Origin of the sequence: Asanoa sp. NPDC049475 (genome assembly GCF_040676915.1) — a bacterium.
Lineage (GTDB): Bacteria > Actinomycetota > Actinomycetes > Mycobacteriales > Micromonosporaceae > Asanoa.
The window spans coordinates 678,434-735,205 of sequence record NZ_JBFAPY010000005.1 but is presented as its reverse complement, the minus strand read 5'-3'; the positions used below and the strand labels follow the sequence as shown (position 1 = coordinate 735,205).

53 protein-coding genes (2 of these 53 only partly in view) are annotated in these 56,772 nt (G+C 71.6%); 29 read left to right on the top strand and 24 right to left on the bottom strand.

Features of this window, described 5'->3' with window-relative positions; all coding sequences use genetic code 11:
• The 5 genes from AB0J88_RS23425 to AB0J88_RS23405 all read left to right on the top strand — a co-directional run.
• A protein-coding gene (locus tag AB0J88_RS23425) for a sensor domain-containing protein (RefSeq protein ID WP_364358984.1) crosses the window boundary here: on the top strand, positions 1–474 show its end. Its footprint begins 711 nt before the window's first position; only the last 474 of its 1,185 coding nucleotides appear in the window; its start codon lies beyond the left edge, outside the window; its stop codon occupies positions 472–474.
• Positions 462–1,118: a response regulator transcription factor gene (locus AB0J88_RS23420; RefSeq protein WP_364358987.1), complete on the top strand. Its 657-nt coding sequence runs from the start codon at positions 462–464 to the stop codon at positions 1,116–1,118. Before AB0J88_RS23425 ends, AB0J88_RS23420 begins: the two co-directional genes overlap by 13 nt.
• Before the next feature lie 38 nt (positions 1,119–1,156).
• The gene (locus AB0J88_RS23415) at positions 1,157–1,621 is read left to right on the top strand and encodes an SRPBCC family protein (protein ID WP_364358990.1); all 465 of its coding nucleotides are present in this window, start codon (positions 1,157–1,159) and stop codon (positions 1,619–1,621) included.
• Positions 1,622–1,728: 107 nt separating this feature from the next.
• Complete coding sequence (locus AB0J88_RS23410) at positions 1,729–2,079, top strand: DoxX family protein (protein WP_364358993.1); 351 nt, start codon at positions 1,729–1,731, stop codon at positions 2,077–2,079.
• A 34-nt stretch (positions 2,080–2,113) separates the two neighbouring features.
• Positions 2,114–3,001: a TIGR04222 domain-containing membrane protein gene (locus AB0J88_RS23405; protein WP_364358996.1), complete on the top strand. Its 888-nt coding sequence runs from the start codon at positions 2,114–2,116 to the stop codon at positions 2,999–3,001.
• On the opposite strand, the gene AB0J88_RS23400 is transcribed toward AB0J88_RS23405, so the two are convergent.
• Positions 2,967–4,550: an NAD(P)/FAD-dependent oxidoreductase gene (locus tag AB0J88_RS23400; RefSeq protein ID WP_364358998.1), complete on the bottom strand. Its 1,584-nt coding sequence runs from the start codon at positions 4,548–4,550 to the stop codon at positions 2,967–2,969. The genes AB0J88_RS23405 and AB0J88_RS23400 overlap by 35 nt on opposite strands.
• Positions 4,551–4,662: 112 nt before the next feature.
• Here AB0J88_RS23400 and AB0J88_RS23395 point away from each other — a divergent pair, with 112 nt between their 5' ends.
• Both AB0J88_RS23395 and AB0J88_RS23390 read left to right on the top strand, forming a co-directional pair.
• On the top strand, positions 4,663–5,100 hold the full coding sequence (locus AB0J88_RS23395) for an SRPBCC family protein (RefSeq protein WP_364359001.1): 438 nt from the start codon (positions 4,663–4,665) through the stop codon (positions 5,098–5,100).
• A gap of 9 nt (positions 5,101–5,109) precedes the next feature.
• Positions 5,110–5,745: a class I SAM-dependent methyltransferase gene (locus AB0J88_RS23390; protein ID WP_364359004.1), complete on the top strand. Its 636-nt coding sequence runs from the start codon at positions 5,110–5,112 to the stop codon at positions 5,743–5,745.
• 84 nt (positions 5,746–5,829) lie between these two features.
• On the opposite strand, the gene AB0J88_RS23385 is transcribed toward AB0J88_RS23390, so the two are convergent.
• Positions 5,830–6,855, bottom strand: a complete 1,026-nt coding sequence (locus tag AB0J88_RS23385; RefSeq protein ID WP_364359007.1) for a LacI family DNA-binding transcriptional regulator — start codon at positions 6,853–6,855, stop codon at positions 5,830–5,832.
• A 120-nt stretch (positions 6,856–6,975) separates the two neighbouring features.
• Here AB0J88_RS23385 and rhaI point away from each other — a divergent pair, with 120 nt between their 5' ends.
• The 5 genes from rhaI to AB0J88_RS23360 are packed head-to-tail and all read left to right on the top strand — an operon-like array spanning position 6,976 to position 13,447.
• Positions 6,976–8,157 carry an L-rhamnose isomerase gene (gene rhaI, locus AB0J88_RS23380; protein WP_364359010.1) on the top strand — a complete coding sequence of 394 codons (1,182 nt, stop codon included), beginning with the start codon at positions 6,976–6,978 and terminating at the stop codon, positions 8,155–8,157.
• A gap of 2 nt (positions 8,158–8,159) precedes the next feature.
• Positions 8,160–10,184 carry a bifunctional aldolase/short-chain dehydrogenase gene (locus AB0J88_RS23375; protein ID WP_364359013.1) on the top strand — a complete coding sequence of 675 codons (2,025 nt, stop codon included), beginning with the start codon at positions 8,160–8,162 and terminating at the stop codon, positions 10,182–10,184.
• Complete coding sequence (locus tag AB0J88_RS23370; protein ID WP_364359016.1) at positions 10,181–11,599, top strand: rhamnulokinase family protein; 1,419 nt, start codon at positions 10,181–10,183, stop codon at positions 11,597–11,599. Before AB0J88_RS23375 ends, AB0J88_RS23370 begins: the two co-directional genes overlap by 4 nt.
• A complete protein-coding gene (locus AB0J88_RS23365) occupies positions 11,596–12,801 on the top strand; it encodes an MFS transporter (protein WP_364359019.1) in 1,206 nt (401 codons plus the stop codon). The genes AB0J88_RS23370 and AB0J88_RS23365 overlap by 4 nt, the downstream gene beginning before the upstream one ends.
• Positions 12,802–12,811: 10 nt before the next feature.
• Positions 12,812–13,447, top strand: a complete 636-nt coding sequence (locus AB0J88_RS23360) for a ThuA domain-containing protein (RefSeq protein ID WP_364359022.1) — start codon at positions 12,812–12,814, stop codon at positions 13,445–13,447.
• A gap of 247 nt (positions 13,448–13,694) precedes the next feature.
• On the opposite strand, the gene AB0J88_RS23355 is transcribed toward AB0J88_RS23360, so the two are convergent.
• The gene (locus AB0J88_RS23355) at positions 13,695–14,702 is read right to left on the bottom strand and encodes a LacI family DNA-binding transcriptional regulator (RefSeq protein ID WP_364359025.1); all 1,008 of its coding nucleotides are present in this window, start codon (positions 14,700–14,702) and stop codon (positions 13,695–13,697) included.
• Positions 14,703–14,812: 110 nt separating this feature from the next.
• Here AB0J88_RS23355 and AB0J88_RS23350 point away from each other — a divergent pair, with 110 nt between their 5' ends.
• The 9 genes from AB0J88_RS23350 to AB0J88_RS23310 all read left to right on the top strand — a co-directional run bounded on the left by AB0J88_RS23350 (position 14,813) and on the right by AB0J88_RS23310 (position 26,645).
• A complete protein-coding gene (locus AB0J88_RS23350; RefSeq protein WP_364359028.1) occupies positions 14,813–16,144 on the top strand; it encodes an extracellular solute-binding protein in 1,332 nt (443 codons plus the stop codon).
• Entirely contained in the window at positions 16,141–17,028 is an 888-nt protein-coding gene (locus AB0J88_RS23345; RefSeq protein ID WP_364359031.1) for a sugar ABC transporter permease, read from the top strand. Before AB0J88_RS23350 ends, AB0J88_RS23345 begins: the two co-directional genes overlap by 4 nt.
• Positions 17,025–17,888, top strand: coding sequence for a carbohydrate ABC transporter permease (locus AB0J88_RS23340; RefSeq protein WP_364359034.1), 864 nt, complete (start codon positions 17,025–17,027; stop codon positions 17,886–17,888). Before AB0J88_RS23345 ends, AB0J88_RS23340 begins: the two co-directional genes overlap by 4 nt.
• The gene (locus tag AB0J88_RS23335; RefSeq protein WP_364359037.1) at positions 17,885–18,718 is read left to right on the top strand and encodes a sugar phosphate isomerase/epimerase family protein; all 834 of its coding nucleotides are present in this window, start codon (positions 17,885–17,887) and stop codon (positions 18,716–18,718) included. The genes AB0J88_RS23340 and AB0J88_RS23335 overlap by 4 nt, the downstream gene beginning before the upstream one ends.
• Positions 18,715–19,758, top strand: coding sequence for a Gfo/Idh/MocA family oxidoreductase (locus tag AB0J88_RS23330; protein WP_364359040.1), 1,044 nt, complete (start codon positions 18,715–18,717; stop codon positions 19,756–19,758). The genes AB0J88_RS23335 and AB0J88_RS23330 overlap by 4 nt, the downstream gene beginning before the upstream one ends.
• Entirely contained in the window at positions 19,758–20,597 is an 840-nt protein-coding gene (locus AB0J88_RS23325; protein WP_364359043.1) for a sugar phosphate isomerase/epimerase family protein, read from the top strand. The genes AB0J88_RS23330 and AB0J88_RS23325 overlap by 1 nt, the downstream gene beginning before the upstream one ends.
• Positions 20,598–20,613: 16 nt before the next feature.
• The gene (gene manD, locus AB0J88_RS23320; RefSeq protein ID WP_364359046.1) at positions 20,614–21,822 is read left to right on the top strand and encodes a D-mannonate dehydratase ManD; all 1,209 of its coding nucleotides are present in this window, start codon (positions 20,614–20,616) and stop codon (positions 21,820–21,822) included.
• A gap of 327 nt (positions 21,823–22,149) precedes the next feature.
• Positions 22,150–23,253: a sugar phosphate isomerase/epimerase gene (locus AB0J88_RS23315; RefSeq protein ID WP_364359049.1), complete on the top strand. Its 1,104-nt coding sequence runs from the start codon at positions 22,150–22,152 to the stop codon at positions 23,251–23,253.
• 74 nt (positions 23,254–23,327) lie between these two features.
• Complete coding sequence (locus AB0J88_RS23310; RefSeq protein WP_364359052.1) at positions 23,328–26,645, top strand: ThuA domain-containing protein; 3,318 nt, start codon at positions 23,328–23,330, stop codon at positions 26,643–26,645.
• 21 nt (positions 26,646–26,666) lie between these two features.
• On the opposite strand, the gene AB0J88_RS23305 is transcribed toward AB0J88_RS23310, so the two are convergent.
• Positions 26,667–27,491: an SAM-dependent methyltransferase gene (locus AB0J88_RS23305; protein ID WP_364359055.1), complete on the bottom strand. Its 825-nt coding sequence runs from the start codon at positions 27,489–27,491 to the stop codon at positions 26,667–26,669.
• A gap of 92 nt (positions 27,492–27,583) precedes the next feature.
• Here AB0J88_RS23305 and AB0J88_RS23300 point away from each other — a divergent pair, with 92 nt between their 5' ends.
• A complete protein-coding gene (locus tag AB0J88_RS23300) occupies positions 27,584–28,336 on the top strand; it encodes a class I SAM-dependent methyltransferase (protein WP_364359058.1) in 753 nt (250 codons plus the stop codon).
• A gap of 27 nt (positions 28,337–28,363) precedes the next feature.
• Here AB0J88_RS23300 and AB0J88_RS23295 read toward each other — a convergent pair whose 3' ends face one another.
• The 7 genes from AB0J88_RS23295 to AB0J88_RS23265 form a co-directional block, all read right to left on the bottom strand.
• Positions 28,364–29,356 carry an ABC transporter substrate-binding protein gene (locus tag AB0J88_RS23295; RefSeq protein ID WP_364359061.1) on the bottom strand — a complete coding sequence of 331 codons (993 nt, stop codon included), beginning with the start codon at positions 29,354–29,356 and terminating at the stop codon, positions 28,364–28,366.
• Positions 29,353–30,435 (bottom strand): ABC transporter permease, encoded by a 1,083-nt coding sequence (locus AB0J88_RS23290; RefSeq protein WP_364359064.1) that lies wholly within the window; start codon positions 30,433–30,435, stop codon positions 29,353–29,355. Before AB0J88_RS23290 ends, AB0J88_RS23295 begins: the two co-directional genes overlap by 4 nt.
• Positions 30,432–31,190, bottom strand: a complete 759-nt coding sequence (locus AB0J88_RS23285) for an ATP-binding cassette domain-containing protein (protein WP_364359067.1) — start codon at positions 31,188–31,190, stop codon at positions 30,432–30,434. Before AB0J88_RS23285 ends, AB0J88_RS23290 begins: the two co-directional genes overlap by 4 nt.
• A gap of 70 nt (positions 31,191–31,260) precedes the next feature.
• Positions 31,261–32,169 (bottom strand): hypothetical protein, encoded by a 909-nt coding sequence (locus tag AB0J88_RS23280; protein ID WP_364359069.1) that lies wholly within the window; start codon positions 32,167–32,169, stop codon positions 31,261–31,263.
• Positions 32,166–33,530 (bottom strand): FGGY family carbohydrate kinase, encoded by a 1,365-nt coding sequence (locus AB0J88_RS23275; RefSeq protein WP_364359072.1) that lies wholly within the window; start codon positions 33,528–33,530, stop codon positions 32,166–32,168. The genes AB0J88_RS23280 and AB0J88_RS23275 overlap by 4 nt, the downstream gene beginning before the upstream one ends.
• A complete protein-coding gene (locus AB0J88_RS23270; protein WP_364359075.1) occupies positions 33,527–34,525 on the bottom strand; it encodes a LacI family DNA-binding transcriptional regulator in 999 nt (332 codons plus the stop codon). Before AB0J88_RS23270 ends, AB0J88_RS23275 begins: the two co-directional genes overlap by 4 nt.
• A gap of 109 nt (positions 34,526–34,634) precedes the next feature.
• A complete protein-coding gene (locus tag AB0J88_RS23265) occupies positions 34,635–35,621 on the bottom strand; it encodes a PfkB family carbohydrate kinase (protein ID WP_364359077.1) in 987 nt (328 codons plus the stop codon).
• Positions 35,622–35,844: 223 nt separating this feature from the next.
• On the opposite strand from AB0J88_RS23265, the gene AB0J88_RS23260 reads away from it, so the two are divergent.
• Both AB0J88_RS23260 and AB0J88_RS23255 read left to right on the top strand, forming a co-directional pair.
• Entirely contained in the window at positions 35,845–36,438 is a 594-nt protein-coding gene (locus AB0J88_RS23260) for an AAA family ATPase (protein WP_364359080.1), read from the top strand.
• Positions 36,439–36,498: 60 nt separating this feature from the next.
• Positions 36,499–37,491 (top strand): class I mannose-6-phosphate isomerase, encoded by a 993-nt coding sequence (locus tag AB0J88_RS23255; protein WP_364359083.1) that lies wholly within the window; start codon positions 36,499–36,501, stop codon positions 37,489–37,491.
• A gap of 41 nt (positions 37,492–37,532) precedes the next feature.
• Here AB0J88_RS23255 and AB0J88_RS23250 read toward each other — a convergent pair whose 3' ends face one another.
• The 6 genes from AB0J88_RS23250 to AB0J88_RS23225 form a co-directional block, all read right to left on the bottom strand.
• Positions 37,533–38,045, bottom strand: a complete 513-nt coding sequence (locus AB0J88_RS23250) for a DUF6584 family protein (RefSeq protein ID WP_364359086.1) — start codon at positions 38,043–38,045, stop codon at positions 37,533–37,535.
• Positions 38,046–38,077: 32 nt separating this feature from the next.
• Positions 38,078–39,247: an ROK family transcriptional regulator gene (locus AB0J88_RS23245; protein ID WP_364359089.1), complete on the bottom strand. Its 1,170-nt coding sequence runs from the start codon at positions 39,245–39,247 to the stop codon at positions 38,078–38,080.
• A gap of 111 nt (positions 39,248–39,358) precedes the next feature.
• Complete coding sequence (locus tag AB0J88_RS23240; RefSeq protein ID WP_364359092.1) at positions 39,359–40,705, bottom strand: sugar ABC transporter substrate-binding protein; 1,347 nt, start codon at positions 40,703–40,705, stop codon at positions 39,359–39,361.
• 111 nt (positions 40,706–40,816) lie between these two features.
• On the bottom strand, positions 40,817–43,180 hold the full coding sequence (locus AB0J88_RS23235) for a glycoside hydrolase N-terminal domain-containing protein (protein WP_364359095.1): 2,364 nt from the start codon (positions 43,178–43,180) through the stop codon (positions 40,817–40,819).
• Positions 43,177–44,067, bottom strand: coding sequence for a carbohydrate ABC transporter permease (locus AB0J88_RS23230; protein WP_364359098.1), 891 nt, complete (start codon positions 44,065–44,067; stop codon positions 43,177–43,179). Before AB0J88_RS23230 ends, AB0J88_RS23235 begins: the two co-directional genes overlap by 4 nt.
• Positions 44,064–45,035 carry a sugar ABC transporter permease gene (locus AB0J88_RS23225; RefSeq protein WP_364359101.1) on the bottom strand — a complete coding sequence of 324 codons (972 nt, stop codon included), beginning with the start codon at positions 45,033–45,035 and terminating at the stop codon, positions 44,064–44,066. Before AB0J88_RS23225 ends, AB0J88_RS23230 begins: the two co-directional genes overlap by 4 nt.
• A 118-nt stretch (positions 45,036–45,153) precedes the next feature.
• On the opposite strand from AB0J88_RS23225, the gene AB0J88_RS23220 reads away from it, so the two are divergent.
• The 3 genes from AB0J88_RS23220 (at position 45,154) to AB0J88_RS23210 (ending at position 48,570) form a co-directional block, all read left to right on the top strand.
• The gene (locus AB0J88_RS23220; protein WP_364359104.1) at positions 45,154–47,319 is read left to right on the top strand and encodes an alpha-galactosidase; all 2,166 of its coding nucleotides are present in this window, start codon (positions 45,154–45,156) and stop codon (positions 47,317–47,319) included.
• Positions 47,316–47,891 (top strand): SGNH/GDSL hydrolase family protein, encoded by a 576-nt coding sequence (locus AB0J88_RS23215; protein ID WP_364359107.1) that lies wholly within the window; start codon positions 47,316–47,318, stop codon positions 47,889–47,891. The genes AB0J88_RS23220 and AB0J88_RS23215 overlap by 4 nt, the downstream gene beginning before the upstream one ends.
• A gap of 82 nt (positions 47,892–47,973) precedes the next feature.
• Positions 47,974–48,570: a TIGR03086 family metal-binding protein gene (locus AB0J88_RS23210; protein ID WP_364359110.1), complete on the top strand. Its 597-nt coding sequence runs from the start codon at positions 47,974–47,976 to the stop codon at positions 48,568–48,570.
• 352 nt (positions 48,571–48,922) lie between these two features.
• Here AB0J88_RS23210 and AB0J88_RS23205 read toward each other — a convergent pair whose 3' ends face one another.
• Complete coding sequence (locus AB0J88_RS23205; RefSeq protein ID WP_364359113.1) at positions 48,923–49,582, bottom strand: hypothetical protein; 660 nt, start codon at positions 49,580–49,582, stop codon at positions 48,923–48,925.
• 38 nt (positions 49,583–49,620) lie between these two features.
• Between AB0J88_RS23205 and AB0J88_RS23200 the strand changes: the two genes are divergently transcribed.
• A complete protein-coding gene (locus tag AB0J88_RS23200) occupies positions 49,621–50,046 on the top strand; it encodes a DivIVA domain-containing protein (RefSeq protein WP_364359116.1) in 426 nt (141 codons plus the stop codon).
• On the opposite strand, the gene AB0J88_RS23195 is transcribed toward AB0J88_RS23200, so the two are convergent.
• From AB0J88_RS23195 to AB0J88_RS23170, 6 genes are all read right to left on the bottom strand, one after another.
• Entirely contained in the window at positions 50,043–50,696 is a 654-nt protein-coding gene (locus tag AB0J88_RS23195) for a tetratricopeptide repeat protein (RefSeq protein ID WP_364359119.1), read from the bottom strand. The two genes, AB0J88_RS23200 and AB0J88_RS23195, sit on opposite strands and share 4 nt — an antisense overlap.
• A 24-nt stretch (positions 50,697–50,720) precedes the next feature.
• Positions 50,721–51,083, bottom strand: a complete 363-nt coding sequence (locus AB0J88_RS23190; protein WP_364359122.1) for a hypothetical protein — start codon at positions 51,081–51,083, stop codon at positions 50,721–50,723.
• Entirely contained in the window at positions 51,083–52,867 is a 1,785-nt protein-coding gene (locus AB0J88_RS23185) for a hypothetical protein (RefSeq protein WP_364359125.1), read from the bottom strand. The genes AB0J88_RS23190 and AB0J88_RS23185 overlap by 1 nt, the downstream gene beginning before the upstream one ends.
• 135 nt (positions 52,868–53,002) lie before the next feature.
• Positions 53,003–53,743 carry a hypothetical protein gene (locus AB0J88_RS23180; protein ID WP_364359128.1) on the bottom strand — a complete coding sequence of 247 codons (741 nt, stop codon included), beginning with the start codon at positions 53,741–53,743 and terminating at the stop codon, positions 53,003–53,005.
• Positions 53,740–54,303 (bottom strand): sigma-70 family RNA polymerase sigma factor, encoded by a 564-nt coding sequence (locus AB0J88_RS23175; RefSeq protein ID WP_364359131.1) that lies wholly within the window; start codon positions 54,301–54,303, stop codon positions 53,740–53,742. Before AB0J88_RS23175 ends, AB0J88_RS23180 begins: the two co-directional genes overlap by 4 nt.
• Before the next feature lie 195 nt (positions 54,304–54,498).
• Positions 54,499–56,037: a hypothetical protein gene (locus tag AB0J88_RS23170; RefSeq protein ID WP_364359134.1), complete on the bottom strand. Its 1,539-nt coding sequence runs from the start codon at positions 56,035–56,037 to the stop codon at positions 54,499–54,501.
• Between the two features lie 76 nt (positions 56,038–56,113).
• Here AB0J88_RS23170 and AB0J88_RS23165 point away from each other — a divergent pair, with 76 nt between their 5' ends.
• A protein-coding gene (locus AB0J88_RS23165) for an FAD-dependent monooxygenase (RefSeq protein ID WP_364359137.1) crosses the window boundary here: on the top strand, positions 56,114–56,772 show its 5' portion. 505 nt of this gene lie beyond the right edge of the window; only the first 659 of its 1,164 coding nucleotides appear in the window; it begins with the start codon at positions 56,114–56,116; its stop codon lies off the right edge, out of view.

Sequence of the window (56,772 nt, the reverse complement as noted above, 5' to 3'; positions counted from 1 at the left end):
CCAGCCAGGGCGGAGGCGCTGCTCGCCGAGGCCCGCGACACGAGTGGCCAGGCCCTCGCCGACCTGCGCCGGCTGGTTCGCGGCATCCACCCGCCGGTGCTGGCCGAACGCGGGCTCGTCGAGGCGGTCCGGGCACTCGCGGTCGTACTGCCGGTGCCGACCACGGTCTTCGCCGACCCCGGAGTGCGGGCGGCGGCGCCGGTCGAGGCCGCGCTCTACTTCGCGATCGCGGAGGCGCTGGCCAACGTCACCAAGCACAGCGGCGCGACACGCGCGTGGGTCAACCTGCGCGCCCGAGCCGAGAACCTGCTGGTCGAGGTCGGCGACGACGGCACGGGCGGCGCCGGCATCCCACCCGCCGGCGGCCTGGCCGGGGTGTGCAAGCGGCTGGGCGCGTTCGACGGCCGGCTGGCGGTGACCAGCCCGCCGGGCGGCCCGACGGTACTGGCGATGGAGGTTCCGTGCGGGTCGTGATCGGCGAGGACCAGACCCTGCTCCGCGACGGCCTGGCCCGGATCCTGACCGCGTACGGGGAGACGGTGGTGGCCGCGGCCGCCACGGCCCCGGAGCTGCGCACGGCCATCGCCGAGCTGTCGCCGGACGTCGCGATCGTCGACGTGCGGCTGCCACCGTCGTTCACCGACGAAGGGCTGCGGGTGGCGGCGCAGGCGCGGGCGCGTACCCCCGGCTTCCCGGTCCTGGTCCTCTCTCAGCATGTCGAGGTCCTCTACGCGCGCGAGCTGCTGTCGGACGGCCAGGGCGCTCTGGGCTATCTGTTGAAGGACCGGGTCGCGGACGTGGCCCGCTTCGTCGAGGCGGTCCGCATCGTGGCCGCCGGCGGCACGGTCCTCGACCCGGACGTGGTCGCGGACCTGCTGTCCCGGCGGGGCCAGGAGGAGACGATCGCGCGCCTGACGCCGCGCGAGCGCGAGGTGCTGCGGCTCATGGCCGAGGGCCGCGCCAACGCCGGCATCGCGAGCCGCCTCGGCGTGACCGAGAAGGCGGTCAACAAGCACATCAACAACATCTTCGGGAAACTGGGCCTCTACCCTGACCAGGACGACAACCGCCGCGTCCTGGCGGTGCTGAACTACCTGGAATCCCCTTCGGGCGAATGACCACCATGGACGTTCGGGCGGGCGTACGCTGAACGGCCGTGACCGATACCTATACCGTCGTGCGGTCGATCGAGATCGCGGCGCCGCCGGCCCGGATCTACGAGAAGATCGCGGATTTTCACAACTGGACACAGTGGTCGCCGTGGGAGGATGTCGACCCGGCGCTGCACCGCGAATATTCGGGCGCGCCGTCCGGACCCGGCGCGGCCTACTCGTGGTCGGGCAACCGGCAGGCCGGCGTCGGCCGCATGGAGATCGTGTCGGCCCAGGAACCGTCCGACGTGAAGATCGACCTGGCCTTCGAGAAGCCCTTCAAGTCGCGCAACGAGATCATCTTCCGCGTCGAGCCGGCCGCAGCCGGGTCGCGGGTCACGTGGACGATGATCGGACCGAAGAGCTTCGGCATCCGGCTGATGGGCCTTTTCAAGTCGATGGACCAGATGATCGGCCCGGACTTCGAGAAGGGCCTGGGCCGCCTGAAGTCCATCTCGGAAGCCGCCTGACACCGCGCGGAGGCAGCTCTGCCTCCGTGTTGTGAGCCGGGTCACGACGTGACACATACGGCGGAGCTGTGTCGTCCTCCGAGGGACCACCCACGGAGGGGAACCCCATGTTCGGCGCCTACGTCACCGTCACCATCGTCACCGCGGTCTTCACCGCGATCGCCGCCGTCACCTACTTCGCCGGCCACGCCTATCCCAAGGCGCAGCTGGACATGAAGCGCCTGCCGCACAGTTGGATGCCGATGCTGGGCACATGCCTCGCGGCGGGTTCCGTCGGGCTGTTGGTCGGGTTCGCCTGGGCGCCGCTGGGGATCCTCGCCTCGGTCGGCCTCGTCCTGTACTTCGTCGGTGCGCTCGTCGCCCACCTGCGCGTCGGGTCCCGGAATCTCGTCGGGTGGGGCGTCTTCTTCACGACCGTCGTGGCCAACCTGGTCGTGAGCCTGGCCTACCACGCCTGAGAGAGGCGTGCGCCGGCACCGCACAATGGCGGTCGTGTCTTGGTGGAACTCCGGCGGCACCTACTTCCTGTCCGTGTACGTCGCCCTGGCCGTGGCCGCCCTCGTGGTCTGCCTGGCGGCCCGGGCCGTCGTCTGGTTCTGGCCCGGCGGCGACCCGGGCCGGCGCAAGCCCGGCGCCGTCGACCTCGCATACCTGAAGGGTGGGTTCCATCTCGCGACCCTGACCTGCGCGGTCGGCCTGCACCGCAAAGGCGCCGTCAACCTCGGTCCGGCGTCGGTCCTCGACGTGACGGGTCCACTCCCGACCGGTGCGCCGCCGCTGATGGCCGCCATCCACAACCGGCTGCGGGAGCCGTCCAGCTGGCCCCGGGCGCTGGCCGACAGGACAGTGCGGGCCGCGGCCGCCGCGCTCCACGAGGAGCTCGTCCGCCGCGGACTGCTCTCGTCGCCCGAGCGGCGGCGGTGGTTCCAGGTGACCACCGCCCCGCTGTGGTCGGCCGCGGCGTTCGGCGTCGTCCGGCTGCTCTCGTTGGTCGGCACCAACCGCGCCGAGGCTGCCCGCGGCGCCACCGCCGGCGTCGTGGTGGTGACCGGCGCCTGCGCGGTCGTCGGCTGGTTGCTGTTGAGGGCTCCGTGGCCGACACCGGCGGGTCGGCGCGCGTTGCGGACGGCGGCGAGACGCGTCGATGCGAACCTCGACAGGTCGAGCGCACGGGAGCTGATGTGGGCGGTCGCGGTCCGTGGCTCGGCCGAGCTGTTGACCGCGCGCGCCCGGACGCGGGCGGCCGACCTGCGGTTCGCCGAGGCCGTCGGCGTCTGGTGGGTGCCGGCGGACCGGGCGCGCAAGCTGAGCTGGGTCTACGACGACTGGACCCCGTGGTGGGAGCTCAGCGATAGAGCCGGCGCTGGAGTGCGCCGATGACCGCCGCGTACGCCGAGCCCCCGATCCCGTTGCGGGCCAGTGCCGCGTGGGCCGCGTTGGAGCCCGGCCCGCCGTGCACCCCCCCGCCGGGATGGGCCGACGAGCTGGCCAGGTAGAGCCGGTCGATCGGCGTGTCAGCGCGACCGAGCCCGGGCACCGGTCGGAAGACCAGCTGCTGGTGCAGCGCGGCGGTGCCGCCGTTGATGGCGCCGCCGAACAGGCTCGGGTTGTTGTGCTGCAGGTCTCCGGGCAATTGGACGTGCCGCTCGATGATCGACTCCCGGAAGCCGGGCGCGTGCCGCTCGATCATCTCCTCCATCCGCTCCGCCTGCGCGCGCATCAGGTCGGTGTCGCCGGCCACCCGCTGCGGCACGTGCGTGTAGGCCCACAGTGACTCGGTGCCCGCCGGCGACCGGGTGGGGTCGGTGGTCGTCATCTGCCCGACCAGGACGAACGGCTGGTCCGGGACCTCACCGCGAGCCAGCGCGGTGCTGTAGGCGGTGAGCCCGCCCAGGTCGCCCAGGTGGACGGTGCCGGCCCGGCGCGCACCGGCCGCGGTCCAGGGAAGCGGTGCCGAGAGCGCCCAGTCCACCTTTATCGTGCTGTTGTCCCACTGGAACCGCCGCAGGTGCCGCGTGAACGCCGCCGGCAACGCGTCCAGCCCGACCAACCGCGAGTAGAGGGCGGGCGCCGGGACGTCGGCCAGCACGGCTCGCCGGGCCCGTACCCGTTCACCGTGGGTGTCCTCGACCCCCACCGCGGTCGCGCGGGCGTGCAGCACCTTGGCGACCGGCCGGCCGTACTCGACGGTCCCGCCACTGGCTGACAGCCGGCGCAGCAGTGCCGACACCAACCGGCCGGCGCCGCCCTCCGGCACCGGAAAACCGACGGACTGGCCGAGCATGGCGAGCAGCCATCCGTACAGGGCACTGCCCGACTGTTCCGGCCCGAGGTCGGTGTGCAGGGCATTCCCGGCGAACAGCAACCGCGCGCCCTCGCCGTGGAACATCTCCCGGCCGAACTCGCGCACCGGGAGCACCGAGAGCCGCGCGAAGTCCAGTGCGCCGGCCGGTCCGAGCCGGGCCGCCAGCCGCACGCCCGCGCGTACCGGTGGGAACGGCCGCAGGATCGCGTCGAGGAAGGGCTCGCCGATCCGCTGCCAGCGCCGCACCTCGGCCGTCCACGCCTCCGCGTCGCGCTGGTCGAACGTGGCCACCGAGGCCGCGGTCTCTTCCACGTCCCGGGACAGCACCGCGCACCGGTCGTCGGGCAGCACGTGCGCGAGCACCGCCGGCGCCTCGCGCCAGGCCAGCCCGTGTGACTCCAGGTCGAGCCCCCGCAGCACCGGCGACGCGGCACCCAGCGGATAGAACGCGCTGTAGACGTCGTGGTGGAAGCCGGGCGCGGTGAGCTCGGCGGTCCGCACGGCCCCGCCGGCCGTGTCGGTCGCTTCCAGGACCAGCACCTCCCACCCGGCGTCCGCCAGCAGGTTGGCGGCGACCAGACCGTTGTGCCCCGCCCCGATGACCACCGCGTCGACTGTTCGCACCGCTTCGCCGCCCTCCCGCTCGGGACCTGCCCTGAACCTACCCACATCTGTCGGTCCGATACGTAATCTGATGACGGGTTTGCACAGCCCGGCTCGGGGAAGGAACGCAGGCGTGAGCGAGACGCAGAAGGTCATCGACACCACGCCCGAGCGCGTCTTCGCTGTGCTCGCCGACGGCTGGAGCTACGCGAGCTGGGTCGTCGGCGCGGCGCACATCCGCGACGTCGAGGGCGAATGGCCCGCGGTCGGCAGCCGCATCCACCACAAGCTCGGTCCGTGGCCCGTCCAGATCAACGACCAGACGACGGTACGCGCGATGGAGCCGGACCGCCTCCTCGAGCTCGACGCGCGGATGTGGCCGATCGGCAAGGCGGTCGTCCGCGTCACGCTGGAGCCGGTCTCGGCCACGTCGACGCGCGTGACGATGACCGAGTCGATCGTCTCCGGCCCCGCCCACCTGCTGCCCGAGGCGGTGCAGTCGGTGCTGCTCCACCCCCGCAACTCCGAGGCCCTCGACCGCCTCGCCAACATCGCCGTGCACCGCGACTAACCTGTCCGGGTGACGGTCACCTGGCTGGCGGACACCCGCACCTCCTACGACACGGTCGCCGTGAGCTACGCCGAGCGCATGACCGGCTCGCTCGACGGGGTGCCGTACCTGACCGCGGCTCTGGCCCTGTTCGCCGACCTGGTGCGGCGGGCCGGCGGCGGGCCGGTCGCCGACGTGGGCTGCGGGCCGGGCCACGTCACCGCCCACCTCGCCGGCCTGGGCGTGGACGCGTTCGGCATCGACCTGTCGCCCGCGATGGTCGAGGTGGCCCGTCGCGACCACCCGAGTCTGCGGTTCGAGGTGGGCACGATGACCGCCCTGGACCTCGCGGACGCCGAGCTCGCCGGCCTGCTCGCCTTCTGGTCGCTGGTGCACGTGCCGGAGGCCGAGATGCCGGCGATCCTGCGCGAGCTCCACCGGGTCGTGCGGCCCGGCGGCCCGGTGCTGCTCGGCTTCCACGTCGGTGACAGCGCGAAGCACAAGACGGAGGGCTACGGCGGACACCCCATGAACGTGTACGTCTACCGCCGCCCCCTGGCCCGCGTCAGCGGCTGGCTGCGCGAGGCGGGCTTCACGGTCGAGGCGGAGCTGCTGCTCGGACCGGACGACGAGCTCCCGGGCGGCATCCTGTTCGCGAGCGCCTAGCGGGCGACGATCGGCACCGGCTCGACGGGAAACGACATGAATCGATTCAGAGCCTCGTCGGCTTTGCAGACGGTGACGCTGTCCCTATCGGGCTCGGCGGCGTTTGGTTTCGCTGGACTGGCGCACCGCTAGTTCCGGCTGGAAGACCACGTGGCGGTGTTCGTGGCGGTCCGGGTCCGTGGACTCCTCCAGCAACAGCTGCGCGGCCGTGCGGCCCAGTTGTTCCCGTGGTTGCCGCACGGACGACAGCGGCACGGCGGCGCCGGCCGCGAACTCGATGTCGTCGTAGCCCACCAGCGCGATGTCGTCCGGCACCGCGAGGCCGTGGGCGGTCAACGCCTGCAACACCCCCAACGCCACCAGGTCGTTGGCGCAGAAAATGGCAGTCGGGCGGCGGGTCGACGGGAGCGTGACGATCTCGTCGGCGGCCTGGCGCCCCGCGGAGACCGAGAGCATCGGCGTCTCGACCACCAGCGGCGGCGGCAGGCCCTGCTCCGACAGGGCCGCCTCCGCCCCTAGACGGCGGTCTGTCACCTGGCGCAGGGCCATCGGGCCACCCACGAAGGCGATCCGGCGATGCCCCCGCTCGGCCAGGTGCTCCGCCGCGATCCGTCCTCCGAGCACGTCGTCGACCGCCACCGAGCACTGGTTGGCCAGGCCGGCGCCCCGGTCGACCAGGACCACCGGGATGCCGCGGGTGACGATGCGGTCCAGGCGGGGCTGTTTGCCGTCGCTGACCGGCGTGACCAGGATGCCCTGGACGCGCTGCTCCTCCAGGACGTCCAGGTGCCGGTGCTCGCGGGCCGCGTCGCCACCGCTGTTGCAGACCACCACCATGCCGCCGGCGCCCTCGACGATGGACTCCGCGCCGCGGACCACGTCGGTGAAGAACGGGTTCGAGACGTCCAGGACCACGATCGCCACCGTGCGGCTGCGGCCCGCGCGCAACTGCCGGGCCGAGTCGTTGCGGACGAAACCCAGCTCCTCGATCGCTTCCTGGACGCGCTTGCGAGTCTGCGGCGACACGATGTCGGGGCGGTTGAGGACGTTGCTCACCGTGCCGAGCGACACGCCCGCCCGCTGCGCGACCTCCTTGATGCTCGCCGCCATGGTGGATCAGCGTACGCGACCTTCTGAAACGTCTCATACCTTGACTCCCCCGGGCGGTGACGGATATCTTCGCCTGAAACGTTTCATCACGCACCGCGCGGCCCGCACGGAGGACCAGACATGACCGAGCTTGCCCCGTCCACCCGCAGCCGCGTGCTGGCGGCCTTGCGCGATCAGCGAGTCGAGACGGCCTCGTGGGCGTTCGGGAACTCCGGCACCCGGTTCAAGGTGTTCGCCCAGGAGGGCGTCCCGCGCGACCCGTACGAGAAGGTCTCCGATGCGGCCACCGTCCACCGCTTCACCGGCGTCGCGCCAACGGTCGCCCTGCACATCCCCTGGGACAAGGTGGACGACTACGCCGGCCTGGCCGCCTTCGCCAAGGAGCGCGGCATCGGGCTCGGTGCGATCAACTCCAACGTCTTCCAGGACGACGACTACAAGCTCGGCTCCGTCACCAACCCCGACCCGCGCATCCGGGCGAAGGCCGTCGCGCACCTGGTCGAGTGCGTGGACATCATGGACGCCACCGGATCCCGTGACCTCAAGCTCTGGTTCTCCGACGGCACCAACTACCCCGGCCAGGACAGCATCCGCGACCGCCAGGACCGGCTCGCGTCCGCGTTGTCGGCCGTCTACGACCGGCTCGGCGACCGCCAGCGGATGCTGCTCGAGTACAAGTTCTTCGAGCCCGCCTTCTACACGACCGACGTGCCGGACTGGGGCACCGCCTACGCGCACTGCCTGACCCTCGGCGACAAGGCCCAGGTGGTCATCGACACCGGACACCACGCACCGGGTACGAACATCGAGTTCATCGTCGCGATCCTGCTGCGGGCCGGGAAGCTCGGCGGGTTCGACTTCAACTCCCGGTTCTACGCCGACGACGACCTGATGGTCGGTGCCGCCGACCCGTTCCAGCTCTTCCGCATCATGTGCGAGATCGTCAGCGCCGACGCGCTCAAGCCGGAAGCGGGCATCGCGTTCATGCTCGACCAGTGCCACAACCTCGAGCCGAAGATCCAGGCCGTCATCCGCTCGGTGACGAACGTGCAGGAGGCCACGGCCAAGGCACTGCTGGTGGATGCTGACGCGCTGGCCGCCGCACAGCAGAATGGTGACGTGCTCGAAGCCAACGACGTGCTGATGGACGCCTATCACACCGACGTCCGGCCGCTGCTCCGCGACCTGCGCGCCGACCTGGGCCTCGACCCCGACCCGGTGGCCGCCTACAAGCGGTCCGGCTACTACGAGACCGTCAGGTCCGAGCGGGTCGGTGGCCAGGCCGCCGGATGGGGAGCCTGAGCGTGTCCACTGTCGAAGAGTTGGTCCAACGCTCGAACCGGCTCGGCGCCGACCCGCGCAACACCAACTACGCGGGCGGCAACACGTCGGCCAAAGGCATTGACACCGACCCGGTGACCGGCGGCGACGTGGAACTGTTGTGGGTCAAGGGCTCCGGCGGCGACCTCGGCACCCTCACCGCCAACGGGTTGGCGGTGCTGCGGTTGGACCGCCTGCGCGCCCTGGTCGACGTCTACCCGGGCGTCGAGCGCGAGGACGAGATGGTCGCCGCGTTCGACTACTGCCTCCACGGCCGGGGCGGCGCCGCGCCGTCGATCGACACCGCGATGCACGGCCTCGTCGACGCCGCGCACGTCGACCATCTGCACCCCGACTCCGGCATCGCCCTGGCCACCTCTGCCGACGGGCCGGCCCTGACCAAGGAGATCTTCGGCGACCGGGTCGTCTGGGTGCCCTGGCGGCGACCGGGGTTCCAGCTCGGCCTCGACATCGCCGGCGTCCGCCGCGCCAGTCCACAGGCGATAGGGGTGATCCTCGGCGGGCACGGCATCACCGCCTGGGGCGCCACCAGCGCCGAGTGCGAAGCCAACGCCCTCGACATCATCCGGACCGCGGCCGCGTACCTCGCCGAGCACGGCCGCCCCGAGCCCTTCGGCCCCGTCGTGCACGAACCCCTGGACGAGGACGCGCGCCGGGAGCGGGCCGCCGCGCTGGCCCCGGTGATCCGCGGCCTGGCGTCCACCGACCGCCGGATGGTCGGCCACTTCACCGACAGCCCCGAGGTCCTCGACTTCCTCGCCCGCGCCGAGCACCCCCGGCTGGCCGCCCTCGGCACCTCGTGCCCGGACCACTTCCTGCGCACGAAGGTCCGCCCGCTGGTCCTCGACCTGCCGCCCACGGCGGACCTGGCCGACGTGGTCGGACGGCTCAAGGCCCTCCACCAGCGCTACCGGGACGACTACCGCGCCTACTACGAGCGCCACGCCACCCCGGACTCCCCGGCGATGCGCGGCGCCGACCCGGCCATCGTGCTCGTGCCCGGCGTCGGGATGTTCTCGTTCGGTGCCGACAAGCAGACCGCCCGCGTCGCCGGCGAGTTCTACGTCAACGCGATCAACGTGATGCGCGGCGCCGAGGCCGTCTCCCGCTACGCCCCGATCGACGAGGCGGAGAAGTTCCGCATCGAGTACTGGGCTCTCGAGGAAGCCAAGCTCCAGCGCATGCCGAAGGCGAAGCCGCTGGCGACCCGGGTCGCGTTCGTCACCGGCGGCGGCTCCGGCATCGGCCGCGCCATCGCCCACCGGCTCACCGCCGAGGGCGCCTGCGTCGTCGTCGCCGACCGCGACGGGGAGGCCGCCGCCCGCGTCGCGGCCGAGATAGGCGGCACGGACGTCGCGGTCCCGGTCACGGCCGACGTCACCGACACCGCGGCCGTCGTCGAAGCCCTGCGCGCGACGGCACTCGCGTTCGGCGGCGTCGACCTGGTCGTCAACAACGCCGGCCTGTCCGTCTCCAAGCCCCTGCTGGAGACCACCGACGGCGACTGGGACCTCCAGCACGACGTCATGGCCCGGGGCTCGTTCCTCGTCTCGCGCGAGGCCGCCCGCCTCCTGGTCGACCAGGCCATGGGCGGCGACATCGTCTACATCTCCTCCAAGAACTCCGTCTTCGCCGGACCCAACAACGTCGCCTACGGCGCCGCCAAGGCCGACCAGGCCCACCAGGTCCGGTTGTTGGCCGCCGAGCTCGGCGCCCACGGCGTCCGGGTCAACGGCATCAACCCCGACGGGGTCGTACGCGGCTCCGGCATCTTCTCCGGCGGCTGGGGAGCCAAGCGCGCCGCGGTCTACGGCGTGCCAGAGGAAGAGCTCGGCGCGTACTACGCGGGGCGCACCCTCCTCAAACAGGAGGTCCTCCCGGAGAACGTCGCCAACGCCGTCTTCGCCCTCACCGCCGGCGACCTGTCCCACACCACCGGCGTGCACATCCCCGTCGACGCCGGCGTCCCCGCGGCGTTCCTGCGGTGAACGCGTTCGCCGCGGTCGACCTCGGCGCGTCCAGCGGTCGCGTCGTCGTCGGCCGGGTGGGCGCGGGCCAGCTGGACCTGACGACCGCGCACCGGTTCCCCAACCAGCCGGTGCGCGCGGCCGGCACATTGCACTGGGACGTGCTGGCCCTGCACGCCGGCGTCCTCGCGGGCCTGCGCGCGGCCGGCCCGGTCGACAGCGTCGGCGTCGACTCGTGGGCGGTCGACTACGGCCTGGTCGACGCGACCGGTGCGCTGCTCGGCAATCCCGTGCACTACCGCGACGGTCGCACCGACGGCTGGCGGGTGACCGCGGAGCGGCTCGGCGAGCAGCGGCTCTACGCCACCACGGGGCTCCAGCAGCTCCCGTTCAACACGCTCTACCAACTCGCCGCGTCGGCCGGCACGCCGCAGCTCGCCGCCGCCCGGCACCTGCTGCTGATCCCGGACCTGATCGGGTACTGGCTCACCGGCGAGGTCGGCGCCGAGGAGACCAACGCCTCGACCACCCAGCTGTACGACGTCCGTGCCCGCACCTGGGCCGCCGGGCTGATCGCCGACGCCGGCCTGCCCGCCGGGCTGTTCCCACCGCTGCGCCGGGCCGGCGACCGGATCGGCCCGGTGCGCGCCGACGCCGGACTCCCCTGGTCGACCGAGGTCGTCGCGGTCGGCTCGCACGACACCGCGTCGGCGGTGGTCGGGGTGCCGGCCGACGGCACGGACTTCGCGTACATCTCCTGCGGCACCTGGTCGCTGGTCGGCGTGGAGCTCGACGCGCCGGTGCTCACCGAGGCGAGCCGGCTGGCCAACTTCACCAACGAGGGCGGCGTGGACGGCACGATCCGTTACCTGCGCAACGTGATGGGCCTCTGGCTGCTCCAGGAGTGCCTGCGGGAGTGGGGCGACCCGGACCTGGCGGCGTTGCTGGGCGCGGCCGAGGCCGCACCGGCGTTCGGGGCCGTCGTCGACGCCGACGACCCGGTCTTCCTGCCACCGGGCGGGATGCCGGAGCGGATCGCCGCGTACTGCCGGCGCACCGGGCAGGCGCCACCGGAGACCCGGCCGGCCATGGTGCGGTGCATCATGGACAGTCTCGCCCTGGCCCACCGTCGCGCCGTGCGGACCGCCGCCGAGCTGTCCGGTCGCGACGTGGCCGTGGTGCACCTCGTCGGGGGCGGCGCCCGCAACGCGCTGCTCTGCCAGCTCACCGCCGACGCCTGCGGCCTTCCGGTGCTCGCCGGACCGGTGGAGGCCACCGCGGTCGGCAACGTCCTGGTGCAGGCCCGCGCGGCCGGCGCGGTCCGCGGTGACCTGGCGGCGCTGCGCGAGCTGGTACGCGAGACGCACGAACTGCGCCGCTACGAGCCCCGCGTCGACGCGACCGCGTGGGACGCGGCGGACGGCCGGATCGCATGACCGCCGATCCGGCGGTACGCCGCGCGACCCTCGCCACCTTCGTCGCGTTCGGCGCGTCGGGCCTCGCCTTCGCGAGCCTGTTCTCCCGGATCCCCCAGATCCGCGACCAGCTCCACCTCGACCCCGCCGGGCTGGGCCTGACACTGCTCTCCGGCTCGACCGGCTCGGTGCTCGCGCTGATCCTGTCCGGCCCGGTCGTCGCCCGGTTCGGCTCGCGGCGGGTCGTCCAGGTCAGCGCCGTGCTGTTCGCCGTCGGCCTCGCGACCGCCGCATTCGGGGCCCTGGTCGGCGTACCCCCGGTGGTGGTCGGCCTGTTCCTGCTCGGTGTGGGCACCGGCGCCTGGGACGTCGCGATGAACCTCCAGGGCACCAGCGTGGAACGGCACCTCGACCGGACCATCATGTCCCGCCTGCACGCCGGCTTCTCGGTCGGCACCGTCCTGGGTGCGCTGGTCGGTGCCGCCATGGTCGCGCTGAAAGTGCCGGTCGCCGTCCACCTGGCCGCCCTCGCGGTGCTGGTCGCCACGGTCGTGCCCGGCTACGCCCGGCGCTTCCTGCCCGACGCCGCGGAACCGGGCGCACCAGCCGCACGCACCGGGTTCGGTGCCTGGCGCGAGCCGCGCACCATCCTCATCGGACTGTTCGTGCTGGTCTTCACGCTGGCCGAGGGCGCCGGCGACGACTGGATCGTGATCGCCTCGGTCGACGGCCACCAGGTTGCGCCGGCCATCGGCACGCTGGCGTTCGCGGCGTTCCTCACCGCGATGACCGGCGCCCGCTGGTTCGGCCCGTGGCTGCTGCACCGGTACGGCAAGGTCCCGGTGCTCCGTACCCTGGCGATCGTGGGCCTGGCCGGCACCGCCCTGTTCGTGTTCGCGCCGGTGCTGCCGCTGGCCCTGGCCGGGGCCCTGATGTGGGGACTCGGTGCCGCGCTGGGCTTTCCGGTCGGGATGAGCGCCGCGGCCGAGGACCCGGAGCGCGCGGCCAGCCGGGTCAGCGTGGTCGCCACCATCGGCTACTGCGCGTTCCTCGCCGGTCCCCCGTTGCTCGGCCTGCTCGGCAACCAGATCACAGTGCTGCGGGCGCTGGCCGTCGTGTCGGTGCTGTTCGGCTTCGCCGCGCTGCTGACCGGCGTCTCCCTGGGCGGCCGGCCCACTGCCGCGGTCGGCGCCGAGCCCGCACCCGCGGAGCCGCGGAGCTAGCCTCCGCTGTATGCAGCGAGAGACCGTCATCTTCTCCGGCCAGGGCGAGCACGCCGATCCCTGGCACGACCTGCCGGCCACCAGCGCCGCCCTGGCCGACCTGGTCGGTCCGGCGGACATCGTCAACGAGGTCGACGAGCTCAGGGCGGCGCTGGCCGGCGCCCGCCTGCTCGTGGTCAACGCGACCGCGTACCGGCTCGAGCCGGTGCCGGAGGACGCCGTCTTCGCCGCCGCCGTGGCGTCCTTCCTGGCCGAAGGCGGCGGTTTGCTCGCGATGCACAGCTCGTCCGTCGCGTTCCCCCGCGAGCGGTCGTGGCGCGCGACGATCGGGGCGGTCTGGGAGCACGGCCGCACGTTCCATCCGGAGCTCGGGCCGAGCCTGGTGCGGCGCACCGACGTCGCCCACCCGATCGCCGACGGCCTCGGCGACTTCGAGGTGATCGACGAGCGCTACACGGACCTGGACCTGGTCGACGACCTGGCACCGGTGTACGCGCACGCCGGCGGACCCGCGGTCTGGGCACGCGAGGTCGGCGGCGGCCGCGTGGTCTACGACGCCTTCGGCCACGACGTGCGCTCCTACGAGTCGGCCGGACACGCCGCGCTGGTGCGCAGCGCGGCGGCCTGGCTACGCGGCGCTCACTGAGTACCCGTGCTCATGGGCGCGGCACTCCGGCGCTGGCACGCTGAGCCGTGCACGGGGCGACGGGGGTCGACGTTGTCGGCGCGGGCGGGCAGGCTGGGGGGCTCCCGACCGCGCCGACGACGAGGTCAACGAGCCGGTGCGTGGCGGGCGCCGAGCGCGGCTCCGGCGAGGCCGACGGAACCACGGACGGCGGCAGCGCCGCCACCGCCGCGGACCACCACCGACTTAACTGCATATAGCTATCGAGTTAGTGCGTCAACGGTCCGGTCGACTCGCGTACGGTCAGGTACGTCGGCAGCACCACGGCCCGGCGCTGTGGCTGCGGAGCCCGGTGGTCGAGCCCGGCGACCAGCAGTGACACCGCCATCCGGCCGGCCTGCTCGATCGGCGCGGTGAGCGTGGTCAGCGGCGGGTTGCTGAAGTCCGCGCCGAAGATGTCGTCGCAGCCCACCACGCTCAGGTCGGCGGGCACCCGCACGCCGCGCTCGCGCAACCGGGTCAGCATGCCGATCGCGAACAGGTCGTTGAACGCGACGCACGCGGTGGCGCCGCTGTTCAGCACCGCGTCGGCCGCCGCGGTGCCGGAGCCCCGGCCGGGCGGGAACGGGCCGACCCGCTGGGCGCCCAGCCCGTGCCGTTCCAGCGCCAGCCGCATCGCCTGCCAGCGTGCCTGGTTGGACCACGACTGGGTCGGGCCCGACACGTACACGATGTCGCGGTGTCCGAGGGAGACCAGATGCTCGACCGCCTGCGCGATGCCGGCCGGCGTGTCGATCACGACGCTGGGCACGCCGCGCACGTTGCGGTTGACGGTCACCAGCGGGATCTCGCCGGCCAGCGCGACCAGCGCCCGGGCCGGCAGCCGGGAGGCACCGAGGATCGCGCCGTCGAGCGAGCGGCGCATCGTGTGCAGCATCTCGACCTCGTGGTCGGCCGAGTCCTCGGTGTCGATGAGCAGGTGCGCGTAGCCGGCCGCCTTCAACTGCTGCTGGGTGCCGCGGATCATCCCGAAGTAGAACGGGTTGGTCACGTCCGAGACGACCAGCGCGACGGTGCCGGTGCGTCCCGAGGCGAGCGCCCGGGCCGGCGGGTGCGGCACGTAGTCCATCGCGCGGGCCATCGCCTGGATCCGCTCGCGGGTCGCGGCACTCACCCGGGACGGCCGCGACAGCGCACGGGAGACCGTCGACACGGCAACGCCCGTGGCCGCGGCGATGTCGGCGATGGTGACCGGCCGGCGGCGTCCGCTCTCCACGACCGACAGCCAACCATCGATGGCAACACATGGCAAACGGTTGTCACCACCGAACACGCGTGACTAGCGTCCGGGCAACTACATCGACCTCGCCGCCCCGAGGAGTTCCGATGAACAGAAGACACATCGGCGCGCTCGCCGCCGCGCTCCTGCTTGGCACGACCCTGACGGCCTGCGGCTCCGACGACGACCCAGCTTCCGGTGACAACTCCGGCGTCACGCTCACCATGCTCATGGGCGTCAACAACATCTACCCCGAACAGCAGCGCGCGTGGTTCACCGAGGTCTCCGACAAGTTCAAGGCCGAGACCGGCGCCAGCGTTCGGTTCGAGACCTTCGCCTCCGCCAACGACGAGCTCACCAAGATTCAGACCTCGGTGGTCGCCGGGCAGGGCCCCGACGTCTACGCGCTCGGCACCACATTCACCCCGACCGCGTACGCCACGGGCGCGTTCGTCGAACTGAAGAAGGAAGACTGGGACAAGGTCGGCGGCCGCGAGCGGTTCCTGCCGGCCACGCTGGGCATCTCCGGTCCCGACCAGGAGCACGAGGTCGGCATCCCGTTCGCCAGCCGGCCTTTCGTGATGGCCTACAACAAGGACCTGCTGACCGCGGCCGGCATCGACAAGCCGGCCGACAGCTGGGACGGCCTGCGCGACCAGGCCAAGCAGCTCACCAAGGACGGTACGTACGGCCTGGCCATCGGCTACGCGGACGGCTTCGACCCGTGGAAGTTCATCTGGGCCATGACCACGCAGGCCGGCACCCCGGTCGTCAAGGACGGCAAGGCCGCGCTCGACAGTCCCAACACCAAGACCGCGTACCAGGCCTACCTCGGCTGGCTGGCCACCGACAAGGTGGTCGACCCGGCCGCCGTCGGCTGGAAGAACGCCCAGGCGATCGCCGCGTTCGGTGAGGGCAAGGCGGCATACCTGCCGATGGTCTCGGCAAGCTCCAAGGTGAGCCTGGACAAGTCGAAGGTCGCCGGCAAGTACGCGTACGCGGTGATGCCGACGATCCCGCCCGGCGCCACCAGCCTCCCCTCGGGCGGCGTGGCCGCGACCAGCATCCTGAGCGGCGACAACGTGGTGGTCGCCAAGTACAGCAAGCACAAGGACCTCGCGCTGGCCCTGGTCAAGCAGCTCACCAGCGAGGAGAGCCAGACCAGCTACTACAAGACGTTCGGCGAGCTGCCGACCAACCAGGCCGCGGCGACCGCACTGGGCAGCGACCCGGCCCTGGCCGCGATCGTCGAGTCGGCCGGCAGGTCGGCCAGCACGCCGTTCACCGGCGGCTGGGGCCAGGTGCAGCTGGCCCTGACCAACGTGGTGGTGCAGTCGATCCCCGACCTGTCCGCCGGCAAGGTCGACGACGGCAAGCTGACGGGCCTGCTCGGCCAGGCCCAGAGCACCGCCCAAGCAGCGCTCGACAAGGCGAAGTGACCTCGCCCCGCCGCACCGCCACCCGGCAGGGACGTCCACTCTGGATGTTCCTGCCGGGTGGCGTGCTCACCCTCCTGGTCATCGGAGTCCCGCTGGCCCTCGCCCTCTACATCTCGCTGCTCGACCTCGACCAGTACTCGATCCGTGAGTGGGTCGGCGCCGAGTTCATCGGGCTCGACAACTACGTCGAAGCGGTCCGCGACTCGCACCTGGTGCACGCGATCGGCATCAGCATCGGCTACTCCGCGCTCGTCACGGTCGGCTGCCTGCCGATCGGGCTGGCCGCGGCGGTCGCCACCCAGGACCGATTCAAGGGCCGCGGCCTGGTCCGGTCGGTCCTGCTGGTCCCCTACGTGCTGCCCGCCTTCGTGGTCGGCAGCACCTGGCGCATCATCTTCCAGCCCGACGGCGTCGCCAACGAGGTGCTCGGCACGAGCGGGCTGTGGCTCAACGGTCCGCGCAGCTTCTGGGCGCTGGTCATCGTGCAGCTCTGGGCCGGCTGGCCGCTGGTCTACCTGCTGGCCGCCGCCGGCCTGCAGTCGCTGGACACCACCGTGCACGAGGCCGCCGCGCTCGACGGCGCCGGCTGGTGGGCCAAGCTGCGCCACGTCATCCTGCCGCAGCTGCGCGGGCCGGTCTCGCTCGCGCTCGTCATCTCCTTCCTGCACAACGTCAACAGCTTCACGCTGCCGTTCGTGCTCTTCGGCGTGCCCAGCCCGTACGACGTGGAGGTGCTGCCCGTGCTGACCTATGTGGAGAGCTTCCAGAACTTCGAGTTCGGCCTCAGCGTGGCGATGGCCGTGGTCTCGCTGATCCTGGTGGCCATCCCGATGGCGGCCTACCTGCGCGCGGTGCGGCTGGACACGGGACGGAGCCGGTCATGAGGCGCTCCGACGAGGTCGCCCGCCTCCTGCCCGGGCCGCTGCGCGCGCTCGTGCTGACGGTGCTGTTGCTGATCGTGCTCGGCCCGCTGGCCTACATGGCGCTCGCGAGCGTCAGCTCCGACCTCGCGGTGGCTCGCGGCGCGCTGTGGCCCGACGGCTTCCACATCGACAACTACGCGAAGATCTGGTCGACCACGAACCTGGGCCGCGGCCTGGTCAACAGCGTGCTCGTGGCGGGCGCCGTGGCCGTGGTGAGCGCGTTCGTGGCGCTGCTGTCCGCGTACGTCCTCGTGCGCTATGCCTTCCGCGGCCGCATCGCGGTGCTGCGCGCCCTGCTCGCGCTGCAGAGCATCCCCGGCACGCTGCTCCTCCTGCCGGTGTTCGTGCTGTTCGCCAGCGCGGCCACGGCCCTCGGCGTCACCATCATCGGCACCCGGTGGGCGGTGCTGGTCACGTACCTCACCTTCGCCCTGCCGTTCTCGACCTGGGTGATGGTCACCTACCTGCGCGAGCTGCCACCGGAGCTCGACGAGGCGGCCCGGGTCGACGGTGCCTCGCCGTGGCGGGTGCTGACCCGGGTGATCGCGCCGCTGAGCTGGCCCGGCCTGGTGGTCAGCGGCGTGTTCGCCTTCCTGCTGGGGTGGAACGACGTGCTGTTCGCCTCGGTGCTGACCAACCCGGACACCCGCACTGCGGCCGTCGAGCTGCAGATCTTCGGCGCGAGCCAGGAGGGCGGGGCGCTTCCCGTGTACGGGCAGCTGATGGCGGCCGCGCTCGTCTGCGCCGTGCCGGTGGTGGGGCTCTACCTCGTCTTCCAGCGATATCTGGTGGCCGGCCTGACCACGGGAGGCGTGCGGTGACGGTGTGGACCCTGTCCGGCTTCGGCGACGAGATCGACGCGGACCCGGTGGTGCAGCTCGCGGTGCTGTCCGCCCTCGGCGCCCGGCATCTCGAGCTGCGCAGCGCCTGGGACGTCAACGTGGTCGACCTCTCCCCCGCCCAGCTCGACAGCATCGCCGCGCTGCTGCGCGAACGCGGGATGGCGGTCTCGGCGATCGCGTCGCCGATCGGCAAGGTGCGGATCACCGAGGACCCGGCCGGCGAGCTCGACCGCCTCGACCGGGCGATCGCCGCCGCGCACCGGCTCGACTGCCGCTACATCAGGCTGTTCTCCTTCTACCGCCCTCCCGGGGCCACCGCGCGGGACATCCGCGACGACGTGCTGCGCCGCACCCGAGAGTGGGCCGACCGTGCCGAGGCGAACGACGCCGTGCTGGTCCACGAGAACGAGAAGGACATCTACGGTGACACCCCCGACCGGGTACGCGACCTCGTCGAGTCGGTCGGCTCCCCCGCGCTGAAGGTCGCCTGGGACAACGCCAACTTCGTGCAGGTCGGCGTGCGCCCCTTCACGGACGGCTACGCGCTGCTCCGGCCGTACCTCGAATATCTCCAGGTCAAGGACGCGATCGCCGCGACCGGCGAGGTCGTGCCGGCGGGCGAGGGCGACGGCGAGCTACGGGAGACGCTGACCGCCCTGCGCGACGACGGCTACGCCGGCTTCGCCTCGCTGGAGCCGCACCTCGCCATGCAGCACGCTACCGGCGGGTTCTCCGGTCCGGCGGAGTTCGGCCGGGCCGCCCGCGCCTTCGCCGCCCTCACCAACGAGATCGGAGTCGAGATCCGATGACCATCCCCGTGACCGTCGTCGGCGCCGGCATCATCGGCGAGACCCACGTCGACGCCGTGCTGCGCCACCCCAGGCTGAAGGTCGCCGCGGTCGTCGACACCGACCCGGCCGCCCGGGAGAGGCTGGCCGCCCGCGTGCCCGGCGCCGAGCCGTTCGCCGACCTGGCCGAGGCGCTGACCCCGGGTGGGCTGGTCACCATCTGCACGCCGTCGGGGCTGCACGTCGAGTTCGCCGAGCAGGCGCTGAACGCCGGCGCGCACGTGCTCGTCGAGAAGCCGCTCGACGCCCTGGTCGCCCCGGCCCGCCGGCTGGCCGACCGCGCCGACGAGCTCGCCGCGCGCGGGCTGGTCGCCTCGGTGGTCAGCCAGCACCGGTTCGACCCGGCCAGCGTCGCGGTCGCGGCGGCCGCGCACGGGGGCGGGCTCGGTCGCCTCACCTCCGCGGTCGCCTCGGTGCCGTGGTGGCGGGAGCAGGCCTACTACGACTCGGCGGCCTGGCGCGGCACCCAGGCCCTGGACGGCGGCGGCGCACTGATGAACCAGGGCGTGCACACCGTCGACCTGCTGCTCTGGCTGCTCGGCGAGCCGGTCGAGGTGTTCGCGTACACCGCCCGGCTCGTGCACGAGGACATCGAGGTCGAGGACGTCGCCGTCGCCACTCTGCGGTTCGCGTCCGGCGCGCTGGCCACCATGCACGCCACGACCGCCGGCCGTCCCGGCATCGGCGTGCGGCTCCAGCTCCACGGCACCGAAGGCTCCGCGGTCATCCACGACGACCAGCTGGAATACCTCCACGCCGGTGCCGGACCGGCCAGGGCGTCCGACGCGGTGGCGGTCACTGAGCTGCGCGGGGCGCCGAAGCCTGCGGACAGCTTCGTGCTGGGCCACCTGCGCCAGTACGACGACGTGGTGGCCGCCATCGACGGGGGGCGGCCACCCGGAGTCGGGTTGCGCGACGGTCTGCTCGCTGTCGCGGTGGTGCATGCCATGTACGCCTCGGCCTCGCTCGGCCGCCCGGTCACGATCGCGGAGGTCTCCTGATGCGGTTCTCGGTGTTCACCGCGTCCACACCACAGTGGACTCCCGAGGAAGCGGCCCGGGAGCTGGCGGCACAGGGCTGGGACGGCGTCGAGTGGCGGGTGACCGACCAGGACGACGCTGCCACGCCCGGCTTCTGGGCCGGCAACCGGGCCACGTGGCCGCTGCGCGGGCTGGAGGAGAGCCTGCCGGAGATCGCCCGGATCACCCGGGAGGCCGGGCTCGACTTCTCGGGCCTCGGTGCGTACGTGCCGTGCGGCGCGCACGACGACGTCGAGCGGGTGCTCGCCGCCACGGCTGTCCTCGGCGCCGGGCGGGTCCGGATCACGATGCCCAAGCTCGGCACGGCGCCCTACCCGGAGCTGTTCGCGGCCGCCCGCGACGACCTGGGCTGGGCCGCGCGGCGAGCCGCCGAGCACGGCGTCACCGCGCTGGTCGAGCTGCACCACGGCACGATCGCCGCGTCCGCCTCGGCCGCGCTGCGCCTGGTCGACGGGCTGGACCCGGCCCACGTCGCGGTCATCCACGACGTGGGCAACCTGGTGTTCGAGGGACACGAGGACCACCGGGCGGCGTTCGAGCTGCTCGGTCCCTATCTGGCACACGTGCACGTCAAGAACGTCGCCTGGCGACCCGTCGGCACCCGGCCGGACGGCTCGACCGCGTGGGCGGCCGACTGGGCACCGTTGCGCGCCGGCCAGGCGGACATCGGCGCCTACGTGGCGACGCTGCGGGAGGTCGGTTACGACCGCTGGGTGACCGTGGAAGACTTCTCGACGGCGCTACCCCTGGCGGAGCGCACGCGGGACAACCTGGCCTACCTGCGTACCCTCGCGGGTTGACCCCACGGAGGCAGCCGTGAAGATCGTCGACGCGCGGGTGATCGTGACCTGCCCCGGTCGAAACTTCGTCACCCTCAAGGTCGTCACCGACGACGGGCTGACCGGCGTCGGAGACGCCACGCTCAACGGCCGCGAGCTCGCGGTGGCCAGCTACCTGCGCGACCACGTGGTGCCGGCGCTGATCGGCCGCGACGCGTCGCGGATCGAGGACACCTGGAACTACCTCTACAAGGGTGCGTACTGGCGACGCGGGCCGGTGACGATGACCGCGATCGCGGCGGTCGACACGGCACTGTGGGACATCAAGGGCAAGGCCGCCGGCATGCCGGTCTACCAGCTGCTCGGCGGCCGCAGCCGGGAGGGCGTGACCGTGTACGGGCACGCCAACGCCGAGACCGTCGAAGGTGTGCTGGCCGAGGTGGCCCGTTACGTCGACCTGGGCTACAAGGCCGTGCGGGTGCAGGCGGGCGTGCCGGGCCTTGCCACCACGTACGGCGTCAGCGGCGACAAGATGTTCTACGAGCCGGCCGACGCGGCGGTCCCGAGCGAGGCCGTCTGGTCGACCGAGCGCTACCTGGCCCACACGCCGGGCGTGTTCGCTCAGGTCCGTGACGAGTTCGGCCCGAACCTGCGGCTGCTGCACGACGTGCACCACCGGCTGACCCCCATCGAGGCGGCCCGGCTCGGCAAGAGCCTGGAGCCGCACGCGCTGACCTGGATCGAGGACCCGACTCCGGCCGAGCTCCAGGACAGCCTGCGGCTGATCCGCCGGCACACCACGACCCCGATCGCGATCGGCGAGATCTTCAGCGGCGTCTGGGACTGCCAGCAGCTGATCACCGAGCAGCTCATCGACTACATCCGGGCCACGGTCGTGCACGCGGGCGGCATCACCCACCTGCGCCGGATCTTCGACCTGGCCGCGCTCTACCAGGTGCGCAGCGGCTCGCACGGCGCGACCGACCTGTCGCCGGTGTGCATGTCCGCGGCGCTGCACCTCGACATCGCGATCCCGAACTTCGGGCTCCAGGAATACATGCGACACACGGCGGAGACCGACGCGGTGTTCCCGCACGGCTACCACTTCGCCGACGGCTACCTGCACCCGTCGGAGGAGCCCGGCCTGGGCGTCGACATCGACGAGGAGCTGGCCGCGCAGTACCCCTACCGACCCGCCGCGCTGCCGGTCAACCGTCTCGAGGACGGCACCCTGCACAGCTGGTGACCCGCGTCCGGCCGACTTTCCAATGATCGTGCAAAAGTTACGGCGATCTTCTAAGAACTTTCGCTAGCAACCATCTATCTTTTTCGGCGCCCCTGACATTATCGTCTCCCTATCCCTACGTAACACACAGGACACACCACGGGGTTGGCCGAATCCCAGCATCGGCCGCCCGCCGCGGGTGGCACCGTGGCATCTGCCCTTGTCGGACCGATTGTGCCCAGAGGCGTTTCGGCGGCGCCTGAATCGATTCACCCTCATTCCACGCGACGGCTTCACCATGCCGTCGCGCAGCTGGCGGCTGCCCGCCGCCGAGAGGAACGGACGACGATGACCGAAACTCCGATGGACCCCGCCGAGCGCCGCCGACTGACCCGGCGCAACATCCTGAAGGCCTCGGCCGCCGCGGGCGCCGCGATCGGTGCCGCCGGCCTGCCGGTGCTGTCGACCAGCACCCCCGCCATCGGCACCCGGGGGCTGCACTCCGAGGAGCTGATCCCGGAGAAGCGGCGCGGAATCATCCTCTACTCGGTCCGGGACCGGATCTCGGCCGCGCCCGACGACAGCGGCGTACCGTACGGCTTCGAGCGGGTCCTGGCCCGGATCGCCGAGCTCGGCTACAAGGAGGTCGAGTTCGCCGGTTACAACCAGCACACCTCGATCCTCGGTCGGCAGATCACCCCGGAGGAGATCCGCAAGATCCTCGACGACAACGGGCTGGTCGCCAACGGCACGCACGCCTCGATCAACCCGACCACCTTCACGCAGCAGCTCGACATCGCGCAGACGCTGGGCATGAAGCACATCGGCACCGGCTCCGACCCGACCAACTCGAACTACACGGCGGACTGGGACGCGGCCGCCGACGTCTGGAACGAGCTCGGCCGTCAGGCCCGCAAGCGCGGCATGAAGCTCTACACGCACAACCACGACGCCGCGTACTCGTTCCTGCTCGACGAGGGTCCGCTGGACGCCAACGGCCGGCCCACCCGGTCGTCCGGCATGCGGCGCCTGGAGTACTTCTTCGGCAAGGCCGACCCGAAGTACGTCTTCTTCGAGCTGGACATCTACTGGGCCTACGTGGCCCGGTTCAAGCACCAGAAGTACATCGACAAGCACGGCGTCGAGCGCACCGACCTGTTCGACCCGATCCTCAACGTGGCCGCGCGCGGCAACCGGTTCCCGCTGTTCCACGCCAAGGACGGCAACCGGAACAGCGCACTGGCCAACGGGTACGAGATGACGCCGCTCGGCGAGGGCGACATCAACTTCCAGCAGTTCTTCGAGACGATCGGCGACGCCGACTACCGGCACGCCAACTGGGAGCAGGACACCGCGCCCGGCGGTGCGGCGAACCCCGGCCAGTCGCTGGACTTCGCGGCCATCTCGTACCAGAACATGAGCGAGCTGACGATCTACAAGCGCGGTCACTGACACACCCGTGGAACGGGCCGGGCGTGGCGGCGCGCGCCCGGCCTCCGAGGCAACCCACCACCCCGGAGGAAGACATGCCAACCACCCTTCGTCGACGGCTGGCCGTGCTGGCCGCGGCGACCATCGGGCTGCCGCTCGTGGCGCTGGCTCCGGCCGGCGCCCAGGCGGACCCCCGACCCCCTGCACCAGCACCGGAGCCGCTCGTCGCGGCCGAGAACGGGCCGGCCGCCCTGCGCTCCGCGGCCCGGGCACCCGAGACCTACCGGGTGCTCGTCTTCACGAAGACCGCCGGCGCACGTCGCCCGTCCATCCAGGACGGTGTCGCCACGATCAGGGCCCTGGCCCAGGACAACGGCTTCACCGTCACCGCCTCGCAGAACGCGGGCGACTTCACCGCGGCCAACCTGGCCAGGTTCCGCGCCGTGGTGTTCCTCAACACCAGCGGTGACATCCTCAACCCGGCCCAACAGGACGCGTTCGAGGCTTACATCAAGGCCGGCGGCGGCTACGTCGGCGTGCACGCGGCCGCCGAGACCGAGCCCGACTGGCCGTTCTACCAGAGCCTCGTCGGCGCCAAGGTGGCCGGTGTCACCGGCGTCGAGCCCGGCAACGTCGACGTCGCGGACCGGGTGCACCCGGCCACCGAGACGGTGCCGCGCGCGCTGACCTTGACGGAGGAGTGGTACAACTTCACCGCCAACGTCCGCGGCCAGTCGCACGTGCTCGCCACCGTCGACGAGAAGAGCGTCACGGGCGGCACGATGGGCTTCGACCACCCGATCAGCTGGTGCAAGGACTACCAGGGGGGCCGCTCGTTCTACACGGGTCTCGGCCACTCGATCGAGACCTACCGGGTCGGTGCCTACAAGAAGCACCTGCTCGGCGGCATCCAGTGGGCGTCCGGCGTGGTCGAGGGCGACTGCGGCGCGACCGTGCTGGCCAACTACGAGAAGGTCACGCTCAACGACGAGCCCGGCGAGCCGATGTCGCTGGCCGTGCTGCCCGACGGCCGGGTGCTGCACAACACCCGCGGCGGCCAGATCCGGCTCTACGACCCGGCGACCAACGCCAGCCCGGTCATCACCACGATGCCGGTCTACTCGCACGACGAGGACGGCCTGCAGACGCTGGCGATCGACCCCGACTTCGCGACGAACAAGTGGGTCTACGTCTACTACTCGCCACGTCTGAACACGCCCGTCGACGACCCGGCCACGCCGGGCGTCAACGAGGGTGACGCGCCGGCGACCAACGCCGACCCCACGACGTGGGACAAGTTCAAGGGCTACAACCAGCTCTCCCGGTTCAAGCTGGTCGACGGCCCCACCCCCCACCTGGACCTGGCGTCCGAGCAGCAGATCATCCGGGTCGACGTCGACCGCGGCATCTGCTGCCACGTGGCCGGCAAGGTGAAGTTCGACGGCAAGGGCAACCTGTTCCTGATCACCGGTGACGACACCAACGCGGGTGGCTCGGACGGCTTCACGCCGATCAACGACGCCCCCAACCAAGGCCCCGGCTACGACGCCCGCCGCTCGGCCGGCAACACCAACGACCTGCGTGGCAAGGTGCTGCGCATCAAGGTCAAGGCGAACGGCACCTACACCGTTCCGAACGGCAACCTGTTCCCGGAGGCGCAGGACACGGCCGGCAAGACCCGTCCGGAGATCTTCCTGATGGGCCTGCGGAACCCGTTCCGCTTCGACGTCGACAGCACCGGCCGGGTGTACGTCGGTGACTACTCCCCCGACTCGCGGGTGTCCAACCCGCTGCGCGGGCCGGAGGGCACCGGTCGCTGGTTCAGCACCAACAAAGCCGGCAACTACGGCTGGCCGTTCTGCATGTCGCCGAGCCTGCCCTATGTGGACTACGACTTCGCGACCCGCACCTCGGGTGCCACGTTCAACTGCGGTGCCCCGGTCAACGACTCGCGGCACAACAGCGGCCTGTCGGTGCTGCCGGCGGTCCAGCAGCCGCAGTTCTGGTACACGTACGAGAACCGCACGCCGTGCGGCAGCGCGTACCTGCAGAACCCGCCCATCGCCTGCGACTTCAAGTGGCCGGTGATCGGCACGGGTGGCGTCGGCCCGCACGGCGGCCCGATCTACACGTACTCCTCGGACAGCACCTCCGCGGTCAAGTTCCCCGAGTACTACGACAACGCGGTCGTCTTCGGCGAGTTCACCCGCGACAAGATGTTCATGATGCGCACCGACGGCAAGGGCAACCTGACCGGCGTCGAGCAGTTCCTGCCGGGCACGCTCTTCGACAACCCGATGGAGATGGAGTTCGGTCCCGACGGCGCGCTCTACGTCCTGGAATACGGCGACGGCTTCTTCAACGCCAACCCGGACGCGCAGCTCTCCGTCATCCGCTACGTCAAGGGCACCCGGTCGCCGGTCGTCAAGGTGAGCGCGACGCCGACCTCCGGGCAGGCACCGCTGACCGTCGCGTTCTCGTCGGCCGGCACCTTCGACCCGGACCCGGGCGAGTCCATCTCGTACGCGTGGGACTTCACCAACGACGGCACGGTCGACTCGGCCGATCCGAACCCGTCCTTCACGTACACCCAGAACGGGTCCTATGTGGCCAAGCTGACGGTCACCGACTCGAGCGGCAAGACGGGCGTGCTCACGACCGTCATCGTGGTCGGCAACACCGCGCCGACGGTTCGCGTCACGTCGCCGTTGGCGGGCACCTTCTTCAACTGGGGCGACTCGATCCCGTACACGGTCGAGGTCTCGGACCCGGAGGACGGCCCGATCGACTGCTCGCGGGTCGTGGTGACGTTCGTGCTCGGCCACGACACGCACGGCCACGCGGACGGCTCCACCACCGGGTGCACGGGCACGGTGCAGTCCCCCGCGGACGGCGCCGACCACGCGGGCGGCTACCTCTACGGGGGCATCAGCGCCTCGTACACGGACCTGGGTGGTGGCGGGCAGCCGCCGCTGACCACGGTCGGCCAGGCGGTCATCCAGACGCCGCGGCAGCAGGCGGAGTTCGCGCAGGTGCAGACCAACGTGACGATCGCCAACACCGGTGACACGGGCGGCGGCCAGCACGTCAACGGCATCGACGTGGGCGACAACATCGCCTTCGACCCGATCAACCTGGGCGGCGTGTCGACGGTGACCCTGCGGCACTCGGGTGGCTCGGCCGCCACGGCGGGCACGCCGCGGGCCACGGTGGAGCTCCGGCTCGACTCCCCGACCGGCCCGGTGGTGGGCACGGCGACCCTGAACGCGACGACGGGCAACGGCGCCTTCGTCGAGACCTCGGTCCCGGTCAGCCAGCCGGCCGGCCCGCACAAGCTCTACCTGGTCTTCGGAAGCGTCACCGGCGGCCCGACGACCGGCCTGGTCAACCTCAACTGGGTCCAGTTCGGCTGACCCTGCTTCGGCGGCGGCCCGTCACCCCTCGCGGGTGGCGGGCCGCATCCGGCCGACGGCGGCCCACATGCCGCTCCGGCTGGTGTCGTGCTCGAAGTCCGTCGGGTCGCCCGGTGCCGGCCGCCAATCGGGTGCCCAGGTCACTCCCGGGTCGAGGAGCTCGCAGCGCGGGCCGAAGAAGCGTTCGACCTCCTGCCGGGTACGCGGTTTGCCCGCCGTCGAGGTCTGCCTCGTGTAGACCGCCCGGGCCGCCGCCGTGCGCTCGTCGGCGGGCAGGAACGTCTCGGCCGCGCCGTGCGAGATGACCAGGTGGCTGCCCGCCGGCAGGGCCGCGAGCAGCTCGTCGACCAGGTCGTACGCCTGGGTGTCGTCAGGGACGAAGTGCAGGACGGCGGCGAGGACGACAGCGACGGGCCGGCCGAGGTCGAGCAGGCCCTGGTCGGCGAGGATCGCCTTGGGGTCGCGCAGGTCGCCGTGGATCGCGGTCGCCAGGTCATTGCCGTGCAGGAGCTCGCGGCTCTCGGCCACCGCCACCGGGTCGATGTCGACGTAGACCACCCGGGCCTCCGGGGCGGCCCGCTGGGCGATCTCGTGCACGTTGCCGGACGTCGGGATGCCGGAGCCGATGTCGAGGAACTGGCGCACGCCTTCGTCCGCGAGGAACCGGACCGCCCGACCCAGGAACGCCCGGTTCGTGCGAGCCACCGCGGGCACCGTGGGGTACTGCTCGATAACCTTCAGCGCCGCCTGCCGGTCCGCCGCGAAGTTGTGCGCGCCGCCCAGGTAGAAGTCGTACATCCGGGCCGACGTGGCCGGCTTCCGCCCTGTGTCGTCGCGACCGTCCACGCTGTCTCGCCCTCCGCCGTCGAGATCCTGATCTTATCGACCCCACGCAATTCGATGGCCAAAGCCGGCGGGCGCTGCTTGGCTTGGTCGGCATGAGTGGATTCGAGGATCCGGCCTTCTTCGGCGACCGCTACGCGGACGAGTACGACGACCACAACGAGCTCGACCCCACCGCCGCAGTCGCCTTCCTGGCCGACCTGGTGCCGACCGGCGCCCGGGTGCTGGAGCTGGCCACCGGCACCGGGCGGGTGGCGATCCCACTGGCCGCGCTCGGGGTCACGGTCGAGGGCATCGAGGGCTCGACGGCGATGGTGCGGCGCATGCGGGCCAAGCCGGGTGGTGCGGCGATTCGCACGGTGGTCGGCGACATGGCCGACCTGGCCGGTCTCGACGGCCCCTACGACCTCGCCTATCTGGTCTACAACACGTTGTTCAACCTGACCTCGCAGGAACGGCAGCTCGACTGCTTTCGCAACGTCGCGCGCGTGCTGGCGCCCGGCGGCCGGTTCGTGGTCGAATGCTTCGTGCCCGACGTGACCGTGTTCGACCACGGCCAGCGGGTACTCACCCGGGCGCTGACCGAGGACAGCGTGAGCATGGCGTACGAGCTGCACGACCCGGTCGCACAGACGGTCACCTTCCAACGGGTGACGATCGACGCCGGTGGCACGAGACTCAGTCCGCTGCTGCTGCGCTACTGCTGGCCGAGCGAGCTGGATCTGATGGCCCGACTGACGGGGTTGCGGTTGGTCGACCGCTACGACGGCTGGGACCGCCGCACCTTCACCGCCGCGAGCCGAAAGCACGTCTCGGTGTACGAGAAGGAGCGGCCCGGCACCCCGTGACGCGGTGCCGGGCCGGTGTGCGTCAGGTCAGCAGCTCGCCTTGTAGGCGGCCGCCTTGCCCTCCGGGCTGTCGATGGTGTCCTTGGTGATGATGGTCGAGCCAGTCTGGATCTTGGCCTCGTTCGACTCGCCCTTCAGGGCCTTGATCGCCTGCTGCACGCCCTGCACGCCGATATCGCCCGGCTGCTGCGCGATCAGGGCCTGCACGGTGCCGTCCTGGAGCGCCTTGATCTGCTCCGGGCCGGCGTCGAAGCCGACGACGTTGACCTTGCCCTGCTTGCCGGCCTGGCGGATACCGGTCGCCGAGCCCTGCGCCGAGAAGAGGTTCGACGCGAAGATGCCGACGATGTCGGGGTCCTTCTGCAGTGCCGCACTCACGATCGACGCGGCCTTGGCCGGGTCGTTCTGCGAGTACTGCACGCCCAGGTAGGTGAACTTCGGGTCGGCCTTCGCAGCCTCTTCGAAGCCCTTGTCGCGGGCGTCGGTGGTGCTGATGCCGGGCTGCACGCCGACGCCGAGCACCTTGCCGCCGTTGGGGGCGAGCTTCTGGATCGCCTCGAACGCCGCCTTGCCACCGGCGGTGTTGTCCGACGAGATCGCCGACACCGCGACCGACGGGTCGTTGAGCGTCGTGTCAACCAGGACGATCTTGATGCCCTGGGCCTTGGCCTGCGCGATCGGCTGCTGCATCGCGGAGACGTCGGTCGGGGCGATCAGGATCGCGTCCGGCTTGGAGGCGATGACCGACTGCAGGATCGGGGTCTGCAGGGTCGGGTCGAACTTCTGGGCACCCTGGGTGGTGACGGTGGCGCCTTCCTTGGCCGCCTCCTCCTTGATGCCGCACTCCATGGTGATGTAGAACGCGTCGCCGGCGACACCCTGGACGAATGCCAGCTTGTAGTTGCCGTCCTTGGCCCCGCCGGTGGACGCGCCACCGCTGTCGGAGTCGGAGCCGCAGGCGGCCGCGCCGAGCGCGACGGCGGCCAACGCGGCGACTATGGCGGTTGACTTGCGCTTCATGCTGATCCCTTTCTCGAGGTGCTTCCTGCACGGGACAGGAATGGCAGGCGTGTTGGTGTGCCTCTCACTGCCGCTGCACGACGGAGCTGGTCGACGTAGACCACGGCCACGAGCACCGCGCCGACGACGACCTGCTGCCAGAACGGCTGGACGCCGGTCTGGATGAACCCGTTCTGCAGCACGATCGGGATGAACAGTCCGATGACGGTGCCGAACACGGACCCGATGCCACCGAACAGGCTGGTGCCGCCGATCGCGACGCCGGCGATGACGTTCAGCGGCGTGTTGGACTGGCCGCCGATCGTCGTGGACTGGAAGAAGCCGAGGTTGAGCAGGCCGGCGAAACCGGCCAGCAGCCCCGCGAACGCGTACACCTTGATCAGGTGTCGTTCGACCTTGACACCGGCGCGGCGGCCGGCCTCGGCGTTGGAGCCGACGGCGTACGTGTAGAGGCCGAACCGGGTGCGGTGCAGCAGCACGATGCCGAAGATCACGACCACCGCGGAGACGACGGCGATGGTCGGCACCTGCCCGACGATGTTGCCGAAGCCGATGTCGTTGACCAGCGTCTGCGGCGCGTCGCGCAGGTCGAGGCCCTTCGTAATGATCTGCGCGAAGCCGAGCGCGGCGCTCAGCGAGCCGAGCGTCACCACCAGGGGTGGCACCTTCGCCTTGGCCACCAGGATGCCGTTGAGCAGACCCCAGGCCAGGCCGGAGGCGAGGGCGGCGGCGAGTCCGACGAAGACGGTTCCCCAACCCTGGCCGCCGTACGCCACCATGATCTTGTCCGCCACCACGCCGCTGAAGACCAGCACGCTGCCGACGGACAGGTCGATGCCACCGGTGATGATGACGAACGTCATGCCGACGCCGAGCACCGCGTAGATGGCCGTGTTCTGCACGATGCCGCGGATGTTGAACCCGGTGAGGAACGTGTCCGGGCGCAGCGCCGTGAACACCGCGACCGTGACGACGAGCAGGATCAGGATCTGCAGCGCCTGGAGGCGGGAGATCCGGGAGAGCCGGCTCGTAGGTGCGTCCTCAGTGGACGCCGGAGGTGCGCTCGTGGTCGTACTCATGACGCCTCCTGTGCCACGGCACCGGTCATCGCGGACACCAGCTGCTCCATCGAGGTGTCCGCCTTGTTGTAGGTGGCCACCCGGCGACCCCGCCACATCACCTGGATGCGGTCGGCGACCTCCATCACATGGGGCATCGAGTGGCTGATGAACACGACGCCGATGCCCTCTCCGCTGACCCGGCGGACCAGGTCCAGCACGTTCTGGGTCTGCACCACGCCCAGCGCCGCGGTCGGCTCGTCGAGGAAGATGACCTTCTGCGCCCAGGCGGCCGCCCGGGCGACCGCGATGCCCTGACGCTGGCCGCCGGACATCCCGCCGACCGTGCCGTTCAGGTCGCGTACGGTCGCGCCGAGCCGGTCGAACGCGCTGCGGCTGCCCTCGCGCATCGCCTTGTTGTCCATGAAGCCGAGCTTGCCGAGCAGGCCTTTGCGCATGACCTCGCGGCCCAGGTACATGTTCTGCACCGGGGACAGATGCGGAGCCAGTGCCAGGTCCTGGAAGACGGTCTCCATGCCGAGCTCGCGGGCGTCCGTGGGCGACGTCAGGTTCACCTTGCGGCCGTCGAAGAGGACCTCGCCCCCGTCGGCCGACTCGGCGCCGGAGAGGATCCGGACCAGCGTGCTCTTGCCGGCGCCGTTGTCGCCGATCAGGGCGACCACCTCACCGGCCTGCACGTCGAAGTTGGCCCCGCTGAGGGCTTCGACGTGTCCATAGTGCTTGGTGATGCCGCGTGCCTCGAGAACTGCTGTCATGCCGCTGCCTCCCTTCGGTCGGCAGAGCACGACCGCGTGCTGCTGTGCTGGCCGCGCTCGCTTCGCTCACTCATTGCTTGTTCACCGCCTCGTGCCAGGGCCGTGCCCGCCCGGCGACCGTGTCCAGGCAGGTCTGCAACCGTTGGCGCGCAACGGTGTCCAGGAACTCCTGCCGTGCCGTCCCTTCGAGGCCGATGGCCTCTTTCCAGATGGAGCGCCCGGCGATGAAGCCCGACGCGCCGCCCTCGTCGCAGCTGACCCGCAGGACGTTCTGGAACTCGTCGAAGCCGACGCCGGCCGAGAGCACGGCCCACGGCGCCTTGACCGTCTCGGCGACGCGGCGGCAGCCCTTGGCGGAGCCCGGGTACTCGATCTTGACCAGGTCGACGCCGGTGTCCGCGATCCGCACCGCCGCCTCGACGATCAGGTCCTCGCGCTGCTGCTCGGTCAACCGCTCGCCGGGCAGCTCGTAGATCAGGTTCTCGACCACCGACGGGACGCCGGCGGCGCGGCAGTCGGCGGCGACCTCGCGGACGATGTCGAGCACCTCGGCCGCGATGTCCGGGCCGTCACCGATCGGCCGGCCGGGGCGCAGCTGGACGAGGAACTTGACCGCGGCGCCACCCTGGGCACGGACCCAATCGGCGTCCTGCTTGGGGTCGCGGTGCGTACGCGGCTCGCCGTTGTAGTTGCCCCGATCCGCCGGCTCGGCCGCGACCAGCAGGCCGCAACTGCCGGCCCGGGCGCCCGCCTCCGTCGTGGCCGGCACCCCGTAGGTCGGGTCGAGCAGGATGGCGCTGGCCAACGGCGTCAGTGCACCGGCCACGTCGATCTTCGCCTGCCGCATGTCGGCGTCGGTGGCCTCCTGGCCGACCGCGGCGAACATCCGGCGCAGCGTGTTGCGCTGGTCCATGGCGACGATCGAGAACACACCGTCGGCGTCCGCGATCGCCCCGAGGCCACTATTTCGGGCCGTCATACGTGGTCCTTTCCTTGGCTCTGCTGGAACTGCCGCGTCACCTTGTCGAACGGGAGGTCGTAGGCGGCGCAGGCGGCGAACATCGCCGCACCTCGGGCGCCCGGTTGCTCGAGTGCGGAGATCCGCAGGCGCGGGATCACCGCCGCTTTCGCTGTTCGTACGCTGTGCATCCGGGTCCAGCCACCGGCCGCGACCGCCGTGCGGTGGTCGCCGACCACGGAGTTGACCGCGGCGAGGAGGGCTTCGGTCTGCTCGTTGAGGTACGCGAGCGTGGCCGCCCACAGCTGGTCCGGCCCCGCGCCGTCGCGCAGCCGCAGCGTCACGTCGTTGTCGTGCGGCGCGGCGGGCAGGACGGTGACGCCGTCGTTCTTCGCCGGCCGCCACCTCCGGTCGAGCTCGTCGCGCCGTCGAGGCTCGTCGGCGCCGATGAGCGCGAGGACGCGGCGCATCACCAACCCGGATCGCATGCCGCCGATCAGCACGCCGTGGCCGGGCAGAACGTGCCGGCCCGCGTCGATGCCGAGCCCGACCAGGGTGGCCCGCTCGTCGTCGGTGAGGATCCTCGGCACGGACCGCAACAGCACCTCGGCGGTGCCGCACGAGTTGAAGAGGTCGTGGGGGCCGGTGGCGCCGGCTCCGATCGCGGCGACCGGGTGGTCGTGCCCGGCAACGGTGACCGCGGCGCCCTTCAGCTGTGGTGTTCTGACCGTGCCGGCCGGCTGCCCGGCCGCCAGCAGCTCCGGCAGGAACTGGTCGCCCGCTCCGATCCGGTCGAGGGCCTCCGGCCACGGTCGGCCGGTCGCCTGGTCGAGCATTCCGGTGCGGGAGGCCAGGGACGGCTCGCTGACCAGTTCGCCGGTGAGCGCGTACGCCACGTACTCCGGCATGTTGAGCCACCGGGACGTGTGGCCGATGCGGATGCCGTTGTCCCGCATCCAGAGGAGCTTCGGCAGGCTCCACTGGGTGCCGAAGGGCAGGCCGGTGCGGCGCGGGAACTCGTCGACGAACGCCGGGCCCTGCGCGGTGAGCTCGGCCATCCCCCGCTCGTCGAACCAGGCGATGACCGGGGAGGTCTCGTTGCCGCGCTCGTCGAGGATGACGCCGCTCTCGGCGAGGCCGGCGATGCCGATGCCGGTGACCTTGACCGGGCCTTTGTCGCTCTCCGCCTGCTCGATCGCCGTGGTGAGGGCGCGCAGCACGTCGTCCGCGAGCGCGGCGCCGGTGGTCTCCAGCCGGCCGTCGGACTCGTGCGTCCACGTGGTGGGGGTGCGGGCGAACGCGACGGTCTCGCCGTCCGGGCGGGTCAGGACGGCCTTGGTGTCGGTGGTGCCGAGGTCGACCCCGGCCACGAGCTCGGTCATGCCGGCCCCAGCTCTCCGCTGCCGCGCGGCACCACCCGCAACGGCGCCATGATCGTCTCGACCGGCGGCTCCTCGCCGGCCAGGCGGTTGAACAGCCGCTCGGCCGCGAGCCGACCGATCAGCTCCGGCGAGTGGTCGACGATGGTGATCGCGGGGGTGATCGTGTCCGCCATCGCGAAGTCCCCGAACGAGACGAACCCGATGTCGGTCCGGCGGAGCCGGTGCACGGTCGGCAGGGTGCCGAGCGAGCATCGGGTGTTGGCGCTGAAGATGGCGGTCGGCGGATCGGGCAGGCGCAGCAGGGTCTCCGCCGCGACGCCGGCGTCACCCTTGGCGGGCTCGACCTCGGCGATCAGCCTCTCGTCCGTCGCGATGCCGGCGGCCGCGAGCGCGTCGCGGTAGCCGGCGAGCCGGTAGCGCGCGGTCGCGGTGTCCAGCCGGTCGCCGATGTAGGCGATCCGGCGGTGGCCGTGGCGCATCAGATGCTCGACGGCCATCTTGGCACCGCCCCGGTCGTCGACGACGACGGCGTCGGCCGCCAGGTCCTCGGCCGCGCGGTCGATGAAGACCAAGGGGCAGGGTGAGGTACGCAGGTAGGAGTGGTTGTCCGAGATGGACGCGATGATGAGACCGGCCACGCGGCGCTGGAGGAGGCCGTCCAGGACGATCCGCTCCCGCTCCGCAAGGCGGCGGGTACTGGCGATGATGACGGAGATGCCGCGGTCGAGGGCCATGCGCTCGATCTCGCCGATGACGCTGGCGAAGAAGGGGTCACCGACCTCGTCGACGACGACGCCGATGGTCTCGTCCTGGCCTAGCCGCAGCGACCTCGCGAGGGGGTCCGGCCGGTAGCCGAGGTCGAGGACGGCCTGCTCGACCCGCGCGCGGGTGCTGGCGGAGACGCGCTCGTCCCCGTTGATCACCCGAGACGCGGTCTTGGTGCTGGTCTGCGCTGCCTGCGCGACGTCGCGCAGGCGCGGCCTGGGGCGCTTCACGACGACCGACCCGGCGCGCTCGTCATCGGGAGGCCGCCGCGTTCGCGGCTGCGAAGCGGCGCGGGCGCCGGTCTCGTTCGGGCTGTGTCAGGGTGCCGGTTGGTTGGCGTCATGGCATCCGCCGCGCGGGTTCGGTGGGCAGATTACGGAGCTGAGCCAGCAGTTCCGCCGCGCGGTCCGGGTCGACGCCGCCGGCGCGTAGTTGTTCGCACGAGGCGCTGGCCGTGGCCGATCCGCGCAGGATCGCGGCGGACCAGTCGGGTGTTTCCCGTTCTTCCAGGTCGAGCAGGACGCCGCCGAGGAAGGAGTCGCCCGCGCCTACCGCGCTGACCACCTGGACCTTCAGCGCCGGGAACCAGCGGACCTGGCCGGCCGCGCTCTCCGCGAGGGCCGCGCCGTGGGCGCCGGCCGTGACCGCGGCGTTGCGGGCGCCGAGAGCGCACAGCGTGGCGGCCGCGTCCATCGCGCGTTCGCGGACCTCGCTGTCGGCGTCCGTGAGCACCAGTCCCGAGGTGCCGGTGATGGCCGCCTCGGCCTCCTGCAGGTTGGGCTTGACCAGGTCGGGCCGGCTGGCGAGGGTCGCGCGCAGCGCACCCGGCGCGGTGTCTACGACCGCGAGCACGCCGGCCGTGTGGGCGAGCTCGACGAGCTGCCCGTAACCGTCCTCCGGCGCGCCGGGCGGCAGACTGCCCGAACAGGACAGCGTGCGGTGGGCGGGCAGGTTGCCCGCGACCGCGTCCCGGTAGCGCTCCCAGATCTCCGCGTCGATCGTGGAGCCCTGTTCGTTGACGATCGTCGTGCGGCCGCCGGGCTGCTCGATCATGATGATCGCGTTGCGGGTGTCGCCCGGCATCGGCACGTCGACGACGTCGGCGCCTTCCTCCGCGAGCAGCCGCAACAAGCGTTCCCGGTCGCGGTCGGCGACCAGCCCGACGACCGTGGCTTTCTGCCGATGTGCCCGGGCGACCCGCGCGATGTTGACACCCTTGCCGCCGGCCGTGACCTCCACCGATCGGGCGCGCATCACCCCGCCCAGCACCAACTCCGGGACGAGCTGTGTCCTATCCAGACACAGATTGGGCGTCGCGATCAGCACTGATCGGTCCCCTCTTCGGGCTCGCCAGGTAATCGTTGTCACCGGGCGAGGTAATCGATGTCACAGCGGTGTTCGCACTATGTGCACTCGCGTTCACGACTGTCAAGATGACGAAGAGTTTTCAGGCAGGTTTCGTGACTGGATCGTTTCCTGAAACGGCTTCGCGATATCGAGTGTGATCCGTCCGTCACGGTCCGTCGCGGCGAGAGGAGCGTGCAGCTCGGTGGCTTTGTCCACTTTGCTCATCGCCGGCCCACCGGCGAGCGGCAAGACCATGCTCGGCGCCGCGCTGGCCCGCCGGCTCGGCGCGACGCTGCTCGACCAGGACGTGTTGACGGGGCCTCTGACCTCGGTCATCGCGGACCTGCTCGGCACCGACGACCTCGACGACCCCCGGCTCGCCGAAGCCACGCGATCCGCCCGGTACGAAACGCTCTACGCCGCCGCCTTCGACAACCTCGCGTCGGGCCACCCGGTCGTGGTCGTCGCGCCGTTCACCGCCGAGCGCCGTGACCCGGACGCCTGGCAGGCGGTCGCCGACCGGGTCGCCGCCGCCGGCGGGCGCCCGCTGCTGGTCTGGCTGCGGGTCTCACCGGACCTGCTCCGCGACCGGATGGCTGGCCGCGCGGCCGAGCGCGACCGGCGCAAGCTCGCCGACCTCGCGGCTTTCCTCGACCGGGTCGACCTCGACCCACCCGCGTCACCACACCTCGCCGTCGACGCCGCGAACTCCCTCGCGGTGCAGGTTCGGTCGGTGCTGGAGGCGCTCCCCGAACACGGTGCGGTCGACGCCAGCCCCCGTGGTGGAAGGGCTTGACGAGCCGGAGCATCCGCACGAATGATCACCGCCAGCCCCCGTACCCCGGAGGAGAACCGCATGAGCGTCATCGCGCTACCCGCCAACCAGCCGGCCGACCGCTTCTACCTCGGAGGCGACCGCATCGCCGCGTTTCGTGGCACCGCTCCCACGGGCGACCACGTGCCGGAGGACTGGGTAGGCTCGGCGACCACCGTCGCCGGCTTCGACACGGTCGGGCTGACGGTGCTGCCCGACGGTCGCTCCCTGCGGGCCGCGATCGCCGACGACCCGGTGCACTGGCTCGGCGCCGCACACGTCGACCGCTTCGGCGCCGACCCGGCCCTGCTGGTCAAGCTGCTCGACGCCGGCGAGCGGCTCCCGGTGCACGCGCACCCGGACGACGCGTTCGCCCGATCCCACCTCGGATGCCGCAACGGCAAGACGGAGTCCTGGATCATCCTGTCCGCCGAACCGGGCGCCCAGGTGCACCTCGGCTTCCGCGAGGAGATCCCGACGTCGACGTTGGCCGACTGGGTCGCCCGCCAGGACCGCCCGGCGATGCTCGACGCCCTGCACGCCGTCGAGGTGACCGCCGGCGACACGGTCTTCGTGCCGGCCGGCTATCCACACGCCATCGGCGCCGGCATCCTTCTCCTCGAGCTCCAGCAGGCGGCGGACCTGTCACTGCTGCTGGAGTACGACGGCTTCGCCATCGACGGCCTCCGCGACGGCCACCTCGGCATCGGCTTCGACGCCGCACTCCCCTTGGTCAGCCGCGAGGCCGTGCCGGCCGAAACCCTCGAGGAGCTCTGCGGCCGACTCGACGACCACCACATCTTCCCGGCGTACGCGGACCCGTTCTTCCGCGCCGAGCGCCACAGCGGATCGGCCGGCTGGGACCCCGGCTTCTCTATCGCCGTGGTCCTTTCCGGCGAAGGCCGCCTGACCTGGTCCACCGACGAGTCCCTGGCCCTGCGCCCGGGAATGACCGTCCTCACCGCACACAACGCCGGGCGCGTCCACGTCGAAGGCGACGTCGACGTGGTCCGCTGCCGCCCACCGGCCCTGTGAACGTCCGCGCCAATGGTCCGACAGACGGCGAGCGGGCTGGCTCAGGAGACGACCCAGCGAACCGCGGTGACCAGCCCTAGGCCGGCCAGGCCACAGAGGACGATGACGGGCACCGCGATCGCCAACGCCCACAGGACATCGAGTCGCGGCGCGGGCGGATCGTGGGGCACCGGGCCCGAGGCCGTCCAGACCACCGGCCCCGGTGGCTCGCCGGCGGCCCGGGCGATCAGCCGGCTCAGGCGGGCCCTGGCGGCGGGCCCGAGCCGGTCGGTCGGGTCCGCCACGAGCCTCAGGGCACGCAACCGCGTCCACGCGGCGGGGTAGGCCCGCTCGAACGCGGCGATCTCCTGGTCGTCCGTGCTCTCGGTGAGAAAGCCCCACCGGCCGGCCTCCGTCAGGTTGCCGACCTGCCGGCAGACCGCCGCCCGGGCCGAGCGCACCTCCAGATCGTCCGGATACGCTGCCGTGAGGCTGGCCAGGCGTTGCAGCGCGGCATGCGTGTGGCCGCGGCGCAGGTCGGCCTCGACCTTGACCAGAACCTCGTCCCTCGCCACGACGGCAGTATCAGCGGTCGGCCGTCCGTGACCTAACGGTTTTCGGCGAGCTGCCGGATGGCGGCGGCCGACGCGCCGCGGGCCCAGTCCTCGAACGTGTGCGGGCGGGTGACGATCTGGCAGCGGCCCGCCGCGCCGAACGCGTGCTCGGCGAAGGACGCCCGCAGGTGCGGCTCGAAGAGGTCGAAGTTGCTGACCGCTTCGCCGCCGATGATGACCAGTTCCGGGCCGGTGAGGTTGACCAGCGTCGCGATCGCCGTGCCGATGGTGGTTGCCGCCCGTTCGAAGGTTTGGACCGCGGCCCGGTCGCCCTCGTGGGCCAGTTCGACGATCTCACCGATCGAGAGGTCACGACCGTGGGCGCGGGACACCTCGGCCACGATCGCGGGTGTGCCGGCGACCGCCTCCACACAGCCGCGGCGGCCGCACGGGCAGACCCGGTCCGGTGAGGTGAGAGGGAGGTGACCGATCTCGCCGGCTACGCCATAAGCGCCTTCGACGACCTCGCCGTTGACGTGGAGGCCGCTGCCGATGCCTCGGCCGATCGTGACGATCGCGAACAGGTCCGTGCCGACGCCTACGCCGAACCAGTGTTCGCCGATCGTCAGGGCGCGGACGTCGTTCTCGACCAGCACCTCGCGTTCCAGTCGCGCCGCGAGCTGGGTGCCGAGTGGCACGTCCGTCCAGCCCATGATGGCCGACTCGCGGACCACGCCGCTGTGGGCGTCGACGTCGCCCGAGACGCTGACGCCCACCGCGCAGAGGCGGTCGGCTCGTTCGCCGAGCGCGTCGACCAGGTCCGCCACGGTCGCCGCGATGGCGTCGACCGTCGACGCAGGGGTGGTGGACTTCAGGGCCCGCCGGTTGGCGGCCAGGACCGTCGTGCGCAGGTCCGTCGCCACACCGACGATCTCGTCCGCGTTGACCTTGATGCCGATCGAGAGGAGGGCGTCGGCCACGACCATCAGCGGGTTGGCCGGGCGGCCGGGCTGGCCGTCGCGGGGCAGCTCCAGCTCGTCGGAGACGAGGCCTACCTCCAACAGCGGGCCGACCGCCTTGGTCACCGCCGCCTGTGAGAGGCCCAGGAGCCGCGCGATGTCGATCCGGCTGATCGGGCCGCGGGTCAGGATGGTCCGGAAGACGTCGGCGGCGGCCGCGGACGCTCCCTTGAGGAGCGCGACGGCGGCGCCTGGTTGATGCATCGCTGGATTCCTTTGCTCACAGAGCCGGCGCTGGGTCGCACATGGACGATACGGCAGCCGGCGGGCCGGGGCGGAAGCGGCGGCGCTGCCACTCCACCCCGGCCGCGTCGCCTACTTCGCGAGGATCTCCTGCGTCTTCGCGGCCATCTCGGGGAAGACGGACTTGTCCTTCTCACCGCTGAAGTACGCCTCGAACAGCGGCTGGATCGTGTCCACGAGCTGCTGGCCGTTGGCGGTCGGCGGGGCCGGGTACAGCTCGCCGTTGTTGAGCGCGTTCACGAAGCCGGTCAGGTCGAGACCGTCCTTCTTCTGCGCGTCGACCGCGACCTGGAGCGACTTCGCGATCGACGGGAGGAACGTGGCGTCCGCGCCGGCGGTCGACTGGCACGCCTCCGAGCCCATGTAGGTGACCCACTTCCACGTCGAGTCGAGGTTCTTCGTACCCGCGTAGATGTTGTTCGCGTTCGAGTTGCTGATCATCGAGCGGCCCTGGGGACCCTTGACCGTCGGGGCGACGCCGACCTTGACGCCGGGGATCTTCGTCATCGAGGTGGCGTCCCACGTGCCGCCCTGCGCCATCGCGACCTGGCCGGAGCCGATCTGCTGGCTGCCGGCCACGGTCAGCTGCCCGAACTTGGGCATCAGGCCGCGGTCGCCGAGGCCCTTGACGTACTCGAGGGTCTTCACGAAGTTCGGGTCGTCGTACGGGAACTTCGTCGGCCACGCCGGCTTGTCGCCGAGCCGCCAGCCGGTCGTCGAGACGAACGGGTTCCACGAGGTCTGGCCGTTGAAGTCACCGGAGGCCAGGCTGGCGATGCCGTACGTGGCGATCTTGGTCTTGTCGAAGCCGGGCTGGTCGCCGTGCTTGCCGTTCTTGTCGACGGTCAGCTTGGTGACGATCTTGTCGAACGTGCCGCCGTCGTCGGGGTTCCACGTCATGTTGGCGATGTCGTCGGCGGTGACGCCGGCCTCCTTCGCCTTGTCCTCGTTGAAGTAGATCGCCGCGCCGGCCCAGTCGAGCGGGATGCCGTACTGCTTGCCGTCGGTGTACTTCCACGACTCGACGCCGATGTCGAAGACCGACAGGTCGTAGTTGGTCTTCTTGATCTGGTCGTCAAGAGCCATGATCTGCTTCTGACCGGCGTACGCGCCCAGCAGCGGCACGCTGTTCTGGAACGCGTCGGGCGCCGCGCCGGAGACGAACCCGGCGGTCAGCTTGGTGAAGTAGTCGTCGACGGCGTACTGCGAGATCTTCACGGTGATGCCCGGGTTGGCCGCCTCGAAGCCCGGAAGGCATTTCTTGTACGAGGCCGCCTGGCGCTCGTCCCAGGTCCACCAGTTGACGGTCTTGCCGCCGGCGGAGTCGGCGCTGTCCTTGTCGCTGCTGCCACACGCGGCGAGCGCGGTGGTGGCGGCCAGGGCAAGGGCGAGCGCGGTCGCGATTCGCTTCGCTTTCATCGATTCCTCACTGTGGGGTACGGGTTCTCGGGGGGCGTGGTGGGTCCAAGGGGTGTGTCTCATCCACATCGGACGCTGGTGCGCGTCCGATGTCCGGCGGGTGTGCGGTTGTCAGGGTTGGAGGGCAACCTCGCCGTCGGAGGGCACGTCGAGCTCGAACAGGGCGTCGCCGAGCGAGACGACGATGTGTTGCGGTCGGCCGCGGAACACCGCGCGCTCGACCGTGCCGCCTGCCCAGCGCAGGTTGACCGAAAGCCCGCCGCGGACCCGCAGGCCGGTCACCCGGCCGTCGGGCCACTGCGCCGGCAGCGCGGGCAGCAACCGGACGCGGCCGCGGTGACTCTGCACGAGCATCTCGGCGATCGCCGCCGTGAACCCGTAGTTGCCGTCCAGCTGCACCGGTGGGTGGGTGCTGAACAGGTTCGGCAGGAGCCCGCCCCATTCGGATCCGTCGACGGGGGCGTGCTCACGGTGGTCGCGGTCGTAGGGTGTCAGCGCTTCCAGCAGCAGGTCGCGAGCCTCGGCCGCGTCGCCGAGCCGCGCCCGCAGCGCGATCTTCCAGGCCCAGGACCAGCCCATCGCCCCGGGACCGCGGGCTTCGAGGAAGACCCGGGCGGCCTTGGCCAGGTCGGGCGTCGCGACGGGGTCGACGAGGTCCAGCGGGTAGAGCGCGACCAGCGGCGACAGGTGCCGGTGGTGCGGGTCCTCGTCCACCAGGTCGACGGACCACTCCCGCAACCGGCCATCCGAGCCGACGGACAGCGCCGGCAGCCGCTCGAGCGCGGCGGCAAGCTCGGCATCGAGGTCGGCGTCGGCGGAGGCCAGGGTCGCGATCGCGGTGCGGGAGCGTTCGAACAGGGAACGGATCAGGGCCAGGTCCGTCGTCGTCGACACGCTCAGCGCCTCAGGGCGCCCGTCGTCTCCGACGTACAGGTTTTCCGGCGAGGTCGACGGGATCGTTCGCAGACCGCCGGTCGCCGCGTCCTCGACCAGCCAGTCCAGGCAGAACTCCGCCGCACCGCGCATCAGGGGCCACACGGTGTCCGCGAGCAATGCGCGGTCGCCGGTGAACTCGTAGTGGTCCCAGAGGTTGTGGGTCAGCCAGACGCCGCCCATCATCCAGATCGCCCAGCTCGGCGCTCCGTGGCCCATACCCACCGGGAGGCTCCAGCCCCACAGGTCGCTGTTGTGGTGCGCCACCCAGCCGCGCGCGCCATAGAGGCGCGAAGCGACCGAACCGCCGGTCGACGCGAGCCGCCGGACCAGCGCCGCCAGCGGCTCCGCGGAGTCGTCCAGGCCGACCACCGGGGCCGGCCAGTAGTTCATCTGGGTGTTGATGTTGATCGTGTAGTTCGACGACCACGGTGGCCGCATCGACGCGTTCCAGATGCCCTGGAGGTTCGCCGCGGGATTCCCGGAGCGGGACGAGGCACCGAGCAGATACCGGCCGTACTCCGCGATGATCGTCGCCCGCAGGCCCTCGTCGGGGCCGCGCAGCACGTCGCGCGCCACGTCCCAGGTGCCGGCGCGCCGGCCGCCGATCGCGAAGCGCGCTCCCGACACGTGGGCCCGCAGATCGGCCACGTGCTCGGCGAGCCGCTCGGACGCGGTCTGCCGCAGGGCGGCCCGCGCGGTCGAGCGTGCGCGCTCCCGGATCTCCTCGCGCGAGGAGGTCCGCCAGTCGGTGCCGTCCGGGTCGCCCCACCACAGTGCGGCCCGGCTCGACGTCGACAGTGCGATCAGCAGCCGGCTCGCCCCACGGACCCACAGGAAGTCGCCGTCCCGACCCTGGGTTCCGTCGCTGTCCACCGCGAGCGCCGCGGTGGCGAAATGGTCGAAGCCGTCCGACGAGTACCGGTGGGCCGGCACCGTCGGCTCGTGCGGCGGTGCGCCGTCGACCGGCGCCACCACGTCCAGCGTGAGCTCCGAAGGACCACCGGTCAGGCCCACCGAACGCAGCGGGGTCGACAGGCCCAGGTCCACGTCGAGCACGGGCGCATCGGCCTCGTACGAGACGAACAGGCACCCGGCCGGCGCGGACACGAACGTGCGCCGGGTGACCGCGACGCCGCCGACGTCGAGCAGCTCGGTCAGGTGCGACTCGTCCAGGTCGAGAACGCGCGCAGGACCGCTTTCGACCCCACGAGTGCCCAGCGTCAGATCGAGCAACGGCAGGAACTCCTGCGAGTACGCGCCCTCGAAGCTCATCAGCAGACCTTCGGCCCGCCGCAGGTCTCCGGCGTCGATGGCCGACCGGATCTCGGCGAGCCGCCCCGGCCCGGCCCCGCCGGCGACCAGAGCGTCGAGCGCTCGAGCCGGCCCGTCCGGGTGGCCCGACCACACGGTCGCATCGTTGACCTGGATGCGCGCCGAGGAGCCGCCGCCGTACGCCATGGCCCCGATCCGGCCGTTGCCCAACGGGACGGCCTCGACCCAGTCGCGCGCGGGCGAGTCCCAGGAGAGTCGGAGGCTCATTTGATCCCCGAGAAGCCGATGGAGTTGACGATGCGCCGGCCGAACACCATGAACAGCGCGAGCATCGGCAGCGCCGCGACGAGCGTGGCGGCCATCAGGCCGGCCCAGTCCGGTTGCGCCTGCGGCGACGACTGCTTGAACACGGCCAGCGCGAGCGTCAGCGGCTGCACGGACTCGTCGCTGGTGACCAGCAACGGCCAGAAGTAGTCGTTCCACATCCCGATGAAGCCGAGGATCGACAGCGTGATGATCGGGCCGCTGGTCATCGGCAGCGTGATGCCGAACAGCACCCGCAGCCGGCCGGCACCGTCGAGCAGGGCAGCCTCCTCGGTCTCCGTCGACAGGCCGAGCATGAACTGGCGCAGGAAGAAGATGTTGAACGCCGAGAACAGCGCGCCGGGCAGGATCATGCCGGCGAACGTGTTGAGCAGACCCAGTTCCTTCACGAGTACGAAGTTCGGCAGCAGCGTGAGGATTCCCGGCACCATGAGCGCGGTCAGGAACAGGCTGAACATGAAGTCACGACCACGCCAGTGCAAGCGGGAGAACGCGTACGCGGCCAGGGTCGAGAAGAACACGATCAGTGCCGTCGAGACGGTGGCGTAGACGACCGAGTTCACCAGGAAATGGCCGATCTCGATCGACGCGCCCGAGCCGCCCTCGGCGATCGACTCCTGGGTGGTCGCGAGGCCGAGCACCCGTTTGAACGGACCCCAGGTGAAGCCGACCGGCAGCGGCGAGGCCGGGTCGGCGCTCAGTGCGTAGTTGTCGGACAGCGCGGTGCGCAGGATCCAGTAGAACGGGAAGATCGTCACGAACAGCACGCCGACGAGGTACGTCCAGGCGGCCGCGCGCCCCATACTGAACCGGCGACGGGTGGCGGTCATGCGTTGGTGTCCGATTCGCTCGCCCGCAGCAGCCGCATCTGCAGGAAGGTGATGGCTATGAGGATCACGAAGAGGGCCAGCGACATCGCCGCCGCGTACCCGAAGTCGAACTGCCCGAACGCCTTGCTGTAGATGTACATCTGGAGCACGTTGGAGGCGTTGGCCGGCCCGCCCTTGGTGGTCACCTGGACGATGTCGAACACCTGGAACGCACCGATGATGTTGAGGACGACGACCAGCGCGAGGATCGGGCGCAGCAGCGGGAGCGTCAGCGTGCGGAACATCCGCAGCTCGCTGGCCCCGTCGACCCGGCCGGCCTCGTAGATGGTCGGCGGGATCGTCTGCAGCCCGGCGAAGATGATGATCGCGGTGTAGCCCATCTGCTTCCACACGCTGATCAGCGCGACCGACGGGATCGCCCAGCCCCGCGAGGTCAGGAACTGGATGCCGTCGCCGCCGAGCGCCTTGATGACGATGTTGACGATGCCGAGCTGGCTGTCGAGCATCCACCACCACACCGTGCCGGCGACGACTGCGGAGATCAGGAACGGCAGGATGATGAGGCCGCGGATGACCGTCGAGGACGTGAGCCGGTGCAGGACGGCAGCGGTGGCGACCGAGACGACGAGACTGAGGCTCACCGACAACAGTACGAAGTAGACGGTGACGCCGAGCGACGACCAGAACACGTCGTCGTGCAGCAGCTCCCGGTAGTTGTCGAGACCGATCCACTCGGGCGGCGACAGCACCGCGAAATCGGTGAAGCTGAGGTAGATCCCCCGCAGGGTCGGGTAGGCCGCGAAAACGACGAACCCGACCAGGGCCGGGGCGATGAGCACCCACGCGAGGCGCCCGTCGCCGCGGTGCGCGGGCGAGTACGGGTTCGTCGTGCGGCGGACGCTCTTCCGCCGCCGCGTCGCCTCTCCCGATGCCCGCTGGTCGCGGGCGGTTGTTTCCAGGACCGCCATTGGTCTGCCTGCTCCCGCACGTTGTGGCCTGCGCCCCGGCGCTTGCGGCGACAGACTAAGCATGGTTAATTAACGCCGTCAAGTAACCTCGTCGTAACGTCCACGGAGGCTGTTACACATGCTGTCCGGCGCCGAAGCCGTACTCACCCTGCGAGCTGCGGGGACCGCCTTCGCCGTGGAGGTGTGCCATCCCGTGCCGCGGGTGCTGCACTGGGGTGCCGATCTAGATGCCCCGGCGGACGAACTGCGGCTCACCGCCGGACCAGCCGTGCTCAACAACTCCCCCGACGTGCCGCGGGTGCTGTCGGTGTGGCCGAGCGAGCGCGACGGCTGGTCGGGCACGCCCGCGCAGTCGGGCCACGCCGCGGGTTTCGGGACGACGCCCCGGCCCGAGCTGGAGTCACAGTGGACGGACGTGCCCGCCGACGGGGTGGGCGGCACGATCTCTTTCCAGTTCGTCGACCGGGTTTCGGGACTACGGTCGTCGGTCGTCTACTCGCTCGACCGGTTCGGGGTGCTCGCGGTCGCCATGAGCGTCGAGCGCGACGCGTCGCTCGACGGCGCCGGTGCTCCGTACACCTTGGACGGTCTGACAGCTCTTATGCCCGTGCCCGAGCGGGCCGTCGAGCTGCTCGACTTCACCGGGAAATGGTGCCGGGAAAGGGCTCCGCAGCGCGCGCCGTTCGGTTTCGGCACGCACCTGCGGTCGACGCGGCGCGGCAAGCCCGGACACGACTCGCCCTACCTGATGATGGCGGGGACAACGGCGTTCGGGTTCGGGCACGGCGAGGTCTGGACGGCGCACCTGGCGTGGAGCGGCGAGCAGCGCTACCTGGCCGAGCGGCTGCCGGAGGGCGCGGGTGCGTTGTCCGCCGTGATCGGCGCCGGCGAGTCGCTGCGCTCGGGCGAGGTCATCCTGGCCGACGGCGAGCGGTACGACGCGCCGACGGTGCTGTTCGTCTGGTCCGACGCGGGCACGGACGGGGTCGCGGACCGGCTGCACCGCCGGCTGCGCGCGCGGCCGCAGCACCCCACGTCGGCGCGCCCGCTGGTGCTCAACACCTGGGAGGCCGTGTACTTCGACCACGACCTCGATCGACTGACCGAGCTGGTCGAGCGGGCCGCTGCCGTCGGCGTCGAGCGGATCGTGCTGGACGACGGCTGGTTCCGCGGGCGCCGCGAGGCGGACGCGGGTCTCGGCGACTGGTTCGTCGACGGCGACGTCTGGCCCGACGGGCTCGAGCCGTTCGTCAAGGTGGTACGCGCGCACGGCATGCAGTTCGGCCTCTGGTTCGAGCCGGAGATGGTCAACCTCGACTCCGACCTGGCGCGTGCGCACCCCGACTGGGTGCTGGGACCGCGGGATGGGCTGGGGCCGACCGCCCGGCGCCAGTACGTGCTGGACATCGCGCGCCCGGAGGCCTACGACTATCTGCTGGCGCGGCTGGACGAGCTCGTGTCGGCGTACTCGATCGACTATCTGAAGTGGGACCACAACCGGGACCTGCTCGAGGCGGTCAGCGGGGAACGGCCCGGGGTGCGGCGGCAGACGCTCGCGCTCTACCGGCTGCTCGACGAGCTGCGCTCGCGGCATCCGGGGCTGGAGATCGAGACCTGCTCCGGTGGCGGTGGGCGGGTCGACCTGGGGATCCTCGACCGCACGGACCGGGTCTGGGCCTCGGACTGCAACGACCCCGTGGAACGGGCGCAGATCGAACGCTGGACCCGGGTGCTCATACCCCCGGAGCTCGTCGGATCGCACCTCGGCGCGGCGCGGGCGCACACGACGTCGCGCACGACCGACCTGTCGTTCCGGCTCGTCGCCTCGCTGACCGCGCACGCCGGCATCGAGCAGGACCTCACCGCCGCCGACCCGGCTTCGCTGGCGACGATCGCGGCGTGGTCCGCGCTGTACCGCGAGTTCCGGCCACTGCTGCACACGGGCCGGGTGGTTAACGCGGACCTCGCCGACGACGCGACCGCCCTTCACGGCACCGTCGCACAGGACGGCTCGCGGGCGCTGTTCACCTGGATGCGGTTCGCGACCTCGGCGGCGGGCCAGTCGGGCCGGGTCCGCTTCCCGGGGCTGTGCACCGCTTCGCGCTATCGCGTCACGATCCGCGAGGAGCTGGGCGCGGCGAGCCGGCACCAGGCGGCCGACCCGTCGTGGGTGGCGGCCGGTCCGCTCGAGGTCTCCGGCGCGGTGCTGACCGTCGCCGGCGTGCCCCTGCCCACGCTCAACCCGCAACAGGCCATGCTGATCGACATCGAGAGGATTTCATGACCACCATCGTTTTCGCCGGCGACAGCATCACCGACTGCGACCGCCGCGACGACCCGACGGGCCTCGGCAACGGGTACGTCCGTCGGATCGCCACGACCCTCGGCGACACCGCCCGCGTGGTCAACCGCGGGATCAGCGGCAACAGCTCGCGCGACCTGCGCGACCGCTGGGAGACTGACGTGCTGGCCGAGGAGCCGGACCTGGTGTCGATCCTGGTCGGCGTCAACGACACCTGGCGCCGCTACGACAGCGGGGCGGTGACGACGGTCGAGGCGTTCGAGTCGAACTACCGGGCGCTGCTCGACCCGCTGGCCGGTGTCTCGCTCGTGCTGATCGAGCCGTTCCTGCTGCCGATCAGCGACGAGCAGGTGACCTGGCGCGAGGACCTGGACCCGAAGGTCGCGGTTGTACGCGAGCTGGCGGCCTCGTACGGCGCGGTCCTGCTGCCGGCCGGCTCGGCCCTGGCTGGTGCCGGAACGCCGGCGGAGATGGCGCCGGACGGCGTGCACCCGAGCGAGCGGGGCCACGACCTGCTCGCGTCGCTGTGGCTGGAGCAGGCGAAGCTGCCGTAGGGCTTGAACGGAAGGATCCGTTCCGCTAAGCTGTTTAGCGGAACGGTCCGATCCGTTCCTACCACTTCGGATGGAGCCGGGCATGAGCGAGAACATCACCGTCAGCGGCTGGGACCTCCTCGACGAGTCCCACCGGGTGCTGCGCGCAACGGTCGCGGGCGTGGCGGCCGGCGACTGGGACCGGCCCACCCCGTGCACGGACTGGAACGCGACCCAGGTCCTCCAGCACGCGGCCGGCGACCAGCTCGGCTTCGCGTGGGCGATCACCGGCGGCGACGCGCCGACGGAGAACCCGTTCGCGCCGTCGGGCGTCCTCACCCAGGACCCGACGGCCTACCTGCACCCGCACCTCGAGGCGGCGGCCGCCGCCTGGGCGACGGTCGACAAGAGCGCCGAGACGGCGCCGACTCCGCTCCCCCTCGGCCCACTGCCGACCTGGGTCGGCTCGGGTGCGGCCGCGTTGGACGCCGCCGTGCACGCCTGGGACATCGCGGTGGCGACCGGTCAGCCGTCGCCGCTGACGCCGGAGCTCGCCCGGTCGCTGATGAAGGTCGCGGTCGAGATCGTGGAACCGCTGCGCGCCTTCGCCTACGCCCCGGCGATCACGACCTCCCCGACGGACGACGACGTGACCACGCTCCTGGCCTACCTGGGCCGCCCCGCCGACTGGTCCGCCTGACGGTAGCGCGCTCGCTGCCGCAAGCTGCGGTGGACCGCAAGGCGCGGTCCACCGCAAGGTCGCGGTCCGCCGCAAGGCGCGGTCCACCGCAAGGTCGCGGTCCGCCGCAAGGCGCGGTCCGCCGCAAGGCGCGATCCGCCGCAAGGCGCGGTCCGCCGCAAGGCGCGGTCCGCCGCAAGCGGCGCACCGCAGGGCGCGGCCCGCCGCAGGGCGCGGCCCGCCGCAAGGCGCGTGGGCCGCAACCGGCGCACCGCAGGGCGCGGCCCGCCGCAAGGCGGATGGGCCGCAAACGGCAGTCCGCCGCAACGGGCTGTCCGCCGCACAGTCGCGGTCCGCCGTAACGCGAGGCGGGCTACAGCATGTCCAAGGCCACCTCCACCCTGGACGACAGCACGAGGTCCATCGTGCCCTCGACTCGGACCGTCACCACCGAGCGGCCTGGCGGCCAGGCCAGGAAGACCGTCAGCGGCGGTGTGCCGGCCAGTGGGTATTCGAACCAGCGGCCCGTCTCCTCGTCGGTGTCGTCGAGCGCACCGACCAGCGCGTCCTCGTCCAGATCGTCGTAGCGATAACCGATGTAGCTGCTGATCGTTCGGAACAGCCGCGCCACGTTGTCCTCGTTGACCCAGCCTTTGAGAACAGCCGCACCGTCAAGATTGGCTTCGCCCCGTGTGACGGTCAGCTGCCCGACCTGCGGGTCGTAGCAATCGAGCTGGTAAGCACGGGCCAGGAGGGGGAGCGCGCTGACAGCGGCCCAGCCGTAGGGGAGGTTCAGACCGACGTAGCGGTCGGCGATGTCGGTGCGGCCCCACGGCTGCCGCCAGCCGAGGTCGTCGTGCCACGGGGAGATCATGTCGGCGAGTTCCGGCCAGCGACGCAGCAGGTCGGCACGGAACGCGAGCACGCGCTCCTCCGGCACGAGACCGCGGGTGTCCTCGTCGGCCAGTCGACCCGCAAGCAGGCGCGGTCGCTTCGTCGCCCCGGAAGGCCAGAAGTAAAGGTCGAAACTCACGAGCGGCAGACTAGCGATCCGGTACGACAATGTCTGGCGTGACCGACTTCGACATCAGCTTGCGAGGCTACGACAGGCACACAGTGGACACTCTCGTGCGGGCCGTACACGCCGCCGCGGGCGATCATGACCGCATCGAAGCCTTGATCGCGGAGGCGGAGCCGCTGGCGGTGGCCCTACGCGGCTACGACCGGGCTCAGGTCGACGCCTGGCTGGCCTCCCGCGGACGGCCCCAGACAACAGCTTCCGAGCTCCGGCCGACGATCGTGCTGCGTGGCTACCGGATCGCCGAGACGGACGCCTTGCTCGCGACCGCGGAGAGCGCGATCGGCACGGACGACCCGTTCCGCCGGGCGGCGGCGCTGCGGGCCATCGCGGAAGCCCGGCTGCCGGTCTCGTTCCGTGGCTACGACCGCGGCCAGGTCGACGCGCACCTCCGCAGGGTGACCGAAGCTCTGGCTTAGCCGATGGCGAGCCGCGCCTCGCTGACCCAGCCGGCCACGGCGTGCGCGCCGGACGTCGCGGCCAGCGTGGCGGCCTGGTCGAGCAGCGCGCTCGGGTCGCCCGCGCCTGTCTCGGCCGCCAGGTACGCCTCCGCGACCAGGTTGGCCGCCACGCCCGCCGTGAAGCCGAGCGACCGCCGCAGGTCGGTCGACTCCGCCAGGGCCGCGCGGGCCTCGTCCGCGCGCCCCGCGTGCTGGGCCGTGAAGGCCAGGTGCCGCAACGCGTACGAGCGGGTCAGGTCGTCTCCCGCCTCGGCGGCCAGGTCGCGGGCACGCGCGAACATCGGCTCCGTGGTGTCCATGTCGCCGCGTACCACCTGGTGGTAGCAGCCCACCAGGAACTGGGCCTCGGCCGCGCCTCGGGTGTCGCCGAGCGACTCGTAGAGCTCCAGCGCCCGCTCGAACAACGCGATCTCGGTCGGGTCCTCGCCCGGCTGCTCCCCCGCCGCCCGCGCGGCGAGGTGGCGCGCGTGCCGGATCCGGCCCCGGGCCAGCGTCGTGTCGGCCTCGAGGCCGTCGAGCGCCCGGTCGGCGACGTCCAGCCCGTCATCGGCTCCCCCGAAGACCGCCGCGTGGTAGAGCTCCCGCGCCTCGATCAGTCGATCATCCACACCGCCGAGTGTATGACCGCGCGGTCAGGCCCCACCGACCACGTTCTCCGCGAGCGCCCAGACCTGGTAGACGGCGGTGGCAAGAGCGGCGACCGGTCTGACCCGGCCGATCAGGCGCACGAACGCCGCCCGGATCGCGTCGGTGTCCGGGTCCTCCTGGCGCACCTCGTCCGCGAGTGCGTCTACGTCGCGGACGGCCTTGTGGCGGTCGGTGACACCGTCGTCGTGCTCGATGGCGGCGCGGATCTTCGCGAGCTCCGCGACGATCGACTCGACACCCGCCGCAGCCGGCGCCACCGTGTTCCGCACCGCCCGCGCATGGTCGCCGGCCGCCACCGCGCCGTGGTTGTCGCGACCGATCGAGATGCCGTACGTCGGCTGGCTCATCAGGCTTTCCCTTCCCCGCCGCCGGTCGTCGCCTTCGCCTTCTCCCCGGCGGCCGCCGCGCCGTAGTTGTCGCCGGCGATCACCACGCCGTTGTTGGTGTACGAGCTGACCCGCTCCTCGTACTCGGAGGTGTCGACGCCGTTGCGGCGCAGGTAGTCGACCACCGCGTCGTTGATCCGGCGCTGGACGAGCTTGGCGTACTTGGTGGAGTCCAACCGCTGGAGGTACGTCGTCGGAAAGGTCAGCGAGGCCATCTGCCGGACCTCGTCGCGTGCCCCGAAGTCGTAGACCTCGTCCTCCATGCTCAACCGGTCCGCCCGGCCGCCGCGCCACCACGCGAGCACCCGCCGCACGAGCGTCATCGCCAGGCGGGGCGCGGCCAGGGCGATGTCGGCACCGGCGCAGCGCAGGCTTTCCTTGAGCGCCTCCCACCACACGTCCGCGCCGCGTCCGAAGTGGTCGATGTCGAGGTACTTGCGCCGGATGGGGCCGAGCATCGCGGCGACGTTCTCGACGTACAGCATGCCGCCCTCGACCGCGATGTGGGTGAACGTGGTGACCATGACGCTCTGGTGCTCGGCCGGCATCACCACCGTCCGGTCCGGACGCCTGATCGCGCGACTCTCCGCACCGACGCTGACGCGCAGGAAGTGCCGCGCGCTCGACTGTGGATGGCGCACGATCTCGTCCATGGCGTCGCGGGTGGCGAGCGAGTACGGCACCCGCAGCCCCTGGTCGACCAGCGGGAAGTCCCGCCACCGGGTGCCGCTGGCGATGATCTGGTCGCGCAGGTGCAGGCTGGTGAACGCGGCACCCTCGGGGAGGTCCGGCGAGCTGAGGGCCTCGACCCGCTGCTTGACGTGCCGGTTGAGCGCCACCGGGTCGATGGCGACCGGTGGCGGAGTGGGCTCGTCCGGCGGCCGGCGCGGCGGCAGCAGGCCGTCGAGCGGCCGGGCCGGTTTCAGCTCCACCGCGACCGACCAGGCGTCGGTGACGCGGCCGGCGCCGAGGAACGGGTTGTAGCCGGAGTGCAGCACGATGTTGCCGTGCTGCGCGGCCGTCACGGTCTGGACCCGTTGCCCGGCCAGGCCGTCGACACCCGCACCACCGTGCCGGGCCGGCGCGCCCGGCGCCAGTTCGGTGGACAGCACCTTCAGCGCCTGGCCTTTGCAGGCGAGCACGACGAGGAACGCGACGACACCGACCAGGCCCATGCCGAGGAACCAGAGCCCCGCGCCCAACGGCTCGTCGTAGTCGTCGTACGAGTCGCCGTAGCTGTAGCTGTCCCCGCTCGAGTCGAAGCTGTCGATCATGCTGTCGATCGCCATGACGAGCGGGACCCCGAACATGGCCAGCGCGAGGACGACGACCACGGCGACCACCGCGACGCGTCGCGACTTCGCGCGGCCGATCCGGCCGCCCATCAGGGCCGGCAGCGCCAACGCCAGCCCGGCGCCGACCAGCAGGATCGTGCCGACCGGCGCGAGGAGGAGGCCGACCAGCAGCACCAGCGTGACGAGCACGTGTTGGACGAGCCAGATCCGGCGCGCGCGGTACGCGTGCCGCAGCACCGGACCCAGGTCGTAACCCGTCGGCGGTACGACGGCCCGGTGCGCGTCCTCCATCAGCTCGCCCACGACCCGGTCACCGAAGCCGGGATCGACGTAGGAGGCACCGCACAGGTATCGCGTGATCGCGTTGAGCGGGGACGCCGGCTGCTCCGGCGGCGCGGAATGATCGAAGAGCAGATGCTCGTCGTTTCCGCGGAAAGGTGCGGTGTGCACGGTCAGGTGTCCTGTCGCAGCGGTTCTCGAACGGACAGACCCTACGGCTGTTTCGGGTGAAAAGCCGCAAGTGGCACCCGTCGGTCGACCGTCGCGCGGGTGATTGCGCAATCGAGCGGAAAGGACCTTCGCCGCTCAGACCGGCACGGTCACCAGCGGGCTGGTCGCGCCGTCGGGCTGGATCACCTGCACCTCCACGGCCCGCAGGTCCTTGAGCGGGGACGCGGTGGCCGCCTGCAGCGTCAGCGCGTCGGGTCGCGCCGGAGTGCCGTAGCCGCCCGGCGGCACCTGCCAGCTCGACAGAACCTCCGCGGCACCGTCATTGGTCAGCGCGACCAGCCGGCAGGTCGCCGGCCCGTCGAGGTTGCTGAGCGCGAACGAGATCCGGGTGCCGAAGGGCCGCGAGTCGACGGCGACGTCGGCGTGCACACCCGACTTCGCGTCGGTCGCGCTGTGCCGCTCGCCGGGGCCGACACCGTCGGGCCGCGGCGCCGCGGTCGACGGCGGTGCTCCGGCGGACACCTGCGGCTCCGCCACCCAACGGGCTCCGGCGAACAGCGCGATGGCGCCGACGAGCGCGATGAGCACCACGCCGGCCGCGAGGCTGAGCACGCGCTGCCGGCGGACCCGGCGGCGGTCGTCGCCGACCGCGGCCAGCATCCGGCCGAGCAGCTTGCCGTCCTTGTCGACCTGCTCGGTCACCGCGAGGTCGTTGCCGTTCACCGCGCCGAGCGCGTCGACCACCGGCAGGAACGACTCCAGCTCACCGGCGCAGACCCAGCACGTGGCGAGATGCTCCTCGAACCGCTCGCTGTCGGCCTGGTCGAGGACGCCGAGCGCGTACGACGCGACGTCCCAGTGCTCCTCGCGGCTCATGCCTCGGTCACCTCGCGTGCCTCGAGCGCCTCGCGCAGGGCGCGCAGCGCGTAGTAGACGCGGGATTTCGCCGTCCCCAGCGGCACCCCGAGCTCCGCGGCGGCTTCCGGGACGGTGCGGCCCCGGAAGTACGTCGCCAGAATGATCTCGCGGTGGACCGGGCTCAACGTCTTGAACGCCGAGGTGATGGTCATGCGGCGAACGACCTGCTCGGTCTCGTCCGCCTCCGCGAAGCGCGTCAGGTCCTGGTCGTACATCTCCTGGGGCCGGGCCTGCACGCTGCGGTGCTCGTCGATCACGATCCGGCGGGCCACCGTCACCAGCCAGGGCCGCAGCGAGGGCTGTGTCGAGGTGCTGAGCCGGTCCGCGTTGCGCCAGGCCCGCAGCAGCGTCTCCTGCACCACGTCTTCGGCGCGCTGGCGGTCGCCTCCGGTCAGCCGGAGGACGAACATCAGCAACGGGCCGGCATGCTCCCGGTAGAGCAGCCGCATGAGCTCGTCGGCGTCACCGGGGGCGCCTGACCCGGCTGGGGGTTTGCCGGAATCCGAACGTGACAGCACCCGATCATTGTGTCGTGCGGCCCCCGACCCGTCAGTAGCCGCCCCAGGCACGCGCGGCGGGGCCCGGAACGCCCAGTTCGGCATCACACCGGGTGGCGCGGCGGTTACCGCGTGCATACCAGCCCTCCCTCGTGCCCGGCCGGCGGTGGTTCCGACCGTGGCCACGTGTGGGTACGCACGCGGAGGACGGACGGATCAAAGCAACCGGTAGCAACCCGAAGGTGCGCGTTCGGCGGCCGGGCGCACGTCGACGACCAGAGCGATCACCGACGGGCCGTACGCGCCGGTCGCGACGACCGTGCCGATCGCCGTCGCGTCGGCGCGAAGCCGGTCGCCGGTCCGGGTGGCCTGGCCCGGCTTCGGGTTGCCGTAGATCAGCACCCGCTGGTAGCCGTCGACGGCCGCGCTCAGATCGGTGCCCGCGCAGGGCGCTCCGGCGGGCGGTGGCGCGAACACGGCTTCCCGCCTCGGGGCCAGGGAGTCGGCGTACCAGCCGACCGCGTGCCGGCTCGACGACAGCAACAGCGTCAGGTCACCGGGTCGGTGGAGGCCGGCCAGCCAGCGGATCGCGGCGCGCTCGTCGGAGGCGGACACCCGCTGCGAGGCGGCCCGGGCGACGACCAGCGGCGCGAGCAGCGCGCCGACCAACACCACGACGGCGGCGCCGGCCAGCGCGCGCGGTGCACGCACGCCCGTCATGACCAACCGCGCGCCCGTGTCGGCGGCGAACCCGATTGCCACGTACACCGCGGGCAGGATCCAGATCGCCATGCGCATGTAGAGCGGGACGATCTCGGCGAAGGCCAGCACGTAGGCGAAGACCACGACGCCGGCCAGCAGCACGCCGAACGACCGACGGTGCCACGCGGCGGCCAGGCAGCCAAGCGCGACCAGCGACCAGAACAGGAGCGCGACGTCGTGCGATGGCAGGCCGAGCGGGTCACGGCCCAGCACCACGAGCCGGTCCCAGGCCCAGTCGGCGAGCGCCCGCGGACCCGCGTCGGCCGGCGGGTAGCCGCGCCGGCCCCAGAACGCCGTCATGTAGTCGCTGCCGACCACATGGCGCAGGGAGGCCAGGTAGTGGAGGGTGAACGCGGCGAGCCAGATCAGGAACGGGGCCGCCGCCAGGAGTCCGGTGCGCCGGCCCGCCCGCAGCCAGGCCACGCCGACGACGACCACCGCGCACACCGGTGTGGCGAGCATCGCGCCCATGCTGAACAGACACGCCAACGCGGCCAGCGACCACCAGAGCACATAGGACCGCGACGCGGAGCGCGGCCGCTCCAGCAGCACCATGGTCGCGACCAGCAGCAGCATCGTCCAGAACAGGTCGCCGGAGTACTGCTTCACCTCGGCCGCGTAGCGGATGGCGGCCGCGCTCGTGGCCACCGACGTGACGAGAGCGACCGCGCCGACCGGGCCGAGCCAGCGGCGACCGGCCCACCAGGCCAGCACCAGCGTGCCGATCGCGGCCAGCAAGGGAAGCAGCCGCAATACGTATTCGTCGGTGCCGAACAACGAGATCAGCGCGCGCTGGCTCCACAGCCAGCCCAGCGGCGCGCTCTGGTTGTTGCCGAGCCGGCCGACCAGCTCACCGAAGTCGCGGTCGCGAAGGTTGCGGGCGATCATCTGCTCGTCGAGCCACAGTGGTGTGTGGAGCGCGTACCGCCGGACGAACAACGCCACGCCGAACACCAAGGGCACGAGCGCGAGATCTGACCAGCGAGCACGCATCGTCATTGAATGTAGACCGAACGTAGTGGTGACCGCAGCCCCATCGATCGGGGAGGATGCGATCGGGGGGTGGGCCGTGGCGGTGCGGGTGGTGGTGGTCGGTGGTGGGATCGGTGGCCTGGTGGCCGCGCTGGCGCTGCGCCGGGCCGGGCTCGACGTCCGGGTCTTCGAGCAGGCGGCCACGGTCGGCACCGTCGGCGCCGGCATCCAGCTCGCACCCAACGCGACCCGTGTCCTCGCCGCGCTCGGCGTGCTGCCCGCCGTGCGCCGCGTCGCGGTCGAGCCGACCGCGTTCGAGTTCCGCCGTTGGGACGACGGGCGGGTGCTCTCGTCGACGCCGCTCGGCGCACCGGTGGAGGCCGCCTACGGCGCGCCGTACCTGCACGTGCACCGCGGCGACCTGGTCGGCGTGCTGGCCGCGGTGGTGCCGGTCGAGGTGGGCGCCCGCGTCGTCGACGTGCTGCCCGGCGACCGCGACGTGGAGCTGCGCCTCGCCGGCGGGCGACGGGAGCGGGCCGACCTGGTGGTCGGCGCCGACGGCATCCATTCCGTGGTGCGCAAGGCGGTCCTCGGCACCGCGGACGCCCGTTTCACCGGCCACGTGGCCTTCCGCGGGCTGATCCCGGCCGCCCGGGTCGCCGCACTGCCGGTCGGGCGCACCTCGACCGTCCGGATGGGACCGGGCCGGCACTGCGTGCACTACTTCGTCTCGGCCGGGCGGCTCCTCAACGTGGT

What these genes read in the sequence shown, in the direction of transcription:
- AB0J88_RS23410 (WP_364358993.1), top strand. Translation starts at nt 1,729, where the DNA reads ATGTTCGGCGCCTACGTCACCGTCACCATCGTCACCGCGGTCTTCACC.
- AB0J88_RS23385 (WP_364359007.1), bottom strand. Translation starts at nt 6,855, where the DNA reads ATGGCGGCGAGCATCAAGGAGGTCGCGCAGCGGGCGGGCGTGTCGCTC.
- rhaI (WP_364359010.1), top strand. Translation starts at nt 6,976, where the DNA reads ATGACCGAGCTTGCCCCGTCCACCCGCAGCCGCGTGCTGGCGGCCTTG.
- AB0J88_RS23365 (WP_364359019.1), top strand. Translation starts at nt 11,596, where the DNA reads ATGACCGCCGATCCGGCGGTACGCCGCGCGACCCTCGCCACCTTCGTC.
- AB0J88_RS23360 (WP_364359022.1), top strand. Translation starts at nt 12,812, where the DNA reads ATGCAGCGAGAGACCGTCATCTTCTCCGGCCAGGGCGAGCACGCCGAT.
- AB0J88_RS23350 (WP_364359028.1), top strand. Translation starts at nt 14,813, where the DNA reads ATGAACAGAAGACACATCGGCGCGCTCGCCGCCGCGCTCCTGCTTGGC.
- AB0J88_RS23340 (WP_364359034.1), top strand. Translation starts at nt 17,025, where the DNA reads ATGAGGCGCTCCGACGAGGTCGCCCGCCTCCTGCCCGGGCCGCTGCGC.
- AB0J88_RS23330 (WP_364359040.1), top strand. Translation starts at nt 18,715, where the DNA reads ATGACCATCCCCGTGACCGTCGTCGGCGCCGGCATCATCGGCGAGACC.
- AB0J88_RS23325 (WP_364359043.1), top strand. Translation starts at nt 19,758, where the DNA reads ATGCGGTTCTCGGTGTTCACCGCGTCCACACCACAGTGGACTCCCGAG.
- AB0J88_RS23315 (WP_364359049.1), top strand. Translation starts at nt 22,150, where the DNA reads ATGACCGAAACTCCGATGGACCCCGCCGAGCGCCGCCGACTGACCCGG.
- AB0J88_RS23310 (WP_364359052.1), top strand. Translation starts at nt 23,328, where the DNA reads ATGCCAACCACCCTTCGTCGACGGCTGGCCGTGCTGGCCGCGGCGACC.
- AB0J88_RS23300 (WP_364359058.1), top strand. Translation starts at nt 27,584, where the DNA reads ATGAGTGGATTCGAGGATCCGGCCTTCTTCGGCGACCGCTACGCGGAC.
- AB0J88_RS23295 (WP_364359061.1), bottom strand. Translation starts at nt 29,356, where the DNA reads ATGAAGCGCAAGTCAACCGCCATAGTCGCCGCGTTGGCCGCCGTCGCG.
- AB0J88_RS23290 (WP_364359064.1), bottom strand. Translation starts at nt 30,435, where the DNA reads ATGAGTACGACCACGAGCGCACCTCCGGCGTCCACTGAGGACGCACCT.
- AB0J88_RS23285 (WP_364359067.1), bottom strand. Translation starts at nt 31,190, where the DNA reads ATGACAGCAGTTCTCGAGGCACGCGGCATCACCAAGCACTATGGACAC.
- AB0J88_RS23280 (WP_364359069.1), bottom strand. Translation starts at nt 32,169, where the DNA reads ATGACGGCCCGAAATAGTGGCCTCGGGGCGATCGCGGACGCCGACGGT.
- AB0J88_RS23275 (WP_364359072.1), bottom strand. Translation starts at nt 33,530, where the DNA reads ATGACCGAGCTCGTGGCCGGGGTCGACCTCGGCACCACCGACACCAAG.
- AB0J88_RS23255 (WP_364359083.1), top strand. Translation starts at nt 36,499, where the DNA reads ATGAGCGTCATCGCGCTACCCGCCAACCAGCCGGCCGACCGCTTCTAC.
- AB0J88_RS23245 (WP_364359089.1), bottom strand. Translation starts at nt 39,247, where the DNA reads ATGCATCAACCAGGCGCCGCCGTCGCGCTCCTCAAGGGAGCGTCCGCG.
- AB0J88_RS23240 (WP_364359092.1), bottom strand. Translation starts at nt 40,705, where the DNA reads ATGAAAGCGAAGCGAATCGCGACCGCGCTCGCCCTTGCCCTGGCCGCC.
- AB0J88_RS23235 (WP_364359095.1), bottom strand. Translation starts at nt 43,180, where the DNA reads ATGAGCCTCCGACTCTCCTGGGACTCGCCCGCGCGCGACTGGGTCGAG.
- AB0J88_RS23230 (WP_364359098.1), bottom strand. Translation starts at nt 44,067, where the DNA reads ATGACCGCCACCCGTCGCCGGTTCAGTATGGGGCGCGCGGCCGCCTGG.
- AB0J88_RS23225 (WP_364359101.1), bottom strand. Translation starts at nt 45,035, where the DNA reads ATGGCGGTCCTGGAAACAACCGCCCGCGACCAGCGGGCATCGGGAGAG.
- AB0J88_RS23220 (WP_364359104.1), top strand. Translation starts at nt 45,154, where the DNA reads ATGCTGTCCGGCGCCGAAGCCGTACTCACCCTGCGAGCTGCGGGGACC.
- AB0J88_RS23215 (WP_364359107.1), top strand. Translation starts at nt 47,316, where the DNA reads ATGACCACCATCGTTTTCGCCGGCGACAGCATCACCGACTGCGACCGC.
- AB0J88_RS23210 (WP_364359110.1), top strand. Translation starts at nt 47,974, where the DNA reads ATGAGCGAGAACATCACCGTCAGCGGCTGGGACCTCCTCGACGAGTCC.
- AB0J88_RS23190 (WP_364359122.1), bottom strand. Translation starts at nt 51,083, where the DNA reads ATGAGCCAGCCGACGTACGGCATCTCGATCGGTCGCGACAACCACGGC.
- AB0J88_RS23180 (WP_364359128.1), bottom strand. Translation starts at nt 53,743, where the DNA reads ATGAGCCGCGAGGAGCACTGGGACGTCGCGTCGTACGCGCTCGGCGTC.
- AB0J88_RS23170 (WP_364359134.1), bottom strand. Translation starts at nt 56,037, where the DNA reads ATGCGTGCTCGCTGGTCAGATCTCGCGCTCGTGCCCTTGGTGTTCGGC.